The organism is Filomicrobium sp., assembly GCF_025698805.1.
In the GTDB taxonomy this organism is placed as follows: Bacteria; Pseudomonadota; Alphaproteobacteria; order Rhizobiales; family Hyphomicrobiaceae; genus Filomicrobium; species Filomicrobium insigne.
Map to the genome: position 1 here is coordinate 634,388 of NZ_JAILWT010000002.1, position 56,183 is coordinate 690,570.

58 protein-coding genes (1 of these 58 cut by a window edge) are annotated in these 56,183 nt (G+C 57.5%); 24 read left to right on the plus strand and 34 right to left on the minus strand.

Translation table 11 applies throughout. From position 1 onward, the window contains the following. Positions 1-220 precede the first annotated feature (220 nt). Positions 221-1,576, plus strand: coding sequence for a cytochrome P450 (locus tag K5845_RS06680; RefSeq protein ID WP_090228073.1), 1,356 nt, complete (start codon positions 221-223; stop codon positions 1,574-1,576). 62 nt (positions 1,577-1,638) lie between these two features. Here K5845_RS06680 and K5845_RS06685 read toward each other — a convergent pair whose 3' ends face one another. After that, positions 1,639-2,157, minus strand: a complete 519-nt coding sequence (locus K5845_RS06685) for a dihydrofolate reductase family protein (RefSeq protein WP_090228076.1) — start codon at positions 2,155-2,157, stop codon at positions 1,639-1,641. A gap of 51 nt (positions 2,158-2,208) precedes the next feature. Beyond that, on the minus strand, positions 2,209-2,631 hold the full coding sequence (gene ndk, locus K5845_RS06690; protein WP_046479514.1) for a nucleoside-diphosphate kinase: 423 nt from the start codon (positions 2,629-2,631) through the stop codon (positions 2,209-2,211). A 345-nt stretch (positions 2,632-2,976) separates the two neighbouring features. On the opposite strand from ndk, the gene K5845_RS06695 reads away from it, so the two are divergent. Both K5845_RS06695 and K5845_RS06700 read left to right on the plus strand, forming a co-directional pair. Next, on the plus strand, positions 2,977-4,434 hold the full coding sequence (locus tag K5845_RS06695; RefSeq protein ID WP_046500987.1) for a DUF4339 domain-containing protein: 1,458 nt from the start codon (positions 2,977-2,979) through the stop codon (positions 4,432-4,434). Positions 4,435-4,519: 85 nt separating this feature from the next. After that, positions 4,520-6,427: an ABC-F family ATP-binding cassette domain-containing protein gene (locus tag K5845_RS06700; protein WP_287958677.1), complete on the plus strand. Its 1,908-nt coding sequence runs from the start codon at positions 4,520-4,522 to the stop codon at positions 6,425-6,427. 366 nt (positions 6,428-6,793) lie between these two features. Here K5845_RS06700 and K5845_RS06705 read toward each other — a convergent pair whose 3' ends face one another. The 4 genes from K5845_RS06705 to K5845_RS06720 form a co-directional block, all read right to left on the minus strand. After that, positions 6,794-7,210: a gamma-glutamylcyclotransferase family protein gene (locus K5845_RS06705; protein ID WP_052744067.1), complete on the minus strand. Its 417-nt coding sequence runs from the start codon at positions 7,208-7,210 to the stop codon at positions 6,794-6,796. A 240-nt stretch (positions 7,211-7,450) separates the two neighbouring features. Further along, positions 7,451-9,661: a glycine--tRNA ligase subunit beta gene (gene glyS, locus K5845_RS06710; RefSeq protein WP_287958678.1), complete on the minus strand. Its 2,211-nt coding sequence runs from the start codon at positions 9,659-9,661 to the stop codon at positions 7,451-7,453. 6 nt (positions 9,662-9,667) lie between these two features. After that, positions 9,668-9,937, minus strand: coding sequence for a hypothetical protein (locus tag K5845_RS06715; RefSeq protein WP_046479508.1), 270 nt, complete (start codon positions 9,935-9,937; stop codon positions 9,668-9,670). Further along, positions 9,934-10,896 carry a glycine--tRNA ligase subunit alpha gene (locus tag K5845_RS06720; protein ID WP_287958679.1) on the minus strand — a complete coding sequence of 321 codons (963 nt, stop codon included), beginning with the start codon at positions 10,894-10,896 and terminating at the stop codon, positions 9,934-9,936. Before K5845_RS06720 ends, K5845_RS06715 begins: the two co-directional genes overlap by 4 nt. 182 nt (positions 10,897-11,078) lie before the next feature. Here K5845_RS06720 and K5845_RS06725 point away from each other — a divergent pair, with 182 nt between their 5' ends. After that, complete coding sequence (locus K5845_RS06725) at positions 11,079-11,285, plus strand: dodecin family protein (protein ID WP_046479507.1); 207 nt, start codon at positions 11,079-11,081, stop codon at positions 11,283-11,285. 277 nt (positions 11,286-11,562) lie between these two features. Here K5845_RS06725 and K5845_RS06730 read toward each other — a convergent pair whose 3' ends face one another. The 3 genes from K5845_RS06730 to K5845_RS06740 all read right to left on the minus strand — a co-directional run bounded on the left by K5845_RS06730 (position 11,563) and on the right by K5845_RS06740 (position 13,549). Beyond that, positions 11,563-12,336 (minus strand): S49 family peptidase, encoded by a 774-nt coding sequence (locus K5845_RS06730; RefSeq protein WP_342027535.1) that lies wholly within the window; start codon positions 12,334-12,336, stop codon positions 11,563-11,565. A gap of 180 nt (positions 12,337-12,516) precedes the next feature. Further along, positions 12,517-13,332, minus strand: coding sequence for a tRNA1(Val) (adenine(37)-N6)-methyltransferase (locus K5845_RS06735; protein ID WP_287958680.1), 816 nt, complete (start codon positions 13,330-13,332; stop codon positions 12,517-12,519). After that, the gene (locus K5845_RS06740; RefSeq protein ID WP_046479503.1) at positions 13,316-13,549 is read right to left on the minus strand and encodes a putative signal transducing protein; all 234 of its coding nucleotides are present in this window, start codon (positions 13,547-13,549) and stop codon (positions 13,316-13,318) included. The genes K5845_RS06735 and K5845_RS06740 overlap by 17 nt, the downstream gene beginning before the upstream one ends. A 114-nt stretch (positions 13,550-13,663) precedes the next feature. Between K5845_RS06740 and K5845_RS06745 the strand changes: the two genes are divergently transcribed. Continuing rightward, positions 13,664-14,680, plus strand: a complete 1,017-nt coding sequence (locus K5845_RS06745) for a polyprenyl synthetase family protein (protein ID WP_046479502.1) — start codon at positions 13,664-13,666, stop codon at positions 14,678-14,680. A gap of 9 nt (positions 14,681-14,689) precedes the next feature. Here the strand turns inward: K5845_RS06745 and K5845_RS06750 are convergent, their stop codons facing one another. From K5845_RS06750 to K5845_RS06760, 3 genes are all read right to left on the minus strand, one after another. Then, a complete protein-coding gene (locus K5845_RS06750) occupies positions 14,690-15,571 on the minus strand; it encodes a 4-(cytidine 5'-diphospho)-2-C-methyl-D-erythritol kinase (RefSeq protein ID WP_287958681.1) in 882 nt (293 codons plus the stop codon). A gap of 142 nt (positions 15,572-15,713) precedes the next feature. Then, positions 15,714-17,546 (minus strand): tetratricopeptide repeat protein, encoded by a 1,833-nt coding sequence (locus K5845_RS06755; protein ID WP_287958682.1) that lies wholly within the window; start codon positions 17,544-17,546, stop codon positions 15,714-15,716. A gap of 185 nt (positions 17,547-17,731) precedes the next feature. Further along, entirely contained in the window at positions 17,732-19,417 is a 1,686-nt protein-coding gene (locus tag K5845_RS06760) for an electron transfer flavoprotein-ubiquinone oxidoreductase (RefSeq protein ID WP_287958683.1), read from the minus strand. Positions 19,418-19,555: 138 nt separating this feature from the next. On the opposite strand from K5845_RS06760, the gene K5845_RS06765 reads away from it, so the two are divergent. From K5845_RS06765 to moaB, 3 genes are all read left to right on the plus strand, one after another. Further along, positions 19,556-20,461 (plus strand): uracil-DNA glycosylase, encoded by a 906-nt coding sequence (locus K5845_RS06765; RefSeq protein ID WP_287958684.1) that lies wholly within the window; start codon positions 19,556-19,558, stop codon positions 20,459-20,461. Positions 20,462-20,607: 146 nt separating this feature from the next. Beyond that, positions 20,608-21,102: a GyrI-like domain-containing protein gene (locus K5845_RS06770; RefSeq protein WP_287958685.1), complete on the plus strand. Its 495-nt coding sequence runs from the start codon at positions 20,608-20,610 to the stop codon at positions 21,100-21,102. Between the two features lie 195 nt (positions 21,103-21,297). Further along, positions 21,298-21,837: a molybdenum cofactor biosynthesis protein B gene (gene moaB / locus K5845_RS06775; RefSeq protein ID WP_287958686.1), complete on the plus strand. Its 540-nt coding sequence runs from the start codon at positions 21,298-21,300 to the stop codon at positions 21,835-21,837. Between the two features lie 44 nt (positions 21,838-21,881). On the opposite strand, the gene K5845_RS06780 is transcribed toward moaB, so the two are convergent. The 3 genes from K5845_RS06780 to K5845_RS06790 all read right to left on the minus strand — a co-directional run bounded on the left by K5845_RS06780 (position 21,882) and on the right by K5845_RS06790 (position 24,240). Next, positions 21,882-22,664, minus strand: coding sequence for a hypothetical protein (locus K5845_RS06780; protein WP_046479497.1), 783 nt, complete (start codon positions 22,662-22,664; stop codon positions 21,882-21,884). A gap of 161 nt (positions 22,665-22,825) precedes the next feature. After that, the gene (locus tag K5845_RS06785) at positions 22,826-23,485 is read right to left on the minus strand and encodes a TIGR04282 family arsenosugar biosynthesis glycosyltransferase (protein WP_287958687.1); all 660 of its coding nucleotides are present in this window, start codon (positions 23,483-23,485) and stop codon (positions 22,826-22,828) included. Next, positions 23,485-24,240, minus strand: a complete 756-nt coding sequence (locus K5845_RS06790) for a TIGR04283 family arsenosugar biosynthesis glycosyltransferase (protein WP_076605357.1) — start codon at positions 24,238-24,240, stop codon at positions 23,485-23,487. The genes K5845_RS06785 and K5845_RS06790 overlap by 1 nt, the downstream gene beginning before the upstream one ends. Positions 24,241-24,416: 176 nt before the next feature. Here K5845_RS06790 and K5845_RS06795 point away from each other — a divergent pair, with 176 nt between their 5' ends. Both K5845_RS06795 and rnhB read left to right on the plus strand, forming a co-directional pair. Next, a complete protein-coding gene (locus K5845_RS06795; RefSeq protein ID WP_046479495.1) occupies positions 24,417-25,520 on the plus strand; it encodes a PA0069 family radical SAM protein in 1,104 nt (367 codons plus the stop codon). Between the two features lie 134 nt (positions 25,521-25,654). Continuing rightward, positions 25,655-26,338 carry a ribonuclease HII gene (rnhB, locus tag K5845_RS06800; protein ID WP_090228109.1) on the plus strand — a complete coding sequence of 228 codons (684 nt, stop codon included), beginning with the start codon at positions 25,655-25,657 and terminating at the stop codon, positions 26,336-26,338. 33 nt (positions 26,339-26,371) lie between these two features. Here rnhB and K5845_RS06805 read toward each other — a convergent pair whose 3' ends face one another. Genes K5845_RS06805 through K5845_RS06850 form a run of 10 tightly spaced genes read right to left on the minus strand, consistent with a single transcriptional unit; the run spans position 26,372 to position 33,825 of the window. Continuing rightward, on the minus strand, positions 26,372-28,060 hold the full coding sequence (locus K5845_RS06805; protein ID WP_046479494.1) for a Na(+)/H(+) antiporter subunit D: 1,689 nt from the start codon (positions 28,058-28,060) through the stop codon (positions 26,372-26,374). Then, positions 28,050-28,310 (minus strand): hypothetical protein, encoded by a 261-nt coding sequence (locus K5845_RS06810; protein WP_076605429.1) that lies wholly within the window; start codon positions 28,308-28,310, stop codon positions 28,050-28,052. Before K5845_RS06810 ends, K5845_RS06805 begins: the two co-directional genes overlap by 11 nt. 2 nt (positions 28,311-28,312) lie before the next feature. Further along, on the minus strand, positions 28,313-29,818 hold the full coding sequence (locus tag K5845_RS06815; RefSeq protein WP_287958688.1) for a proton-conducting transporter transmembrane domain-containing protein: 1,506 nt from the start codon (positions 29,816-29,818) through the stop codon (positions 28,313-28,315). Beyond that, positions 29,818-31,314: a monovalent cation/H+ antiporter subunit D family protein gene (locus tag K5845_RS06820; protein ID WP_046479492.1), complete on the minus strand. Its 1,497-nt coding sequence runs from the start codon at positions 31,312-31,314 to the stop codon at positions 29,818-29,820. The genes K5845_RS06815 and K5845_RS06820 overlap by 1 nt, the downstream gene beginning before the upstream one ends. Continuing rightward, entirely contained in the window at positions 31,311-31,679 is a 369-nt protein-coding gene (locus K5845_RS06825) for a cation:proton antiporter subunit C (RefSeq protein ID WP_244464962.1), read from the minus strand. The genes K5845_RS06820 and K5845_RS06825 overlap by 4 nt, the downstream gene beginning before the upstream one ends. Beyond that, the gene (locus K5845_RS06830; protein WP_046479491.1) at positions 31,676-32,092 is read right to left on the minus strand and encodes a Na(+)/H(+) antiporter subunit B; all 417 of its coding nucleotides are present in this window, start codon (positions 32,090-32,092) and stop codon (positions 31,676-31,678) included. Before K5845_RS06830 ends, K5845_RS06825 begins: the two co-directional genes overlap by 4 nt. After that, positions 32,089-32,637: a DUF4040 domain-containing protein gene (locus K5845_RS06835; RefSeq protein WP_046480806.1), complete on the minus strand. Its 549-nt coding sequence runs from the start codon at positions 32,635-32,637 to the stop codon at positions 32,089-32,091. The genes K5845_RS06830 and K5845_RS06835 overlap by 4 nt, the downstream gene beginning before the upstream one ends. Before the next feature lie 50 nt (positions 32,638-32,687). Next, positions 32,688-33,065 carry a monovalent cation/H(+) antiporter subunit G gene (gene mnhG / locus K5845_RS06840; protein WP_197540869.1) on the minus strand — a complete coding sequence of 126 codons (378 nt, stop codon included), beginning with the start codon at positions 33,063-33,065 and terminating at the stop codon, positions 32,688-32,690. Further along, positions 33,062-33,349: an MrpF/PhaF family protein gene (locus K5845_RS06845; RefSeq protein WP_046479489.1), complete on the minus strand. Its 288-nt coding sequence runs from the start codon at positions 33,347-33,349 to the stop codon at positions 33,062-33,064. Before K5845_RS06845 ends, mnhG begins: the two co-directional genes overlap by 4 nt. Continuing rightward, positions 33,349-33,825, minus strand: a complete 477-nt coding sequence (locus K5845_RS06850) for a Na+/H+ antiporter subunit E (RefSeq protein WP_046479488.1) — start codon at positions 33,823-33,825, stop codon at positions 33,349-33,351. The genes K5845_RS06845 and K5845_RS06850 overlap by 1 nt, the downstream gene beginning before the upstream one ends. 483 nt (positions 33,826-34,308) lie before the next feature. On the opposite strand from K5845_RS06850, the gene K5845_RS06855 reads away from it, so the two are divergent. The 4 genes from K5845_RS06855 to K5845_RS06870 all read left to right on the plus strand — a co-directional run bounded on the left by K5845_RS06855 (position 34,309) and on the right by K5845_RS06870 (position 38,359). Further along, on the plus strand, positions 34,309-34,698 hold the full coding sequence (locus K5845_RS06855) for a hypothetical protein (protein WP_139165310.1): 390 nt from the start codon (positions 34,309-34,311) through the stop codon (positions 34,696-34,698). A gap of 334 nt (positions 34,699-35,032) precedes the next feature. Beyond that, positions 35,033-36,166, plus strand: coding sequence for a site-specific DNA-methyltransferase (locus K5845_RS06860; RefSeq protein ID WP_287958689.1), 1,134 nt, complete (start codon positions 35,033-35,035; stop codon positions 36,164-36,166). Positions 36,167-36,389: 223 nt separating this feature from the next. Further along, positions 36,390-37,778: a YiiX/YebB-like N1pC/P60 family cysteine hydrolase gene (locus tag K5845_RS06865; protein WP_287958690.1), complete on the plus strand. Its 1,389-nt coding sequence runs from the start codon at positions 36,390-36,392 to the stop codon at positions 37,776-37,778. Between the two features lie 182 nt (positions 37,779-37,960). Then, positions 37,961-38,359, plus strand: coding sequence for a c-type cytochrome (locus K5845_RS06870; protein ID WP_287958691.1), 399 nt, complete (start codon positions 37,961-37,963; stop codon positions 38,357-38,359). A gap of 31 nt (positions 38,360-38,390) precedes the next feature. Here the strand turns inward: K5845_RS06870 and K5845_RS06875 are convergent, their stop codons facing one another. The 5 genes from K5845_RS06875 to K5845_RS06895 form a co-directional block, all read right to left on the minus strand. Continuing rightward, entirely contained in the window at positions 38,391-38,636 is a 246-nt protein-coding gene (locus K5845_RS06875) for a hypothetical protein (protein WP_046479485.1), read from the minus strand. Between the two features lie 41 nt (positions 38,637-38,677). Further along, positions 38,678-42,142: a chromosome segregation protein SMC gene (gene smc / locus K5845_RS06880; protein WP_046479484.1), complete on the minus strand. Its 3,465-nt coding sequence runs from the start codon at positions 42,140-42,142 to the stop codon at positions 38,678-38,680. A gap of 75 nt (positions 42,143-42,217) precedes the next feature. After that, positions 42,218-43,015, minus strand: a complete 798-nt coding sequence (locus K5845_RS06885; protein ID WP_287958692.1) for a DsbA family protein — start codon at positions 43,013-43,015, stop codon at positions 42,218-42,220. Positions 43,016-43,034: 19 nt separating this feature from the next. Next, on the minus strand, positions 43,035-43,715 hold the full coding sequence (locus tag K5845_RS06890; protein ID WP_244464961.1) for a DsbA family protein: 681 nt from the start codon (positions 43,713-43,715) through the stop codon (positions 43,035-43,037). Between the two features lie 199 nt (positions 43,716-43,914). Continuing rightward, positions 43,915-44,493: a DUF721 domain-containing protein gene (locus tag K5845_RS06895; RefSeq protein ID WP_160298735.1), complete on the minus strand. Its 579-nt coding sequence runs from the start codon at positions 44,491-44,493 to the stop codon at positions 43,915-43,917. Between the two features lie 118 nt (positions 44,494-44,611). Between K5845_RS06895 and mutY the strand changes: the two genes are divergently transcribed. From mutY to K5845_RS06925, 6 genes are all read left to right on the plus strand, one after another. Then, positions 44,612-45,715, plus strand: a complete 1,104-nt coding sequence (mutY, locus tag K5845_RS06900) for an A/G-specific adenine glycosylase (protein ID WP_090228124.1) — start codon at positions 44,612-44,614, stop codon at positions 45,713-45,715. Positions 45,716-45,966: 251 nt separating this feature from the next. Continuing rightward, a complete protein-coding gene (locus K5845_RS06905) occupies positions 45,967-46,383 on the plus strand; it encodes an AtpZ/AtpI family protein (RefSeq protein ID WP_046479481.1) in 417 nt (138 codons plus the stop codon). A gap of 46 nt (positions 46,384-46,429) precedes the next feature. Then, complete coding sequence (locus tag K5845_RS06910) at positions 46,430-47,173, plus strand: F0F1 ATP synthase subunit A (protein WP_046480794.1); 744 nt, start codon at positions 46,430-46,432, stop codon at positions 47,171-47,173. Positions 47,174-47,238: 65 nt separating this feature from the next. Next, positions 47,239-47,463, plus strand: a complete 225-nt coding sequence (locus K5845_RS06915) for a F0F1 ATP synthase subunit C (protein WP_046479480.1) — start codon at positions 47,239-47,241, stop codon at positions 47,461-47,463. A gap of 135 nt (positions 47,464-47,598) precedes the next feature. Beyond that, positions 47,599-48,141 carry a F0F1 ATP synthase subunit B family protein gene (locus K5845_RS06920; RefSeq protein WP_046479479.1) on the plus strand — a complete coding sequence of 181 codons (543 nt, stop codon included), beginning with the start codon at positions 47,599-47,601 and terminating at the stop codon, positions 48,139-48,141. 21 nt (positions 48,142-48,162) lie between these two features. Beyond that, complete coding sequence (locus tag K5845_RS06925; protein ID WP_046479478.1) at positions 48,163-48,648, plus strand: F0F1 ATP synthase subunit B family protein; 486 nt, start codon at positions 48,163-48,165, stop codon at positions 48,646-48,648. 212 nt (positions 48,649-48,860) lie between these two features. Here K5845_RS06925 and K5845_RS06930 read toward each other — a convergent pair whose 3' ends face one another. After that, entirely contained in the window at positions 48,861-49,517 is a 657-nt protein-coding gene (locus K5845_RS06930; RefSeq protein ID WP_082101289.1) for a hypothetical protein, read from the minus strand. Between the two features lie 180 nt (positions 49,518-49,697). Between K5845_RS06930 and ispH the strand changes: the two genes are divergently transcribed. The 3 genes from ispH to rnhA all read left to right on the plus strand — a co-directional run bounded on the left by ispH (position 49,698) and on the right by rnhA (position 52,237). Beyond that, positions 49,698-50,711 (plus strand): 4-hydroxy-3-methylbut-2-enyl diphosphate reductase, encoded by a 1,014-nt coding sequence (ispH, locus tag K5845_RS06935; RefSeq protein WP_046479476.1) that lies wholly within the window; start codon positions 49,698-49,700, stop codon positions 50,709-50,711. Between the two features lie 72 nt (positions 50,712-50,783). Then, on the plus strand, positions 50,784-51,758 hold the full coding sequence (locus K5845_RS06940) for a homoserine kinase (RefSeq protein WP_287958693.1): 975 nt from the start codon (positions 50,784-50,786) through the stop codon (positions 51,756-51,758). Positions 51,759-51,775: 17 nt separating this feature from the next. Then, positions 51,776-52,237: a ribonuclease HI gene (gene rnhA, locus K5845_RS06945; protein ID WP_046480791.1), complete on the plus strand. Its 462-nt coding sequence runs from the start codon at positions 51,776-51,778 to the stop codon at positions 52,235-52,237. 37 nt (positions 52,238-52,274) lie between these two features. On the opposite strand, the gene K5845_RS06950 is transcribed toward rnhA, so the two are convergent. Beyond that, complete coding sequence (locus K5845_RS06950) at positions 52,275-52,772, minus strand: peroxiredoxin (RefSeq protein WP_287958694.1); 498 nt, start codon at positions 52,770-52,772, stop codon at positions 52,275-52,277. 127 nt (positions 52,773-52,899) lie between these two features. Further along, positions 52,900-53,775 carry a protein-disulfide reductase DsbD domain-containing protein gene (locus K5845_RS06955; protein WP_046479473.1) on the minus strand — a complete coding sequence of 292 codons (876 nt, stop codon included), beginning with the start codon at positions 53,773-53,775 and terminating at the stop codon, positions 52,900-52,902. 279 nt (positions 53,776-54,054) lie between these two features. On the opposite strand from K5845_RS06955, the gene K5845_RS06960 reads away from it, so the two are divergent. After that, positions 54,055-54,672 (plus strand): YqgE/AlgH family protein, encoded by a 618-nt coding sequence (locus K5845_RS06960; RefSeq protein WP_046479472.1) that lies wholly within the window; start codon positions 54,055-54,057, stop codon positions 54,670-54,672. A gap of 89 nt (positions 54,673-54,761) precedes the next feature. On the opposite strand, the gene K5845_RS06965 is transcribed toward K5845_RS06960, so the two are convergent. Next, positions 54,762-56,183, minus strand: the 3' portion of a protein-coding gene (locus K5845_RS06965; protein WP_287958695.1) for an EAL domain-containing protein. Its footprint extends 2,616 nt past the window's final position; 1,422 of the gene's 4,038 nt are visible here — the last part of the coding sequence; the start codon falls outside the window, past its right edge; the stop codon is at positions 54,762-54,764.

Sequence of the window (56,183 nt, forward strand, 5' to 3'; positions counted from 1 at the left end):
TGATTTCGCTAACTGTGCCGCGCGTAACACACTTTTTTTGCGGACTTGGCATTAGATTCCATCTTGGTCCACGACCGCTCGTTAACGACGCCATTAGTTACTTTGTGCGAAGTAACACCGCGCGTTTCACATGGCCCCGCCAGCATCTCAAGTTGGCCCGGCCATTGCAGTGCCGATAACTCGTATGCAAGACCGCGCCTGCCCGTTAGGAGAATGAACCATGAGTATGATCGAAAGCCCTTCCAGCCAGTTTGGCGAGGAGAGCATATGGTTCAAACTGTCGCCACTTCTCAAAGATCCCACCAATCCGATGGGCATGCTCATGCAAATGTCGGAGCGCTATGGACCGGTCATTCCGGTCAACATGGCCCGCCAGCGGGTCGTGTTTATTAGCGAGCCGGAATACTTCAAGCATGTGCTCGTCACCAAGACCGACAATTACGTGAAGTATTTCGACGGTCTGATTCCGATCTTCGGTAAATCGATGATCACTTTGGATGGCGCTCTTTGGCAGAAGATCCGCATGCCCCAACAGGCGGCGTTTCATCCCGATATGTTTGCGGAATACATCCCGTATTTCAATCAGGCAATCCAGGCAAAGCTACAAAGATGGGCTGATCTCGCTAAGTCCGGTGAAGAAATCGAGATGGTCGAACAAACCTGGACCCTTGCAGCCGACATGATCTGCAAGGCACTATTCGACCGCGATATGCCGTTCAATCCGCATTTCATTTTCAAATGCGTAAAAACCTATACCGACGTCAGCAGCCACAAAGAAATTCGCGTTAAGAAACAGCATGGCGAACTCTTTGAAGTTGCGGGTGCCGACACTGCGAAAGCGGTCGAGAGCTGGTGGAGCGTTCCGCCGGCCGTTATGGGCGCCGATCCGCGTGAAGAACGCGAGCAGACGCTCCTGAAAATGATCGAAGCTGCCGCAGCTGACCCCGAGATGCCAGAGTTCGATCATCAGCAAGCCATCGACGAACTCAAGCAATACCTATGGGCCGGCACCGAAACCACAGCTCTGGCCCTGGCGTGGGCGCTCTATCTCGTATCAAAACATCCTGAAGCTGCCGAACGCATCCGCCGCGAAGGCGAAATGGTTTGCGGCGACCGCGAACCAACGGCGCACGATTACTCCGCACTCGTCTATACGCGCGCAGTCATCCAGGAAACGATGCGTATGTACCCGCCGGTCTGGAGTCTCATCCGCACCGCGGCAGGCCCGGACGAGATCGACGGCAAGAAAATCGAAGCTGGTGACCGCATCGTGCTGTTTAGCTACGGAGCACACCACAACCCGCGCTTCTGGGACGCCCCTGAGGAATTCCGCCCCGAACGCTGGATGGGTGACGCGGCTAAAAAACGCGTCAAATACTCCTACATCCCATTCGGAGCCGGGAAACGCTCGTGCATCGGCGGCGCCATGAGCCAGGTTGAAAACACCCTGGCACTCTCTGTTCTGCTGCGTCGCTTCCGTCCTGAGTACGTCGGTCCCGAACCGGCACCGCTCAACGCGACGGTGACCCTGACGCCGAAAGGCGGACTCAAATTCCGCATTCGTGAACTAAGCTAAAAAGCACCAAACTTTTTACGAGGGGCGACCGATATTTCGGTCGCCCTTTATTTTTCACGAGGTCAACGCTTTGTCACGTAGCGTAATTTCACAACCCCATTCTCAAACGTCTGAATACCGTCGAAATAGAGATCGGCACGCCGCTCAAGCGACATGAGCATCGTCAAGCCTGCACCAAGCAGGACCGGTGCTACGCAGATTTCCACCAAATCCACAAGGTCGGCCTCAAGAGCGGACTGCATGGTCAAAGCTCCGCCAACCACCCAGATGTCTTGCGTCGTGACACAACGCGCAGCCTCAACCGCCGCCCCAATGCCAGTCTTCACCACCATTGTATTCTCGGGCAAACTGGAAATCTGCGAAGAGCTCAGGACGTAGGCGCGCTTGCCCGCATACGGCCAACCATTGAATGCCTGCATAATTTGATAGGTACGCCGTCCTAAAATAACGGCACCGACTTCTCCCATGAAGCCGGTGCCGAAAATAGAACCTTGGTAAGGCAGCAACCAATCGGTATCGCCTGTGTTATCGGCGATAAATCCGTCCAGACTCGTTGCTGCGTACAGCCTTACCTTCGCCATCGAGACTCCGCGCCGTTAGCACTGCCCCGCAGCAGGCGCCGGACCCCTGAATTATCCGACAATCTCGCTATCACTGAAGTTGAGAGCGATTTCGCGTTGTGCCGATGTCGGACTATCTGACCCATGCACTGAATTCTCACCCTTGGAAAGAGCAAAAAGCTTCCGGATCGTACCTTCGGCAGCTTCAGCTGGGTCCGTGGCGCCCATAACCTCGCGATACTTCGCGATCGCATTTTCGCCCTCGAGCACTTGGCACACGATTGGTGCCGACGTCATAAAGTCACAGAGTTCACCGTAAAATGGGCGCTGAGCGTGCTCCTCGTAGAACTTCTCAGCTTGCTCGCGGCTCCAGAGAACCCGCTTTTGCGCGACGATACGCAGGCCAGCTTTCTCAATAACGGCGTTGACAGCCCCGGTGATATTCCGGTTCGTCGCATCCGGCTTGATAATGGAAAAGGTCCGCTCGATGGTCATCTCGGGCTCTCTCGTTTCTGTTTGTTGAAGGCTCGGCGCGGTTTATAGCTGTGCCCTGGTTTGATCACAAGGCTCGATAGAAGGCACCGAGTGGATCGAGGCAATATGTTTGGACTTGCGATCGCAACCTAAGCGCGATGGCCATGTAAAAGCCCGGTTTTTAATGTGATGAAGCAGAAGGGGCGCTCAAATTCATGCCATTCGCGCCTGAAATGGGTGAATGGCATTCAGGCCTGATCGTTGACGCGGCGCGCCGATCGGAGGAAAACGAAGCGGCACACCAGTGGTCCCAATATTCATGAAGCGATATCGCTTAAAATACGCCGGCTCGGCTGTGAGAAACGGATGACCGAAACACCCACGGCAACTCAGTGGTACATCGCCCGCGACGGTGCGCAGCATGGCCCCTTGTCCGATGCTGAAATCCGCATGTTCGTGCAATCGGGACATATGCGCCCGACAGACCTCGTCTGGCGCCCCGGCTTTGCCGAGTGGCAACCGGCACAGAGCGTATTTCCGCCACCGGCCCCCACACCACCAGCGGCACCATCAGAACAAGCCCCGCAAAGTCCTTCTGCCCACCAGGCACCAGGACCGCGGCCTCATCATAGCGAGCCATCACAGCCAAGACCCGAACAACGGTCTCCACAAGCTCCTTCCAGTCCGGCAGCAGCACGGCCCGCCGCAGGCAATCCAGCCAGCAATCCGCCAGGACACGCAGGAGCTGGAGGTCATCCAGGTCATCGCCCCACCACCACGGGTGCACCCAACAGAGCATCTCAGGACCCTTATTCTGCAAGACAAGCGGGACCTCATCCGGCAAGCACACATGTCGCGCCGACAGAAAACGAAGAAGAATATCTTGAAGACGAAGCGCCACCGCCGCGCCGCCGCTCACGCGGCGCGATCGCCCTCGTCGCAATTCTGGTGCTGATCGGCGCAGGCGGCTGGCTCGCTGCGACGAACCAGGACACCATCCTCGCGATGGCAAATATGACAACGAACGGCGACAACGGCCCACCGGTCGTGAAAGCTGAGGGCGAAACCAAAACGGCCGCGCTCGATAACAGCCAGTCAGCAGCCAATTCGCCCGCGCCTCAACCTACTCCGGCGACACCTCCGAGCCAGTCCACGCAAAAGCCGACTGTAACGCCGCAGATGATCGACGAGAACTTCCAGCGCTCACAGCTCTGGCAGCAGCTTAAGGCCGACTTCCCGGAGTGGTACCAGACGAATATCGAAGAGGCAGCACGGATCGTCTCGGCAGGCACAGAAGCCGACATGTCGAAGCACTTGATCGTTCAGCTTGTCGAACTGCGCCGCAAGAACGCTGAGCATGCCCTCGCGGCCGACACATCGAAACTCATCAACGTCGCACAATCCTTTCTCGCGAATTTGAAGAGTTTGGCCAGCCATTCCGCCGCCACCTGCTATTCGTTTATTGGCCAGGGGGAATCGAGTCCTGCAGTAATCGAACTCTTCCCACAACGCGGTTATGGCGAAGCGATCGAAGCTCAAATTGCAGCGATTTTTGAAGCCGTCTCCGATGGCCGCAAGTCGCCGGTGTCACGCGTACGAGCGACAAAATCCGATTATGATGTTCTCGCTGCCGAGCTAACCAAGCTGGGATGGTCAAAAGCTGATCTGCGCGTGTTTGCTGATCCAAAAGCACTGGCTCAGACTGAGCACGAGAAGGTCTGCAAGATGGTCCAGGATTGGTTCTCCGCACACCTCGCAATCTCCGATGCCGCAGTTCAGGAGCGCTTGCTGTTTGAGACCTTGCGCCCCATCGTGGCAGGCTAAAAACGGCGCGGTTTCCATGCATCTCCAGCTAAGGGCAACCATCCCGATTTCGCGTCGGACGAATATGCTCTATTGCATGTAGACCATGCTTCATATCAACGATTTGACATATCGGATCGAGGGCAAACCCATCCTCGAAGGCGCGACGGTTGCGATCCCCACTGGCCACAAGTGCGGGCTCGTGGGCCGCAATGGCGCTGGCAAGACAACGCTCCTCAAACTGATCACCGGAGAACTGAGCCCAGACGACGGCACCATCAACGCGCCACGCCACGCCCGTATCGGCCACATTGCTCAGGAAGCCCCCGGCGGCGATTTCAGTCTGATTGATTGGGTGTTAACTGCCGATACAGAACGCTCAAGCTTGCTGGCAGAGGCCGAAGTTTCTCAGGACCCGGCACGTATCGCGGCGATCCACGAACGGCTGGTGGACATCGACGCGCACTCAGCACCAGCACGTGCCGCACAAATCCTGTCCGGCCTCGGCTTCGACGAAGACGCGCAGCGGCGTGCGTGCAAAGAATATTCCGGTGGTTGGCGCATGCGGATAGCGCTCGCTGCCGTGCTGTTTCTGGAACCCGAAATTCTTCTGCTGGACGAGCCGACGAACTATCTCGACCTCGAAGGCACGCTTTGGCTTGAGAACTACCTGCGGACCTACCCGCACACCGTTCTTATTGTCAGCCACGATCGCGACCTTCTCAACCAGGCCGTCGGCGCCATCCTGCATCTCGATCGCGGTAAGATCACCATGTACGCCGGCGGCTACGATGACTTCGAGGAAGCTCGGCGCGAACAGCAACGCCTGCAGTTGAAACTGCGAAAGAAGCAGGACGAACAGCGTCGGCACATCCAGGCTTTCATTGATCGCTTCCGCGCCAAAGCGACCAAGGCGCGTCAGGCTCAAAGCCGCATGAAAGCCCTCGCGAAGATGCAGCCTATCGCAGCCGCGACGGAAGACCGGGTCGTACCCTTCGCACTGCCGGCTCCGGAGAAGATGATCGCAAGTCCACTGCTACGTCTGGAGGGAGCCTCCGTCGGTTACGCACCGGACCAACCCATCCTGACAAAACTCAATCTGCGCATCGACAATGACGATCGCATCGCCCTGCTCGGCCAGAACGGCAACGGGAAATCGACATTTGCGAAACTGATCGCCGGGAAGCTCGCGCCTCTATCAGGCGAAGTTTTCGGCGCGGCCAAAGTTTCAGTCGGGTACTTCGCGCAACATCAACTCGACGAACTCGATCCCGCGTGGACGCCCTACCACTACATCGCGGACTTGATGCCGGAGGCCACTGAGGCCGCAAAACGCGCGCGCCTGGGAACCTGGGGCTTCGGCGCGGACAAGGCCGACACCGCTTGCGACGATCTTTCCGGCGGCGAAAAAGCCCGGTTGCTTCTCGCCCTGACAGCGTTTCACCGTCCCAATCTGCTGATCCTCGACGAGCCCACCAACCACCTCGACGTGGATTCCCGCGAGGCCCTGATCCATGCGCTGAGTGACTATGAGGGGGCAGTCATTCTCATCAGTCACGACCGTCACCTCGTCGAAGCGACGGCCGACCGGCTTTGGATCGTCGCCGGCGGCACCGTCAAAAGTTACGACGGTGACATGACGAGCTACCGAACGGACTTGCTCGCAGAGCGAGCAACGCGCGCCCCCGCTGCAAAATCAGGTGACAGTGGAAACGACAAGACCGACCGTGCCACAGAACGTCGGTTGGCAGCCGACCGGCGCGCCGAATTGGCGCCGCTGAAGAAGGCAGTCCGCAACGCCGAACAGAAACTCGAAAAGCTCAACGCCGAGATTGTCAAACTTGATACAATCCTGGCCGACGAAACCCTCTACACGACCGATCCGGCCCGCGCACAGAGCACGGCTCAACAGCGCGGACGTTTAGCCAAGGAGTTACAACAGGCTGAGGAAACTTGGCTTGAAGCAAGCGAGGCTTACGAAAACGCCGAAGCACTTCAGAAGCAAGCTAGCTGACGTGCGGAGCATGATGTTTATCATTTAAAAACAACGGATAAGATCTGGGATACTTCATACCTCCGCAGAGCGGTTTAAGACGCTTTACACACAGCTATCACCAACGTTTTCCCCAGACGCTTTTCGAATCTAAAGAACTAATCAGTTTTGCCATCCGTGAGATAGTCACCCCACTCCTTTTCCGATATGACGGATTTGCGACGAGGAAGCCCTGACCGCGTATAGCGGGGTACGTGCCGAATTTGTTTAGAGGGCAAAAGCGGGTTCGTCAGGGCTCCCCGCCGCGGCCTTCTCTCCATCACTCTTCATCAGAATTGAGTTGCAGTCCGGCTCATGATCGAGCCCGACCCAACTGTAGTGGCGGGCCTATTGCCACCGACCATTGGAGAGAACTTTCAATCCATCAGGCGCGCGACGCAGCGTGTAGATCCAGCAACCTCTGCGCGTACCATTGGCCAGAGTCGCGCACGTCAGGATGCGTCGATAGAGATCCGAAGGACTGCCACCAGGAGTGACGTCCTCATACGGATCGAGCCACCTGAACACAGCATCGGGATCAGCAAGGCGCATGACTTCGCCGTGCACCACAACGCCGCGATTTTCATCCGCGAGCACCGCACCGGGATAGCCGCCAAGATCATAAAGTTGACCGGTTACCCAAGCTGCGCCCAACGTCGTCGCTCCACACGCGAGACGTTGCCGCTCCCGCGCACCGAGGGCGCCACTAGCAGCGCGCATAAGCGTGCCATAGACGAACAAGTGATATCGGTCGTCCTCGCTCATGCCGGGACAGTCTCCAGTCCCACGCTGATCGAATTGCGAGCATCGCTCACCGCTAGCTCCTCACATGGCGGGGAATTTTGGCTCCCATCCCCAAGCCTGTCATCCCGGCAATAAATGCCGGGATCCAGCTGTCCACCGGGAGACCTCTGCGGCATGCGCAGAACCTTCGCAATAAAGACCCAGCCAAACCTTGGGCACGAGTATGACATGACGGCTCAGCGCACAGCGAGAGTGCCGTCTCTACCCCGCAATCCTCGAGAAGTCCGCAACCGTCAACGTCGCGGCCCGGATCTCCGAGAGCAGTTTCAACCGGTTCTCGCGCAAGGCCGCATCCTCGGCATTGACGATCACTTTATCGAAGAAATGATCGACAGGCGCTCGTAGCTCCGCGAGCGCGCGCATGGCACCTTCAAAATTCTCGACATTGATGGCCGCCTGCGTATCGAACTTTACCTTGGCGATGGCAGCCGCAAGTTCGCGCTCAGCGGGCTCAACAAGCAGCGGGCCCTTCGGCTCGCCCGAATAGCTCGCCTTGTCCTTCTTCTCTTCGATGGCCAGAATGTTGTTGGCACGTTTAACGCCTGCCAGAAGGTTCGCGCCGTCATCCGTTTCGAGGAAGGTCGACAATGCCTCGACGCGTTTCACGATCAGCGCCAGATCATCCTGTCCCGGCAGCGCAAAAACGGCATCGATCAAATCATAGCGCTGCCCCTGATCACGCAGATAGACTTTGAGGCGGTCGGCGAAGAAATCGAGGAGGTCGTCGGCAATCTGGACTGAACGCGCAAACTTCTCCGTCCACCCGGAACCAAACGCACTCTTGAAGAGCTGATTCTCAACCTGCATTTCGAATAGTTCTGTTTCGCGAAGCTCTGGCGGTAAGTCATAGAGTGCCTTCAAAACAGCATCGCTCTCCGAACCTGCGATTTGTTCGCCCATGAGCATCGCGTGATCTCGCAGGCGTTTGAAAAGCCCCAACCGCAGATCGTTCTCCAACACGATCCGAATAACACCTAGCGCCGCACGGCGAAGCTGATAGGGATCACCCGAACCCGTCGGCTTTTCGTCAATCGCCCAGAAGCCCACAAGCGTATCGAGCTTGTCCGCCAGCGCCACCGCAACCGACACCGGTGCCGACGGCACGCTGTCACCAGCACCTTTCGGCTTGTAGTGCTCTTCAATCGCCGAAGCGATCTTGGAATCGATGTGTTCGGCTTCCGCATAATAGCGGCCCATCAAGCCTTGCAGCTCGGGAAACTCTCCGACCATGCCGGAAACGAGATCGGCCTTGCACAACTGCGCAGCGCGGCGTGCCAATTCAGGCTCAGCATCCGCCGCTCCCGCGATCTGATCGGCGAATTCCGCAATCCGCTCCGTGCGATCCCATTGCGTGCCAAGCTTCTCGTGGAAGGTGATGGCCTTAAGCTCAAGCCGCATATCTTCCAACGGATGCTTCTTGTCCTGCTCCCAGAAGAACTTTGCATCCGAGAGCCGCGCGCGCATGACCTTCTCGTTACCCGCAATGATCGCAGAACCTCCGTCCTTCGCGATCAGGTTGGAAACAAGAACAAAACGGTTCGCCAACTTGCTCGTCTCAACGTCGCGCAGAGAGAAGCACTTCTGATGCGTCTTCATCGACGTCATCAGGCACTCCGCTGGCACCTCAAGAAATTCTTCGTCGAACGTGCCCATGAGCACGACAGGCCATTCACAAAGCCCGGCGTTTTCGTTGAGCAGCGCGTCATCTTCAACCAGCTCAAGACCGGCGTCCGTCGCAAGTGCCCGCGCATCCTCCGCGATCATCGCTGCGCGTTCAGACGTCGGCAGAAGCACCTTTTTTTGTTTCAGCTTTTTGCCGTAGTCGGCAAAATCCGAAACAGCGAAGGCATTGCCTCCGTGGAAGCGATGGCCGCGTGTCGTATCTCCCGCGGCGATGCCGGCGATCTCAAAACCCACGACCTTGCCATCGAGCAGGCAAAGAACCGATTGCAGCGGCCGGATCCATTGAAAGTCACCGCTCCCCCAGCGCATCGATTTCGGCCACGGAAAGCGGCCGGCAACTGCCGGCACAACCTCACTGATAAGATCGACGGCGGAACGGCCCGGCTTATCTATTTTGGCGAGATAGTAGTCACCCTTCTTCTCATCACTGACGATTTCCGCAGCCTCGATTGAATCCAATCCAGCCGCCTTCAAGAACCCTTGGATCGCTTTATCCGGTGCCCCAACGCGCGGGCCTTTCCGCTCCTCGGAAATCGCAGGTGACGCCTCCGGCACATCCTCGATGACGAGGCTCAAGCGACGCGGCGTCGCAAACGCCTGCGCCGCCCCGCACGTAAGACCGTGCGCACCGAGGCCTTCGACCACCAGCCGCTTCAAATCGTCAGCGGCCCGCTGTTGCAAGCGGGCCGGAATTTCTTCCGAAAAGAGTTCGAGTAGGAGCTGTGCCATACGCCCTCAGTAGCCGCTAGGTGCAGGAGCGTTGCTCGGCTGAGGTTGACCCACCTCACCTGGCTTCGGCACGCCATCACCAAGCGGATAGATCTTGTCCACCTCAACCAACACGGCGTTGCCAAGTTCAACGTCGGCACCCGTGTAGTGCAGATAACCGATACCAACCGCGATCAGCACCGTGAGAAACCAGAACACCGGCCGTTTTAGGATTAGTGCCGCAATGAGCAGCACCGGCACCACGATGATCGCAATTCCGATCCAATGGCTCATCATAGTCCACCACCTTCTGTTTTCAGCCATGCTCCGCAGCAGGCTTTTGTGAGTTCACGTACCCTGAGGATATAACTCTGCCGCTCCGTCACGGATATGACGCCGCGTGCATCCAGCAGATTGAAGATGTGGGACGCTTTGATGGCCTGATCGTACGCAGGCAACACCATGACGTGCCGATCACCGTCGGCTCCCGCCTCGAGCAACTTCTGACAATGCATTTCGGCATCTTTGAAATGACGCAGAAGCATTTCGGTGTCCGCGTACTCGAAGTTGAAACGTGAATATTCCTGTTCAGCCTGCAGGAAAATATCGCCGTAGGTCAGCTTTCGCTCATCATCCCGCCCGTTGAAGTTGAGATCATAGACGCGGTCGACGCCCTGAACGTACATGGCCAGTCGTTCGAGCCCGTATGTGATCTCACCCGCAACCGGACGGCAATCAAAGCCACCAACCTGCTGGAAGTAAGTGAACTGCGAAACTTCCATTCCGTTGCACCAAACTTCCCAGCCGAGCCCCCACGCCCCCAGCGTCGGGCTCTCCCAATCGTCCTCAACGAAACGTATGTCATTGATCGTCGTATCAATTCCGATCGCATCCAGACTTTCCAGGTAGAGGTCCTGAAAATTAGCCGGCGACGGCTTCATGATGACCTGGAACTGATAGTAATGCTGAAGGCGGTTTGGGTTTTCACCATACCGGCCATCCTTCGGCCGTCGCGACGGCTGCACATAAGCCGCGTTCCACGGCCGCGGTCCAAGAGAACGCAGTGTCGTCGCGGGATGAAACGTCCCGGCGCCGACCTCCATGTCGTATGGCTGCAGGATGACACAGCCTTGGCGCCCCCAGAACTGCTGCAGCGTTAGGATGAGATCCTGAAAGGATTGGGCAGGCCGCAGCGCCGCGTCGGCGTCCGATCCATGCGCAGTCTTTGCCGATTTTGTGGCGGCAGAACTTACCATAGGGATTTTGCGTTTCTCATAAGGCTCAATGGAGCGGCGAATATACGCGCTTCGACGACCTTGTCACCATGCTCACCAAGCCGCCCCAAATCGCGGCAAAATAATGCGCGCCTGCAGGAATTACGGAACATCAGGAGCATACGGACGTTGTATGATCATTCTCAAGTGGTGGAGTGCATACCATGACCGTCCTTAAAGTTATCGAGTTGATGTCCGAGTCCGATGAGAGCTGGGAACATGCAGCGCAAAAGGCTGCCGATAAAGCGGGAAAGACCGTGAAGAACATTCGCTCCGTATGGATCAAGGATTTTGCCGCGACTGTGGGCTCAGACGGCAAGCTCGACACCTACCGAGTAACCTGCAAAGTCTCCTTCGAGGTCAAAGACTAACCCAAACAGTACACGTTTACCGATCAGCGCTATCTGCCGAGCCTAATGCCGTGGCCGGTAAATTCCGCTTGCTGGGTCGCGTTCGAGCGCCCCCATATCGCGAGGCTCGGCCTCAGCCACATCACTGGGAAACGAAGAACGGTTGATCGATTTGCGTATTCCACTACGAACTAATCGGTACCCGGCATAAGCGCCAAGGCCCGCGACAGCCAAGAGGATTAGAGGTGGCATCTTTAAAGGCCTCTCAACACTGGCCGATCACGACCATGCTGGCATCCTACAATCCATACCGCGACCAGAGCGCACGCGCCTCGATCGCGGACACGAGATCATCTGCCAACGATCCGGGATTTGCAATGAACTCCTGAGCAGAAGGTGGACGCCGCATCGCGCCGAGCAACCCACTGCGCGCCGTCGGAACCATACGCAGAACAACCTTATCGCCATGAAGCTCACGCATCTTCGTGCGCACGTCCGTGATCCCGTCGATCAACCCGATGTCCAGAGCACGCTTCGCAGACCAAAAAGCTCCGGAAAATACTTCCGAATCTACAACGGCAAGTTTGCTGCCTCGACGCTCCTTCACGACGCCGATGAACACATCGTGCACGTCACGCTGTAAATCTTTAAGCCGCTCGACATCCTCCGGCTTCTCGGGCTGAAATGGATCGAGCTGCCCCTTAGCAATCCCCGCTGTATAGACGCGCCGTTGGATACCCAGTTTTTCGATGGCGTCAACGAAGCCAAACCCAGCGGAAATCACCCCGATTGACCCAACAATAGAGGCGGCATCCGCATAAATTTCATCTCCCGCGACAGCAAGATAGTAGCCGCCCGACGCCGCCACATCCTCGCAGAAGACATAGATCTTCTTGTCCTTCTCCTGTGCGAGCTGACGTAAACGCTTGAAAATCAGGCTTGACTGAACGGGTGAGCCACCGGGCGAATTAATCAGCACCGCCACCGACGGCAATTTCGATAGGCTAAACGCACGCTCAATTGCTGCCGCTGTCGCCCCCAGGGACAAACCCGGACGCAAGGGAGTCGACATTCCGATAGGTCCCGAAAAACGTAGCACAGGAACCACAGGGCGACGGCTAAAAGGCCACATATAAACGTCCTCACTTAATGGAAAATTGTGAACGCGGGGCGTCCGTCACTTTGATGTTCTGACAAGGCCCCTCAAGAGCCGACAGGTGGGATTAGGTCGTCTCCACGGCTATCTCTGCGCTCATTTAGGGTACAAGCCACGGCCTTCCCGCAGAATAGCTTCAGCAGCAGGCGTAAAACCATTACCGTCTCCGTGCAGAACAAAGCCCGGCAAGACACTCAACGGCGCCTTGCTGCCCCTAATTCCGCTGACGATAACCCGGTTTGCATTTTCCCCCGGCCTGGGACGTATCGGTAGCACCCTTATACGCCCGAAACGCCCCTCGAGTCCGGCGAGAACTTTGGCCAGCGCGTCGGCCTTATGAATGACAAGCGCCTGTCCGGCAGGTCCGGCCATACGCGCCAAAAACCGGCCCCATACTTCGAAATCGCCACCATCCATAACGTGAGCCGCCGCACGTAACTTCGACGCACTACGTGTTGCCGATCCGTCATCGAAAAACGGCGGGTTAGCGAGAACATGCGTAAAGCTACCGTCTTTCAATCCCTCACGCTCAAGATAATGCCCCGCACGCGCGCCCACCTCGCCCAAACAGGCTCGCACACGGCCTTCTAGCCCGTTTCGCGTGATATTTTCCCTGGCAAGATCCACCAACGCGGCTTCACGCTCGAACAACACGACTTCCGCGAAAGGCAGCCGCCGCGCGACGCATAATCCCACCGTCCCGACACCTGCCCCGACATCAAGAACCCGCGTGCGTCGATCTGAGTTGGCCTCCACGGCGGCAGCCAACAATACGGCATCCAGTCCGGCGCGGTAGCCACGAACTGGCTGCAACACCTTCAATTGCCCGCCCAGGAAGTCGTCATCCGTGATTTCACTGCGGCACAATGGCGCTGTGTCACCCTTTTGCGAAGTATCAACGTCGTGCATCATCGCTCAACCATTGATCCAAGTCCGCATCCTGCAACACCTTGATTGCCTTGGGGAGATGGTGTTCCGCAACCATGGCTCGACGCGGCAGTACGCCTAATGAACCTTCTAGAATGCTCATATTGACATCCAGAACCGTGACGTCGATACCCACCTCCGTGAGGAGTGCCTCTACGTAGCTAAGAAGCACCGGATCGTTGGTCCTCATCAATTCGCGCATTCGCGATGACCTCATTCCTAAGTTTCTTGTGCGAAGTAGGCAAAGTGTCTTTAGTGTTTCCGCGTCTCGCAACCTCTTGCAGGCCACGGATAATAGCAGACTGAGGAAATAGCATTGGGTGTTGTCGTCCCGATCGGTGAAGCCCGCGATCCTTCGCAAAGCATCAAGCCGTTGCTTGATCTCGTCGCGACGGACATGGCTGGTATTAACCGCCTGATCCTTGATAAGGCGATTTCCGATGTTGAACTCATTCCTCAGCTGGCCCACCACCTGATTGACTCGGGCGGTAAGCGTTTACGCCCGATGCTGACCATCGCAGCTGCAAAGCTTGTTGGCTATGACGGTGACAGCCATATCCGCGTCGCCGCCGCTGTTGAATTCATGCACACAGCCACGCTCCTCCACGATGATGTTGTTGATGAGAGCGACGAACGCCGCGGGAAGAAAGCTGCACGCATACTGTGGGGCAATCAAGCCAGCGTCCTCGTGGGAGACTTCCTGCTTGGTCAGGCCTTCCGCATGCTCGTGGACGTTGGTTCGCTAGCCGTGCTGCGCATTCTGTCCAATGCCGCCGCAGTTATTGCAGAAGGTGAGGTCATGCAGCTTGCCGCTGCCAAGAACCTGGCCACGACCGAAGATGAATACCTCGCGATCATTGACGCCAAGACAGCAGCGCTCTTCTCAGGTGCAGCCGAATCGGGTGGCGCAATCGCCGCTCGCCCAATCGAAGAACTCACTGGTCTGAAGTCCTACGGCCGCAATCTCGGCATCGCCTTCCAGCTCATCGATGACGCCCTCGACTATGCCGGCGACACCAAGAATCTTGGCAAGGAAATCGGTGACGATTTCCGCGAGGGCAAAGTTACCCTACCTGTCATCCTCGCCTACCGCCGCGGCAACGCGAGCGAACGCACATTCTGGACGCGTGTCATCAGCGAGGGTGATATTCAGGAGGGGGATCTGGAACATGCCATCGCCCTCATGCATCAGCATGACGCGATCGAAACAACGATCGCACGCGCACGGTCCTACGGCACCATTGCACGCGACGCCCTGGCGATTTTCAACGATTGCTCCGAAAAACAAGCCATGCAGGACGTCATCGCCTTCTGCATCGACCGTGCGCACTGATCGCGCCGTCTAACCGAGTTCACTGGCAACCACCCACCAATCCGGTCGACGAGCGGTAAGCGCCATAGCGGCTTCCTTGGCTGTTTGAAGATCGTCATACAGCCCAAAACACGTGGGGCCGGCGCCTGAAAGCGCCGCATACCGACACCCATGGCTCGCACTGAGCTCGCGCACAACGTCACTGATCTGCGGAGCAAGCGAGAGTGCTGGACCAGTCAAGTCATTCCCGACACTCGCCACATAAGCAATCAAATCATCACGTGAAGAAAAACATGTTCGCGGCTCATCCGATCCGCCCGTTTGATATTCCGGCGCTGCCAGACGTTTGAAGACTTGCGCAGTTTTGTCTGACGGCATCTCTACAAGAGAATTGGCGAGCACAATCGCCAACGGGGGGAAACCCGAAAGCGGGAGGACTTCCGTACCCACGCCGCGCACAAAGCAAGCCCGACTTTCAAGGCACATCGGCACATCGGCTCCGAGCGCGGCCGCAGTCCCCACCCAGTCGACCGTAGAAGCCAAGTCCGCGTTTGCCACACGCAGCGCACGCAGAACTGCTGCGGCATCTGCGGACCCACCGCCGACACCTGATGCGACGGGAAGCCTCTTATCCAAACTAACTTCGCCGAGCTGAATATCCGGGACCACGTCGAAGATACGCGCCAGCACCGTCTCCACGATGTTTGCCCCCTTAAGCGCCGAAGCAAACGGCCCTGAAAGGTTTAACTTCGGCTCTCTCCCTGGCGTAAATCGCACCTGATCAGCCGCTGAACGAGCGAACATCACAAGACTTTCGATCTCGTGATAGCCGTCAGCACGGCGCCCAAGCACGCGCAGACTGAGGTTCACCTTCGCTGGCGCTGTTTCGAGTATGAGGTTCGATCGTGGCATGCACCGGACATCCGTATTATCGGGTCCGCAGAACTAGCCGATATGTCAGCCCAGGAACAGTGACGCGACGCCAAGCTAGAATTGTGCAGTGAGGGGCAAGGGGGACCCGCAGTTCTTACGAGCGCGTATCCTGCCCTCAACGTTACCGACGAGCCGGGAGCGGGACTGAGGATTGCCCCTCGGAGGCCGCAGCCGCCGGCTGCGTTTTCTTGAAATCAACAGCCGGCTCGTCGCTGACCGCCTGAGCAGCGTTTGCCTGCCGTCGAATCGGCAAACCTTCCGACAGCTTTTTCTTGATCTTGACGAGATCGTCAGGCTCGGGATTGAGGCTTATTGCTTGATCCCATTGGAAACGAGCCTCGCGATGACGACCCACGCGCCAATAGGCGTCGCCAAGATGGTCATTTAGAACAGGATCTTCCGGGCGCAGCTCAACGGCCTGCTCCAAGAACCCGACCGCGCGCGAGTAATTGCCAAGCTGGTAATGCGCCCAACCCAAACTATCGACGATGTAGCCATCATCAGGCTTAAGCGAAACAGCCTTCTCGATGAGCTTCATGCCCTCTTTCAGATTCTTGTTCTGATCGACCCAGGAATAGCCGAGATAATTGAGAGCAAGCGGCTGATCGGGGTTAAGCTTCAGAGCCTGTTGCAGATCTTTCTCCGCCTCGGGCCAGCGCTTTAACCGCTCGTAGCACGTACCGCGCGAATAGAAATGCACCCAATCCTTCTGCTCAAGGTCACTGCCGAGCAAATCGATCACACGCGTATAGTAGACAACGGCTTCGTCATACCGTTTACGGGCGCGCATGATGTTGCCGAGAGTATCGAGCGCCCTGATGTCCTTCGGGTTCTTCGTCGCAACCTTCTCCAGAAGCACTTTGGCTTCATCCACTTTATCCAGTGAATTGAGATTCAACGCGCGGCGAATATCAATGGCAGCCTGCAGCGGAGTGCCATCGGGAATGCGCTGATAAGTATCAATGGCCACGTCGTAGCGCTTCGTCGTCTCGTGAGCATTAGCCAGAGCCGCGAGCGCAAACGGTTGCTTCGGTTCAAGGAACAGCGCCATTTGCAGATAAAGCACGCCAATGGAAACGCCGCCTTCTCCAGTCAACGCCTCGCCCAAACCATAAAAGACTTCCGAAAGTCCTTGCCGGGGAGTGGCGATGAGTAAATCGACCTTTTGACCCTTCCCGAGCTCATCCATCAGCTCGTGCGCCAACGGATGACCGTCTCCGCTGGTCGCTTCAAGATGGTTGCGAAGGATCGTCTTCGCTTGCTTCAAATTTTTACCGTTTGCCGCATGCCGCGCAAAAGCGAGGGCGGTACGCAAAGTCCGGCTATCTTGTTCGAAGACCTGATTGTACGCATCGCGCGCAACCGATCGCCGACCGCCGATATCCGCGATCAGAGCCCGATGGTATTGCAAGTAGAATTGCGCCCAATCCGCCTGCCGCGGCAGCTTGAGCTTATTCAATGCGCGGTTCGTATCGCCTTCCGCAAGGATCACCCATGCCTGAGCGATTGCGCTCGTCAGCTCGCCGATTGGGCCCGTCCCAGCCTTTTTGAAGTGAGCTTCGGCCTTTTTCAGATCACCGGCATCGAAGGACTGAAGGCCCAAGACGAGGCGTGCGACGCGGTGGTTCGGCTGTCTGACAATGAGTTGCTCAGCCAGCTTGATAGCTCGATCGAAGTGTCCCTCGGAAGCTTCCATGAGAAAGCTCTGCTCCAAGAGAATATCGCTTTCAGGATCTTGCACCAAAGCGTTGCGATAAAATTCTGCAGCCAGACCCGTCTCATGGTTGGCACGTGCAAACCGCCCCGCCAGATAGCTCCCAGCCAAGGAATGCGAAAGATAGGTGTCGTCGGTTGTCCGGGCCTGCACGGGCGCATCGGACCAAAAGACAGAAAGCACCAGAGCTGAACAGGTCAACAAAGGCAAGCCAACGCCAGAACTGCGCGAGAATCTCATGCCAACGGTTCCTTGATAGCTCTTCCAGACGAGACCATGCCTGATTCCCCTAGCCGCTAGGCTAACAACAAAAGAGGTAGGTTGGCGACTCGTTATCTCCGAAAGAGGCCATGCGATGGCCATGCCTTCAAAAAAGCATGTTAATTTCGTCAATCTGCCCATTCTGCTATGGCCAGATTGAAGCTCTACATGCTGGGATAATTGGGCCCGCCACCTCCCTCAGGACACACCCAGTTAATATTCTGACTGGGATCTTTGATGTCACACGTCTTGCAGTGAACACAGTTCTGCGCGTTGATTTGGAAGCGCGGATCACCCGCACCATCGTCGATGACTTCATAAACGCCCGCCGGACAATAGCGTTGTGCGGGCTCCGCGAACTCAGGCAAATTCACCGAAATCGGAATATTAGGGTCGGCCAATCGTAGATGAACAGGCTGATCTTCCTCATGGTTGGTTCCTGAGAAAGAAACGTTCGTGAGCTTATCAAAGGTAAGAACGCCGTCGGGTTTCGGATACTCAATCTTACGTGCGGACGCCGCACGGCGAATAGCCGCGTAATCCGGCTTTCCATGCTTGAGGGTATAGCCGAAGCCGACACCCTTGAGGATCGTATTCGCCCACATATCGATGCCGCCGAGCATGATCCCCGCGAAGGTTCCGAAACGCGACCATAACGGCTTCACGTTTCGCACAGGTTTCAAATCGCGCGCGATGGCCCCGGTGCGCACCTCCTCCTCGTAAGCTGCGAGAATGTCGTGAGACCGCCCGTCCTGAATGGCTGCGAACGCAGCTTCCGCAGCCGCCTTGCCAGACAAAATGGCATTGTGGCTTCCCTTGATGCGGGGAACGTTCACCATACCCGCCGCGCATCCAAGCAACGCGCCACCCGCGAAGACCAACTGAGGAAGCGACTGCCAACCGCCCTCCGTGATCGCGCGCGCGCCATAGGCGATGCGCTTGCCGCCTTCGAAGATTGGCGCGATCGCGGGATGCGTCTTGAAGCGCTGAAACTCATCATAGGGCGAGAGATAAGGGTTCTCGTAGTTGAGATGAACAACAAACCCAACGGAGACAAGATTCTCTCCGTAGTGGTAGAGGAAGGACCCGCCACCCGTCTTATTGTCTAGCGGCCAGCCAAAAGAATGCTGCACCAGCCCCGGCTGATGATTTTCCGGCTTAATCTCCCAAACTTCTTTGAGGCCGATACCGTATTTCTGCGGTTGGCAACCCTCATCCAGCTTGAAGTCTGCCGTCAGCTGCTTGGTCAGTGAGCCTCGAGCTCCCTCAGCGAACAAAGTATACTTGCCGCGAAGCTCCATACCACGGGTAAAGCTCTCCTTCGGAACCCCGTCGCGACCAACGCCCATGTCGCCGGTCGCCACGCCGACGACGGCACTGCCGTCCTCGCTGTAGAGGATCTCGCTGGCTGCAAAGCCCGGATAAACTTCGACGCCCAACTCAGCCGCCTGTTCACCGAGCCAGCGCGTCAGATCCCCGAGGCTGCCGATATAATTGCCGTGATTGTTCATCAAAGGCGGCATCAGGAAATTCGGCAGAGCCAGCTCCCCGGCGGCCCCGAGATAAAGGAAGCGGTCTTTTTTGACTTGCGTCGTAAGCGGCGCACCTTTGCTTCGCCAGTCGGGAATAAGGCTATCGAGCCCCGACGGATCAATTACAGCGCCGGACAAAATGTGCGCACCGACCTCCGACCCCTTTTCCAGGACGACGACAGAAAGTTCCTGTTCAGCCTCTTGGGCGAGTTGCATGAGACGGATGGCTGCCGCAAGCCCGGCTGGCCCGGCCCCGACGATCACAACGTCGAAATCCATTGAGTCCCGTGGTGCCAGTTCAGCCTCGTTCCGTTCCATCTCACCTTCCTAATGTATCGCGTCAAACCCTTGGATTAGGTTGCCTGCCCCAATACCGTCAAGCAAACCGCAAGTCGCATCTAGCTAGAAGTTGCCAAAGTCGGTGTATTTCGACAGCCAACAGGTTAAACAAGAGCTATGTTGGAAGGTCCTGACCGCACACAGCTCGTCTCCCTCCTCGCCTGGTACGGCGAATTGGGCATCGACAGCGTGCTTGCCGGCGAGCCATTGAACTGGATGGAACGCCCCGGAACAGCTCCCGGGGAGGCGGTTCGTGCTGCCCTAAGCGGCGCTGCCCACCAGGGTACGGGAACAGCCCCCACCTCACCCTCTCCGCCACCTTCTCCGCCCCCGACACCCAACCGTCGTGCGACTGGCGGCGAGCAGCCCCCAAGAACACAGCAAGCGTCGAGATTCACGCCGGTCACGCCACAAGCGGTAGGCGCTGGCAGCGCACGGCAAGCGGCTGCCGCGGTCAATTCACTCTCGGAATTACGCGCCGCACTTGAACGATTTGAAGGCTGCGCGTTGAAGGCGACCGCCAAGAATACGTGCGTTTATCGTGGCGCAGAGCAGGCCCGTCTCATGATCATCGGAGAAGCACCCGGCCGCGACGAAGATCTCGAGGGGCGCCCATTTGTCGGCCGCGCCGGCAAGTTGTTGGACCGTATGCTGGGCGCAATCGATCTCAGCGAGAACGATGTCCACATTACCAACATCGTTTATTGGCGCCCGCCTGGAAACCGCACGCCAACGCCGCAGGAAGCTCAGGTTTGTCGACCGTTCTTGGATCGCCAGATCCAACTGGTCGCCCCTGAGATAATTCTCGTCCTGGGCGGTGCCGCAGCGAAGTCGATGTTCAATGCCAGTGAAGGAATTATGCGCCTTCGCGGCAAATGGAAGCAGATCGAAGTTGGCGACGCATCCATCAAGGCTTTTGCAAGCCTGCACCCGGCCTATCTGTTGCGCACACCTGCCGCCAAGAGACTCGCATGGCGCGATCTTCTCAACATCCGCGAAGCGTTATCGAAGTCATCGGACTGACCTCAACTCAGTTAAAATTCGCATAAAATATTCATATAGTTATTGCCGAGAACTTAGGTCCTGAAAAACAAATTTCGCGGACAACTCGCCTCAATTGCTGACAGTCATCGCGAAATCGAAATCAAAGGCCCTGAGGGAACACCAACGTGTCAGTGGGTTTAGTCTACCTTCGCCCAAAGCAAATTACGTGCACGCGGGTCAGCGGCAATGGCACCGTGGCGGCGCGCACGGCCTGGCAGCGCATTGAGGCCTGGCTGCAACGGAACGCCATCTCGGGACTCGTAATCACACGCTACGGCCTTGAGTTCGGCCCTGCGATGACCGAAAGCTACCACGGCAACAGCTACATCGCTTGCGTCGAAATTGACGGCATTCGGAAATTACCGCCCCTGGACGACTGTCCGTTTGATCGTCTGCCCGGCGGAGCATTCGCCCGCAGTCGCTTTGTTGGACCGTGCGCCGAAATCTCCGCCGCGTTTGCATCGATACAATCTCACCTGGCGGGCACCAACCATTATGCGGCCGATCGCAGCCGTCCTTTGATTACGATCTTTCTCGACCCTCCGGATTTTTCCGCACCCACGACTGTCAAAACCGATTTGCTCATCCCCGTTGCCACTCAGAGTCGCAACGCGGCTTGAACTAAACGAGCTTCTCATAGACAACGCGATCCGCGGCTCCAGACTCTCAACTCCAGTGTCTGCCGTCCGAGGCTTTACTGGCCTGCTGCAAGCGGCCAAACTGACCCGGCCCGCGCTTGTCCGGTGCGCCACCTCTTGCGGGGCCGCCGGCACGCCCCGGCCCATTGAATGGCGCAATCAAAGGCAACGAACGCAATGTCGAAGATCGATGAATCTCGTCCCTTTCTACCGGTGCGCATCGCAGTTCTGACGATGTCCGACACCCGCACCAAGAAAGAAGACAAATCCGGCAGCTTGCTTGCGGAGATGATCACAGCCGCTGGCCATGAAGTTGCAGATCGCAATCTGGTCGCCGACGATGTTGCCGCCATACAGACTGTGGTGAAGGGTTGGATTGATGATCCCAATATCGACGTCGTCATCACGACTGGAGGAACCGGATTTACCGGCCGGGACGTGACGCCCGAAGCCGTTCGTCCTCTTTTCGAAAAAGATATCGAAGGCTTCTCCGTCGTCTTCCATATATTGTCCTACCAGAAGATCGCGACATCAACGATCCAATCGCGCGCCTGTGCTGGCGTCGCCAAAGGGACCTATATCTTCTGCGTGCCCGGCTCGCCCGGAGCTTGTCGCGATGCCTGGGAAGGAATTCTCAGGTGGCAGCTCGACAATCGCCACCGGCCCTGCAACTTCGTGGAGATCATGCCGCGCCTGGAGGAACACCGCGCGAGTTGATGGGCCATCGGCCCGAAAGACCCAGAACAGAGAATGGGTGAGCTCTATCGCCCCGACTTCGTTCGTTCCATCTCCACCAGTTCGCGGGCTGCGCTTGCAGAATCGAAAACAGCGCGGCCCAACTGGGACACAAACAGCAATATGACACCTGTTACGATGGCCCCAAGCCCGAGCTCGACGCCCAGCGGCAGCCCCAGAAGCCCCGCCGCACTGAAGGAAGCAGGGACACCAGCAAGCCCCGCAAGCAGCACCACCAGTCCAACAACCAGCAAGAACCAGCCAACAGCAGCCAGCACGACCGCCATAAACCGACCGATCCGATACTCCGGCACGCCATGCGCGTACTCATCTTCGTCTGATCTGCCTGCGCGCGCGACAAGTCGCGGAAGCCGTGCATCGTCTTCTAGCTCATCGTCGTGAACAGGCGCCGGAAGCGACGACCTCGCGGATGCGATGTTCCCCGCCAAATTGGGACGCTCTGGCTGCGCCGCCTGTGGCCATTCGTGACGAGGGCCAGGTTGCGCAGTCCTCGCCGCGCCGCGCCCTCCTGTTTGCGACGAAGGTTGCCTCTGTTGCAATGGATAGGATGGTGAGGCGTCCCGCCGCGGAGCCTGCGGCTGAGGGTTGTGCGTCTGGGCCGCTTGCGCCTGCACATAGCGTTCAATGCGCTGCAGCCCATACAGCGCTTCATGCGCTTCGGGCGTATTTCTGTAATGGTCTGCAAGATGAGAATAAAACTGCGTCGCGTAGTCAAACTTGCCCTCGGCTTCGGCGCGCTGGCCTATCGCCAAGAGCTGTGCCGGCGAGTAACTTTGTGACTCAGACATTCGTGCCCCAACCCGACTCAGCGACTCCCCGGTCGCCGACGCGAAACGCAGTCATTCCAATATAGCGAGCATAATCCGCCGCAGAAACCCATACTGGCGATGTAATCTTGACTGAGCCCAATGTGTCACGTGATCCACATGGGCCGCAATACAGATCAAAGTCAGGAAAATATGTTTGGCGGGCTCGGAATACGACGCCCAGCACGTTCGCTTAACCGCGCAAGATCATCGGCGTCATCCACATCATCAAGCTGTTCGAGCCAACACACTTGTAACCCGACTGCGTTGGCCAAAGTATCAGATAATGTTTCCGCATGCGACCAACGCACGCGGTCGAATATGCGCGCGATACGCGGACGCCGCCGCAAACCGACCAGCCAATACCCGCCGTCCGGAGAGGGACCTAGCACCACGTCCGCGCTTGCCAGAATTTTAAATGCGCTGGCGATGTGTTCGGATCTTATTTCTGGAACATCCGAGCCAATGATGACGACAGGGCCCGGTGGCAAGCCATCCATGACCCGCTGCATGCGTTGACCGAGATCGCCTCGGCCCTGCGCAATGCGGCGACAGGAGATCGGCCACACCGGTTCGTAGATACCTGAATCCGGCGCAACAGCGACGTAGGTCGTCCAGCGTCTCGCCTGACTGACGCGGCCCAACGCAGCAGCCAGACCCGCGCGATAAAAACTGACAGCCCGTCCAACACCGACACCCCGCGCTAACCGCGTCTTCACGCGTCCGGCAACGGGAAGCTTCGCCATCACAACGAGATGCCGCGCGAACGCAGTCGGGCTACGGCGAGCGCTTTCTTCCTTCATCAAGATTTCACGTCGGATTGTACGGCCTCTGCCGCAGCGTTGCGTTCATCGTCACTTACCGAGACGCCCTCGTAGAACCGTGCGATGCGCGTCACCGGGACACCCAACATGTACATCGCCAAACAAAGCTGATTGCGCGCGATACGTTTGAAATAGCCATCCTTGCGATAACGCGCAGCTGACGTGATCGCCCGCGACCGCAAGACGGCCAATCTGCTCCACCCAAGCCTGCGAACGATATCGAGGTCTTCCATGATGGCCATCGGGCGGTAACCACCGATCTCATCGAAGAGCTTTCGCGAAATCAGCAAGCCCTGGTCGCCATATGGCGCCCCCATCAAGCTCGCGCGTATATTCACCATCGTTTCCAGGAAGCGTGGCAGAGCCCCGTCATCATCGAGGGCATAGCGAAACACAGCGGCTGTCTGAGACCGCCGGCCACTCTCCACCTTTTCAATGAAAGCTCCGACCTCACGCTCCCATCCGGACTCGAGAATTGTGTCCGCGTGCAAGATGAGCAACCAATCTGAACGAGCCAGCGAAGCACCGCACGTGATCTGTTGACCGCGCCCACGCTCGGACTTCTGCCAGCGTGCGCCAGCCTGGTCCGCAATCAGCGCCGTCGCATCCTCGGAACCGCCATCTGCGATGATGACCTCGCGGACGACTCCGTCAACCGCACCCGGAACGAGTGCAGCCAGGCAGCCAGGCAGTGAGGCCTCGGCATTGAGCGTCGGGATGACTACGGAAATCATAGTCTTTGTCTCGCACGGAGCATCCTCGGACAACAAGCCATGTCGGCCCAACTCGATACAGCGAGTTGCAAGTCAGCCTCTATGTTCTTGATTTGTTCCGAGAACAGTTTTAAGTTTTGGCACTTTAGAACCCCTCTCCGCGAATTGCAGCCGTTTTGAACACCCGGTTTGACATCATGTCCCATCCCAACGAGACACCGCAAAGTTCAAGACTGATCCATGAGGACCGGCGCCGGGGGCGCGGCGCCCGCTCCAACGCCACCGGTCGTTTTGAAAATCAGACCCGCGAAGAATTCGACGATGGCTGGGAGGGCTTGCAAAGCCTGGACGGCTTCACAACGCGACTTCGCACCGATACCGCCCGAACCATCATCACAACTAATGACAGCCCTGACATCTCGTTCGACCAATCCATAAATCCATACCGAGGCTGCGAGCACGGCTGCATCTATTGCTACGCACGCCCATCCCACTGCTACTTGGGACACTCCGCTGGCCTGGACTTCGAAACGGAACTCTACGTAAAGCCGGAAGCCGCGCGCTTGCTGGAACGGGAACTCGCCAAGCCAGGCTATCGTGTCAAAACGATCGCGCTTGGAACCAACACGGATCCGTACCAACCCGTCGAACGACGATTAGCGATTACGCGCAGAATTCTCGAAGTCTTGGCCGCGACCGACCACCCCGTGGCCATTGTGACCAAATCCGCTCTCGTCACCCGTGATATCGACATACTTGCGCCAATGGCGGCCAAGGGCTTGGCCAAAGTTGCCCTATCTGTCACGACGTTGGACCGCAAGCTCGCCCGTGCGATGGAACCGCGCGCCGCGACACCTCCCAAAAGACTCGAAGCCATCCGCCAACTCAGCGCTGCCGGCATCCCGACCTTCGCAATGGTCGCCCCCATCATCCCAGCCCTCACCGATCATGAAATCGAAGCCATCCTCAAGGCCGTCCACGACGCTGGAGCCTTGGCGGCTGGCTACGTCCTGTTACGCATGCCCCTAGAAATCAAAGATCTTTTTCGGCAATGGCTCGAAACCGAGTTCCCTGACCGCGCACGGCGCGTGATCGCGTTAATGCAATCCATGCATGGCGGCCGCGACTACACGTCAACCTTTCACATGCGCCAACGAGGAACCGGCCCCTACGCCGAGCAGATCGCAAAACGATTTCGTCTGGCACTTAAACGCATCGGAATGGATACGCCCAACCTGCCGTTGCGAACGGATCTGTTCCGCAGGCCCACACCTCAAGGCGGACAATTTCCCTTGCTCTAAGGCACGTTGAAACGCTGGGTTAGATGCGTAAAACTGCACCCGCGAGTCTCAATGCGGTAACAGGCGTCGCCAAATCCCGTTGAAACTCGGCGTACGCGCTTTGCTTCTGAACCCCGGCACGGGAAAATCGCGGAATGAAGATTCGCGATTCACGCCTGCTGCCGACATTCGAGCTGGAGAGCGCCGAAATGGCTCTCATTCCGGGACCTATTGCCGGCATTGATGAAGCTGGTCGCGGACCTTGGGCAGGTCCGGTGGTAGCGGCTGCCGTGATTCTCGACCCCGACAACATCCCGGACGGAATTACCGATTCCAAAGCTCTCGACGAGAACGGGCGCGAAACGGTCTACGCGCGGATCGTAGCCACAAGCCGTTTTGCGGTAGGCATCGCAGACGTCGCACGCATCGACACAGACAACATCCTCAACGCCACGATGTGGGCTATGAGCCATGCTGTATCCCAATTAGAAATCGCCCCAAGGTTGGCTCTGATTGACGGCAACCGCGCCCCGAAAATCAAGTGCGCCACACGCACCATCGTCCGTGGTGACGCGAAATGTCTTTCGATCGCAGCAGCTTCGATCATCGCCAAGGTCACGCGCGACAGGATCATGCGTAAGCTCGCACGCGACTATCCAGCCTATGGGTTTGAACGCCACAAGGGTTATGGCACCCCCGAGCACCGTGAAGCTTTGAGCCGTCACGGCGTCACACCCCTGCATCGTCGCTCATTCAGACCCGTGCAATACGCACTGGGCCTCATCGCCGATCCAGATAACAACGCGACCCGTGCCACAGCGGAAGCCGACCTGATTTAAAACGCCCGGCAAACACGCGGACATTCCGCGTGCTTACTGGAAGTACGACATGATGACGACAGCGCCGAGCATCACCGTTGTCCAGAATGCCATCGTGCCGGTGGGCCACGTCCGTCCAAAAATGCCCTGTGGCCCATGATGGCTATGCACGAGGCGGTAAAGCCGCATCGCTGTCGCCGTCACCAGATCCACAAACCATTCCCAGGTGTATCCAGCAAAGCGATCGAGGAAAGCCGCAATGGCCGGTCCTGGCCGCCGCCATAGCCAATCCACGTCAAGCGTAATCGTGTTGGTTTGCTTCAGCCAGCCGAGCGTCAGGTAGAAGGCCAACGCGCCGAAGAGCAGGAGCTGAAGCTGATAGACGATATGGTCCGGCGTATAGGGCTCGTAATCCACCGGGTAGGGAAGCATCCCGTAAAGGGCTGCCGGGAACACCCCGATCCCGACGCAGAAGATCGACAGAATGATCATCGCCAGGCCCATATTCCACGGCGGATCTTTCGGCCGGAGACCAGAGTCCTTGTGGAAAAAGACGAACCAGGGAACCTTGATATCGGGCAGGAGAACACCTGCGGAAGCCACGACCAGCAGGAGATACACAGTCTCCATATGCTCTTTCGCAGCAGCACCGCTGATCAGTGATTTGGCGATAAAGCCTGACGTCCAGGGAAATGCCGAAATCGAAAGCGCACCGATGATGCAACACACAGCCGTCAGCGGCATCGAACGGAAGAGGCCTCCGAGTTCCGTGCACTTGCGCTTACCGGTGGCCAGAAGCACTGATCCCGTCGCCATCAGCAACAGCGCTTTGTAAATGATGTGAACGAAGGCATGTGCCGCGGCGCCATTGAGCGCCATCTCGGTGCCGATGCCGATCGCGATCACCATGAAGCCAACTTGGTTGACGATCGAATACGCCAGGATGCGCCTCACGTCGTTTTCCAGGATCGCGTAGATAATCCCGTAAAACACCATGACAAAGCCGATGGGAATTAGAATTTCCGTTCCGGGAAAACCCCGCAACAGAACGAAAACCGCCACCTTTGTCGTGAACGCGGACAGGAACACCATCCCCGTCCAAGACGACTCTGGATAAGCATCTGGAAGCCACGCCGACAACGGTGGCGCGCCGGCGTTGATAAGAATTCCAGCCAGGATGAGCATGCGCGGCACGGTCGACGTATCCATCGCTGTAAACGCCGTCGATCCAGTGGCAGCGATCTCTCCTGCAATACCTGCCATGAGCAGAGCGCCGCCCAGCATATGGATCGCGGCATAGCGCATCCCTGCCGGTCGCGCTTTCGCGCCGCCACACCAGATAACCACCGTGGACGCGATCGCCATCACCTCCCAGAAGATGAAGACGGTAATCAGATCGCCGGCCATAGTGACGCTGATGGCGCTTCCCGCATAGACAAACGCCGCAGCCAGTTCGAGCGTATTTTGCTGCCGAAGCGCGAAGAGCCCGCCCAAGAATCCCATGAGGGAAAACACAGTCGCGAAAACGCGCGCCAGTTCGCTTGTCTGAACGAGGATGAGCTCAAAGCCAAGGAAGGGAGTTGTCAGCGTTGCGCCCAGCGGCGGCGTCCAAACGAGCCAAAGCGTCACAACAGGCAACACAATGAGCACGAGCGAGCGCAAGCCGACGCGCGCTAACAGCGGCATCAACAGGCCGCCTAAAATGAGGACTAAGCCGGGAGGGATGATCAGACTAGTTGTCATAGTAGCTGTCTGGCCTCTTGAGCAGCGTGCCGAACATCTTTGCGACGGCGATGAGTGCCATGCACGTCACGAAACCAACCCACGCCCCAAATCCAAATGTGCCATCGATGCCGAAGTACGAATGATGCTCAACGGTAAAGTCGGCGAGCACGAGGAGAACAAGCGCGGCAATAAACAGCTTCTTGAGCAACCCGATCGTCGCGGGCCTCGCGAGCCAATAGTCTTCGCCTCTTTCTCTATCTTTGCTCACGATCACCCCGCCACCATTAGTTGCGCCAGATTGAAGGGCACGCTCGGGAAGAAGAACAACAGCACCGTCATCGATGCCGTCACGGTCAACGCAACGACGATGGGCCAAGGCGCCTCGCCGTGATCGTCATTATGACCGGCGTATTGCGCGCCCACTGCGTGCCCGGCAACGACCTTTTCGGGCTCGCGAAAGAATGCCCGGATAATAATGGGCAAGAAGTAGCAGGCGTTTAGCACCGTAGACAAAACGATGACCGCGATGACGAGCCAGTCCTGTGTCGTTGAGGCAGCCGACAACATGAACCACTTTCCGAAAAAGCCTGCTGTGGGCGGCAGGCCAATCATCGCGAGAGAACCGACAGCAAAGGCTGTCATCGTCCAAGGCATCTTCCAGCCGATGCCATTGAGCTCGCTAATCTCGGTCTTATGCGCCGCCGTGTAGATGGAGCCTGCCGCAAAGAACAACGTGATCTTCGCCACGGCGTGCCCAGCGATATGCATCGCCGCCCCGATTGCGGAAATCGGCGTCAGAATCGCCGCTGCCAACACGATGTAGGAGAGTTGCGAAACCGTTGAATAAGCCAAACGCTTTTTCAGGTTGTCCTGCCGCAGCGCGATGATCGAAGCTGTGAGAACCGTGAAACTCGCAGCCCACAAAAGCCACGCGCCAGTTCCGGCCTCCGCAAGCGTCTCGATACCGAAAACGAAAACGATCACCTTCAGAACCGTGAAGACACCAGCCTTCACCACGGCAACGGCATGGAGAAGGGCGCTGACGGGAGTCGGCGCGACCATCGCTGCGGGAAGCCAGAAATGACCTGGCATGAGGGCTGCTTTTCCGATGCCGAAAATAAACAGCACCAGAAGGCCGCCCATAAGGACCGGACTGACCTTGTCAGCGAAAATGCCGCCAGGCGTAAAGTCAAGCGTCCCGGCAAAAACCCATGTCGCGATGATCGCCGGAAGCAAAAGCACCATCGACGTGCCAACGAGCATGAACAGATAGACGCGCCCCGCCTTGAAAGCGTCGGGAGTCGCTTTGTGCGTCACCAGCGGATAGGTCGAGAGAGTGAGCAGCTCATAGAATATGAAGAGCGTGAAGAGGTTCTTCGAAAAGGCGAGCGCGATCGTGGCGCCCAGCGCAACCGCAAAGCAAACATAGAATTGTGTCTGCCGCGGCTCGTTGTTCCCGCGCATATACCCGATCGAATAGACCGAGTTCACGACCCACAAAGTCGAGGCCACGAGCCCGAACAGCAGCCCCAATGGCTCGACCTTGAAAGCAAAATCGAGCCCAGGGGCAACGCTGAACCCAACGATCTCAGGCCGCGCCCCATCGATGACGTGCGGATAGAGATTCCAGACGACCGTCGCGAGTGCGACCGCCGCTACGAGCGTGACGCCCTCCCGAATATTTGGCACGCGCCAACACAGCGGAATGAGAACCGCCGCAATGTAAGGGATCACAAGAGCGGCGAGCATCAGTTGCTCAGGTGTGAGGCTAAGCATTATTTGAGCCCCCCAAGCAGCAACGTCGCGATCTGGTTGCCGATATCGACCGTCAGGCGCGTATCAAAACCGAGATAAATAGTAGCCGCAGCCAGGAGAAGCAGTGGAACCAGCATCGACAATGGCGCTTCCTTCGCCTCTGCCGCCGCTGGCGAAGGTGCACGAAGCCACATCACCTCAACGAGCTTACCGACATAGATGACAGAGATAAGCGAGCTGGCCACGATCAAAAACACAAGAAGCCATGATCCTGCTTCGAGCGCTCCCATCGCGAGATACCATTTGGAAATAAAGCCTGCGGTACCCGGCGTGCCCATAAGTCCGATACCCGCGATCACAAGCGCACCCATCGTCAAAGGCATTCGCCGACCGATTCCTTCCAGATCGCTGAAGCGCACGGAACCGATACGATAAAATGCTGCGCCGAGAGCCAGAAACAAAGCCGTTTTCATAACCGCGTGGTTCGCGACATGCGCAAACGCCCCCGTAAGACCGGCCTGATTGAAAAGCCCGATGCCGAGCGTGATGTAGCCGATCTGCGCAACCGAGGAATAGGCCAGCATCCGCTTGGCGTTATCCTCGAACACCGCACTGAAAGAAGCGATGAACATGGCAGCCACGGATAGTACGATAAGGATCTCAGCCACCGGCAAACGATCAAACGTGAGCGCGACGCCGAACACCTCGAACATCACCCGCACCAGCAGATAGATCGCCACCTTTGTGGCCGTGCCCGCGAGGAACACCGTCGCGAACGATGGCGCATAGGCGTAGGCATTGGGCAGCCAGACGTGCAACGGGAACAGCGCGAGCTTCAAACTCAGCCCGACAAAGATAAAGGCCAACGCTGCCAGCAGCGGCTCCAACGGCCAAACCAGATCCGACGTCAGTCGCGCTGCGATATCGTCGAAGTTCAGCGATCCTGTCAGCAAGTATAAAAGGCCGACACCTATGATGTAGAGCGTCGCGCCGATCGTCCCCATAATGAGATACTGGTAGGAGGCGACAAGGGCGCGCCGATGCCTGCCCAACGCAATGAGGACGTACGTCGACAGTGACGACACTTCGAGGAAGACGAAGGCGTTGAACGCATCATTCGTAATGATGATCCCAAGCAGGCCCGCAAGGCACAGCAGATACATCGTATAGTACCAGGACTGCTGATGGGAATCGATCTCACTGGCAACGCTCTTGCGTGCAAATGGCATGATGACCGCAGCCGCGCCCGACACCAGGCACAGCATGAATGCGCTGAGGACATCGACTTTGTAGACGATGCCAAAAGGCGCTTCCCAATTACCGAGCTTGTAGTAAATCGGCGCGCCGGCGGCCTGCACCTGCAAGAACAAAGCAACAGCAATAAACGGCAGAGTCCACGTGACAATCAGCGTCACAAGCCAAGACAGCGTGCCACGACGAATAAACGCTGTTAACAGCGATCCTAAGAGCGGGATAACGACCTGCAGGATCGGCAAGTGCGGCTGCAGATCGATCATATTTCCCCATCTTTCGAGAAGATTTCGTCTTCTTCGACGGTCCCGTACGCTTCATTGATGCGCACAGCGAGGGCCAAGCCGAGAGCAATCGTCGCCACACCGACCACGATTGCCGTAAGCATAAGGACGTGCGGCAAAGGATTAGCGTAGACTTGATATGCCCCATCATAGATCGGGGCCGTGCCACCGACGATTTTACCTGGAGACAGATAGAGCAGATAAACGGACGTCTGGAATAAGGATAGTCCTACCAGCTTTTTGATCATATTGCCGCGCGCAATCACGATGTAGAGGCCGGCGACCATCAAAAAGATCGTCACGAAGTAGTTGTAGTGCGTGGCGAACTTTTGGAGCGCTTCCATCATCGCCCCCTCTCGGCGAAAGCGTAGAACATAGCAATCATGGTTCCAGACACCGTTACCAAAACCCCAAGCTCAACGATTAGAATTCCCCATTCGTGGGCACGCAGAAAATCACCCGCAAACCCTGTGTAGTCCAAGTAGTTGTAACCGAGCAGCAAACTCACGATGCCCGTCCCGGCGTAGATCAGAACCCCCAACGGAATCATGGCTTCAACAAGCGCCTGCGGTACAATGTGCTTGGCTTTGTTCACCCCGAAGATGATTGCGTAGAGGATCACCATACCCGCCGCGATCACGCCGGCTTGAAAGCCGCCGCCCGGCCCATAATCACCGTGAAACTGTACGTAAAGCGCGAAGACCAGAATGAACGGCAGCAAGATCTTTGTGCCGACACGTAAGACAAGGTCGAGTTTCATGCCTCACCTTTCTTCTCAGTATCATCCTGTCCCTGCATTTTCTTCACGCGCCCTTTCAGCAGCAGCAATACACCGATGCCCGCCGTGAAAATCACGGTGGTTTCACCCAAGGTGTCGAAGCTACGGAAATCGGCCAACACAGCCGTCACGATATTCGGCGGCATCAGATGTTCTTTTGCCATTTCAATATACCGCGGCGCCGTGTGGGTATGAATTGGGGTATCCGCGATGCCGAACGGCGGAAGAGAGATAGACCCCCAAATCAGCGCACCAGCAACGACAATACACACGAACAATGGAAGCGCGACCTGCCTGACCGCAGGATACTCGACCGATTTTGTCAGGTGCAGCGTCGCGAGCAGAATGACTGTCGAAATACCAGCGCCAACAGAAGCCTCCGTCATCGCAACATCAACCGCATCGAGCGCGATCATGATGCTCGCCATCAGGAAGCTGTAGATGCTCGACAAAATCACAACGCTGAAAAGGTTGCGTTGTCGGATAATTGCCAGCGTCACTGCCGCGAGCAATGTCAGCAGCACCATGATGACGAAAACTTCGGGAGTGGCGACGACTTCAGGAGCAGCTTTTGTGTTCATGTCTTCGGCTCCACGGGGTCTGTTTCATTTTTTTCCGCCCCGCCCGGAGGCTCCCTGTTGCGTCTGTCCTCATCGAGCATTGGCTCTACACCAGCGTGCAACGCTGCTTGCGCCAACGCATGCGCCGCAACCGGCCCGATAAAGAAAAACAACAGCAATACGAATACGAGCTTTGCGCTGACGAGCGTAAAGCCTGCCTGCAGCATCAGACCGACGACAAGCAACGTCGCACCAAGAGTCTCAATGACACTTGCCGCATGCATGCGCGTAAATAGATCCGGCATACGCAGCATTCCTGCTGCGCCGGTGATAATGAAGAAGCTGCCGAGCACGATAAGGATCCAGCTGGCGATATCGACGATCTGCTCCATCATGCTTTCGTCTCCCTCTCTTCTTCTCCGTCATAGGCAAGGTCTCCATGACGGAAGAATTTGAGGACGGCGAGCATACTGATGAGATTGAGCAGGCCGTAGGTCAGCCCCACGTCAAGCCATTCTGGACGTCCGGTAAGAAAGCCGATCGCTGCAAGCAACAAGATCGCAAGGGTGCCGATGGCGTTTGCCGCAAGCACGCGATCGAACACAGTCGGCCCTCGGATTGCGCGCACCACCACGAGTATGATGGCAACGAGAATTGCGGCGGAAGCGACGAAAAACATTAGACGCGACCTCGCTCGAAGCCGCTGACATGTCGATCCATGTCGCCCCCTTCCAGATCGTCCGCCCCGCCCCGAACGAGCGCATGGATCGTTAAAACGTTGCCCTTAACGTCAGTCGTTATGGTGCCCGGCGTGAGCGTAATTGAGTTGGCATAGGTTGCGATGCCGGCGGGCGTCTTTTGGCTCGCCCTCACTTTGGTCATCGTCGGTGAGATCGGCAGCTTCGGATCGATGATGATGCGCGTGACAGCCCACGCGGACTTCATGATCTCAATGTAAAGCCAGACAAGATAGCCCAACCACCTGCTGAGCAAGCCGATTGGATGACCTTCAGCATCCACCACCCGCATGCGCGATGAGACGTAAACGGCCAGAGCGACGCTGCCGAGCCCGATAGCCAGCAAGAAGGGAGTGTAGTGCCCAGATAAAATCAACCAGAACGCGAACAAAAACAGCCCTAGGCTGACTTGCCTCATACACTTCCTCCTCGCCTCCGGGATGACGCCTGGCGGCTGGCCGCGACGTGCTAAGGCTTTTGCTCGCCCCCCATTATGAAACAATCAGCGTGATGATCCGCGATCGCCGGGGGTTTCTCTGGTATCCCACCAAACGGGACGCCCCGCGTCAACCGACTAAAGTGCACCAATTCGTGAGTTTTTGTACAAAAGTCATCAGAATGAGGAGGGTGGGCAGTATCCCGTAAAGCTCAAAATGAGCATGGGAACAAGAGAGCGTTCACTGTAATTGAAAACAGCAGGATCGATACAGCACTCCCGCTGTTTTGCTGAACGTCCTTGTTCATCCTGAATTCACAATCCCGCCTCTAAAGTATCTCATTGTTTCGGAACATGCGGCAGCAAACTACGTTGTAGAGAGCAATGCCGCGCGACGAGATTAAATTGAGATGTCCCGCGTCGCATGATTGCATCATTGCCCCGGGGTAAGTAGGGAGACTAGAGATGAAAACTATCATGAAGTTCTTTGGCGTCGCGGCCCTCGCGCTTTCGATGCCCTTTATGGCGGGCCAGGCGTCAGCCGCCGAGGCTCGCATTGACGCTCCTGTCCAGCAGTCGCTGACGGGCAATGCAACGCACAACAAGGGCATGATCGTCGCCAAATCCGACGCGAGCGGAGAAAAGATCGTGGTCGCCGGCCGCCGTGGCCGCTGGGTTGGCCCAGCAATCGTCGGTGGTGTAGCCCTTGGCCTGGCACTGGGTGCAGCAAATCGTGCCCACGCGCATGATCACCGCCACTATCGTGGCCGCTATGATCGCTGCGATCGTTGGGCTCACCGTTGCCGCCGTGGTAATGACAACGCTTGCTATAAGCTAGACCGCTATTGCTACTAAGTTCAGCTTGATGGTGCGCTGAGCGACACCACCGCCAAGCTAAAAGATAAAATGGGCTGTATCGCGAAAAGCGGTACAGCCCATTTTCATTTATGCCCCACTATTCAAGGCCAAACTTCGAACCTGACGCCTTCGTACGATCATGATATGTTCGTCATGTGTTCGCCTGAATCCGACACTACCAAGAGTCTGTGGATAACTTGACGTACGCCTTGGTTACGACTCGTTAACCACCCCTCCGCGATGGTGACGCTCGCCATCCTTCTGTACGGGCACTCAACCACCCGTCAGGTTTATTCTGTGGTCGTTTCAGCGTTTGGAAGTTACGTAGAACATGGTCTTGCGTCGGTCCCCCAAGTCTGCCCGCCCTCAACGTGATCGCATCATCATCGGGGACAGCCTCGAACAGCTCGCAAAAATCCCCGACGCCAGCGTCGATTTGGTCTTCGCGGACCCTCCTTACAATCTCCAGCTCGACGGCGAACTCCTGCGCCCCAACAACACCCGTGTGGACGGTGTCGACAACGACTGGGACCGCTTTGCCAGCTTTGCCGACTACGACGCGTTTTGCCGGACGTGGCTTGGCGAATGCCGCCGCATCTTGAAACCCGATGGCGCAATCTGGGTCATTGGCTCCTACCATAACGTCTTCCGGCTTGGGGCAACGATGCAGGATCTCGGCTTCTGGATCCTCAACGACGTCGTTTGGCGCAAGGTCAACCCGATGCCGAACTTCCGTGGCCGCCGCTTCACCAATGCGCACGAAACGCTGATCTGGGCCGCACGTGATCAGAAGTCACGCTACACTTTCAACTATGAGTCTTTGAAGGCTTTTAACGACGACTTGCAGATGCGCTCGGACTGGCTTTTCCCAATCTGCTCCGGACCTGAGCGCCTGAAGGACGATGACGGCCGCAAAGCTCACCCGACCCAGAAACCTGAAGCCCTGCTGAACCGCGTGTTGCTGGCCTCCTCCAACGTGGGCGATGTCGTCCTTGATCCGTTCTTTGGCACCGGCACGACAGGCGCCGTCGCCAAACGCCTCCGGCGCTCCTACATCGGCATCGAACGTGACAAGGACTACGCGGCAGCGGCCCGTGAACGTATCGCTAAGGTGCGCCAACTCCCCGCATCCGCCCTGGAAACACAGCCCTCGAAACGCTCTGAACCGCGCGTCCCATTCGGCACCATTATCGAGCTTGGCATTCTTAAGCCCGGCTCAGCCCTGTTCGATCCCCGCCGCAAGATCCGCGCCGAAGTTAAGGCCGACGGCACTCTAAGTTGGCAGAAAAGCCAAGGATCGATCCACCGCCTGGGTGCCCATGTTCAAGGCAAACAAGCCTGCAATGGCTGGACGTTCTGGCACTTTGAGACCGGCGGAAAACTCAAGCCGATCGATGAGTTGCGCGAACGCGCCAAGCAGCAACTTGGGCTCGCACGCATGCCAGCGTTGATCGCCGCCGAGTAGCAAAGGCCCGATTGATAACGCCGGACGCGCCACCCAATTGTCTGTCCGGCGACATATTTGAGGCGACCAATCGCGCCAGAGTGGTGCGTGTTTGCAATTTCGCTACTGCCGAAACCGAACTAGGCTCTGGCCCAGTTGATCTTGCTCCGCTATCTGAGCAGGGGGAGTACGCATTTTGCGCATCCGAACTTAATCGGGATCGCAGATTGTGGAGGAGTTTTGCGTGAACACGTCCACCGGACCGGCTAAATTGTTGAACGACGTCACCGCGTTCAAGGCCGCAATAACCAAACCTGTCTCGACGACGAGCCAGCTCGCTTCAAACCTCGATCAGCTCTACCAGGCTTTCGAGCAGGTTGACTTTGCCCAATACGATATCGCCCAGCATCGCGAAACCGCGCCAGAAATCATGGCCGCGCTGTTCGATCTGCGCGTCGCCCTGCGCGGGCAAGTCGGGCAATGGCACGACGCCGGAGCGATGTCGCGGCACGCCATCAAACGTGCACGTGATTGCCTGCGGGCACTCCGCTACGCATCGGACATCGTCGGTGAATTATGGATCGGGTTTGCCAGTCTGCCCGCCGACGCAAAGACGTTCCGCGCCTTCACCGGCCCTCATCACAACACGCAAGTACCTGCTGCACTGGCCGGACCGGCGCGCCTACCGTTCCAATCCGGAGACGTCGTCCTCGTCCGAGGCCGCCTGCATAACTCGGCCGCGATCGCACGCATCGGCGACATCGACTCTCAGTTCAGTCACGTCTTCATCATTTACGTCGATCCCAACGGCTCGCACTGGGCCGTAGAAGCTCTGATCGAAGACGGCTCTGTCATCCAGCCGTTGGCGAAGGTGTTAGGCCACGACCTCGGGCGGGCCATCGTTTTCCGCCACCGCGACCCGGCTCTCGCCCAACGCGCAGCCTACGTGATCCATGACCGCGTTCGCCTGTCCTTGAGCCCGCAGGGCAAACACATCCCCTACGATTTCACCATGCGCCTGGACAACGATCCGCGCGCACTCTTCTGCTCGAAGCTGGTGCGGCGCGCCTATAAAGAAGCAAGCGACCACAAATTTATCCTGCCCACATTCCCGACGCGCCTCGACATGAAAAATCGTGACTTCGTCGATCGTATCGGCGTGCAAACGACCGAAACCTTCGCACCGGGTGAGATGGAATTAGAACCCGCCTTCGACGTCGTAGCCGAATGGCAGGACTACCGCGTAACCTCTGACCTGCGTCTGCAGGACATCGTCATGGACAAGATCTTTGAATGGATGGAACGCGACGGATTCCGTTTTAGCGAAACCTTCAAGATCCGTCTGATCTCAATATTCGGGCGCTTGTCGAGCTATCTCTCGAACGACGTTAAAGACATGATCGACAACATCATTCCCAAAGTGCCCTCGAACATGAAGAGAAGCGCTGTTGCGGCGATCGCGATGTTGCATCAGACGGCGCAGCCGCTTCTCGAAGAACTTCGCAAGTTGGAAGCGGACCGCATCCGTCAATCGGATCTGCCGATGCACCCGCGTGAGGTGAGAGACCACCTAGAGCGCATGCGCCAGGAAGCTGGCAAAGAAATTGGATATTTGAAGATCCCACGCCGCTGAGGATTGAAACAATAGATTTGTAATTTTGACATTTAAAATCAGGAATACATTGTTCACTCCTAAGAGCATGCGAACAATAGAAAAATAAAGCCATTCACCTGCGGCCTGCCGACACGGGAACATTGAAACCTGTCCCCGCGTTTCCTCGATGATGACTGAAAATCAGGCCTCGAGAGGTAAAAATGGCTGATCGCGACCTTTTAAGAACCACTGCCGCCGCCCTGTTGACGGCGGGGTTTATTGTGGCCCTCGACAAACAAACGGAAGCACAAGAAAAAAACGAAGGCCAAATCGCCTACAACAATGCTTGCCGCACATGCCACACTACGGATGAAGGCGACAATCGGCTAGGCCCCAATCTGCACAACATCATAGGGCGCAAAGCCGGTGCAGCCGAAGGATACAATTATTCATCAGCAATGAAAAATGCCGGCTTCACTTGGGACGAGGCAAAGCTTGACGCATTCATCGCAAATCCGGACGCTGTCGTTTCAGGCAACAATATGAAGCCGTTCTCCGGAATTACGGACGAGGCCGAGAGAAAGAAAATCGTCGACTATCTCGCCAGCGAGGGAAGATAGGAAATCCTCAGATCCAAAAAATGAAACTGATTTATGATTTCCTGGATCGACCGAACATAAGTGATAGCGCCGTGACAATTAAAAACGGCGCTATTCCAACGACCGCATAGCGCACAACGTGCATAATCACGGCTTGATCATAAGCAGCTTGAGTTCCGGCATCACCGTGGCTGAGGTCCAGGGAAAGATGCGGCCAGCTGACCCAAGCCTCGTAAGCAACTGCACCAGCCCACGCAAGGCACAGTAGAATGGCTATTGCGATCAGAAGGCGTCCCATAAAAAATTCCCCCAATCACTCAGTCAGGATGCGCGGTAGCTTCAGCTAGCCTCGCGGAACTCTTGCGCTGTTTGCAAATCAACCGAAACGAGTTGCGACACGCCCTTTTCAGCCATAGTGACACCGAACAGGCGCTGCATCCGCGTCATCGTCATCGGGTGGTGTGTGATAACAAGGAACCGCGTCGCGGTTTCCTCCGCCATCTTCTCCATCAACGTACAGAACCGGTCGACGTTGGCGTCATCAAGTGGCGCGTCGACTTCATCGAGCACACAGATCGGTGACGGATTCGTCAGAAACACGGCGAAGATCAGAGAGAGCGCCGTCAATGTTTGTTCGCCGCCAGACAACAACGAAAGAGTTGCAGGCTTCTTGCCAGGCGGCCGCGCGATAATTTCAAGCCCACCCTCCAGAGGATCGTCTTCCGACTGAACCATCTCAAGGCGCGCTTCACCGCCGCCAAACAGGGTGCCGAACAGCCGCTGGAAATGTCCATCGACGGTCTGGAAAGCTTCATTCAACCGCTTGCGGCCTTCGCGATTGAGCTGACCGATACCCCCGCGCAGCTTGGCAATCGCCTGCTCAACGTCGCCCCGCTCAGATTCCATGCTCGTGAATTGGTCGGAAAGCTGCTCCAGGTCTTCATCCGCCTGCAGATTGACGCCGCCCAGCCGCTCGCGATCCGCTTTCAGGCGGTTCCATTGCCGGTCAACATCAGCCAGCGCTGGTAATGCATCTCCCTCACCAAGCTCAGCGAGCGACAAGCACGCCTCGGGCGTCACATTGAAGGTTTCATGAATACGGTGCGCCTCTTCCTGGCAACGGTTGCGCGCCGCTTCCAGCTTTGCCTCGATGCGCGCACGATCTTCACGTGCAGCACCGACATCACCTTGCGCCTCGCGCAACGCCGAAGCCGCGTCCGTGCGAGCCGCATCGCCACGCTGCAAGGCGTCGCTGGCTTCCTTTTGCTGGCGTTCAGCTTCAGTCAATCCGTCGAGCAACTTCTGACGGCGCGCCTCGATTTGTGCGGGCAGCCCTGCAAGCGTCTCGAGTTCGACACGGGCCTCATCGCGGCGCCCGCTCAAGGCCGACATCTGTTCGCCTGAGCCCGCTAGTCGTGTGCGCCAACGTTCGAGGTCCGACGCCAAGCTCGCCCTCTTATGAGCCCGCTCCTGACGCGCACGGGTTAAGGCCGCAACGGATGCACGCAAATCAGCGACATGCGCACGTTCTCCCTGCGCCTTTACCAGAATGGCCGAACGTTCCTCTTCAAGCGCCGCGATTGCGGAATCGCTAAAACGTTCGGCGACTGCTGCAGCCTCTGCCGCACGGCTCTCCGCTTCTTCGAGATCACGTTCAGAACTCGTACGTGCGCCCGCGATCGCCGCCAGCTTGCTTTCAATCTCGCGTCGCCGCCGATCGATTTTCTGCAAGGTCGCCTGCGCGGCGGAAAGTTCATTCTGCGCGTTGCGCCAATCCTGCCGCAGCCGCTGCTCTTCACCCTGCACATCTCGCAACAATGCGGCCGCCTGGACTTCTGCTGCGGCATCCCGCTCAGCTTGCTCACGCGCCTGCGTTTCTTCCTGAGCCAACGCTGTAAGCCGGTTACGTTGGCTCAGGCGTTGCGCGGCAGCTGTCATTCCGTGTGACGCCGCAACGAAGCCATCCCAACGCCAAAGATCGCCTTCTCGGCTCACCAACCGTTGCCCCGGCCGCAAGTAAGGCTGCAAATCAGCACCTGCATCGCTCGCAACAACGCCAATTTGCCGAAGCCGTCGTTGCAGCTCAGGCGGCGCTTTGACGTGAGCATCAAGCGGATCGACGCCCTCTGGCAACGGCGGGTCGTTATCATCGCCTTCGATCAACAGCCAATGCACGGCCGCGGCGGAATCGGCTGGCGCGTCAAGGTCATCGCCGAGCGCGGCACCGAGCGCGGCCTCGAAACCGGGAGCTACGCGCACTGAATCGACGATCGCTGGATAGTCACCGCTGTCCGGCACTAACAGACGCGCAAGCGTCTCACGTTCCGTCTTGAGAGCATTGGCCGTCATCCGCGACTGCGACGCGGCTTCGCGGCGCTCCGTCACAGTTTCGGCCAGCCCCTCATGCCTCATTTCCGCATCGCTTGTGCGCTGCTCGATATCGGCAATCAGTTCGCCAAGCCGCGCCACATCCGCCAGCACCCGCTCATGGTCAGCGGCATCATTACCACCACCGCCGATCTCGGAAGCTTGACGGTCCAGCGTCTCCAACTGCGTTTTGACTCGCTCAACGCGCTGGCGCGCCTGCGTCAGAGTGGATTGTGCGCTGTCGCGTTGTGCGCGTTCTTGCGCGACCGCCGCAGTCAAGCGTGAAAGTTCGGCTTCCGTGGCCTCAAGTGCCGCGGCCGCATCTTTAAGATCAACTTCAGCCGACAGAGCCGATGTCTCAGCGTTGGTCTCCTCGCCCTCGATAGCGTCGATCTCTTGTTCGAGCCGGGCGATGGTGTCCACAGCCTCGGTCTTGAGCGCCTCCTCACGCGCCAAGTCGCGTTCCAACTGCGCGATCCGATCTTCGAGTTCCGAAGCCCGCGTCGTTTGCCGTTCCGCCTCGCGTTCGAAATTTTCAGCCTCGATGCGCAGACGCGCCAGCAAGGCGCTCGCTTTCCCATCAGCCTCACGCAGAGGTAACAATTGCGCAGCAGCTTCAGCCTCCGCCCGCAGAGACGCTGCCTCCGCCCGCGTCGCCTCACCCAGCCGAACCAGAACTTCGCGCAGCCGCGCTTCCTCAGCCTCAGCCGCTGCGTAAGCATCACGCCACGTCAGATGCATGAGCAGGGCTTCCGCCCGCGTAATCTCCCGCGAGAGATCTCGATACCGCCGCGCCTGCCGCGCTTGCCGCTTCAATGATTCGATCTGCGAGTTGAGTCCACCGAGCACATCGTTGAGGCGCGCGAGATTGTTTTCCGCAGCCTTCAAGCGCAACTCAGCTTCGTGACGCCGCGAATGCAGGCCCGCGATCCCCGCTGCATCCTCAAGAATTCGGCGACGCGCCTCAGGCTTGGCATTGACGATATCGCCGATCTGCCCCTGACGCACCAGCGCTGGAGAGCGCGATCCGGTTGCCGCGTCTTCGAACAGGATCTTGACGTCGCGAGCACGCGCTTCGCGACCATTGATACGATAAGCAGACCCCGCCTCGCGCTCGATGCGTCGCGTAATCTCGATGGTATCGCTGTCGTTGAATTCGACTGGGGCCAAGCGTTCCGAGTTGTCGATAAAGATCGTCACCTCGGCAAGGTTCCTCGCCGGACGCGAACTCGTACCTGAGAAGATAACGTCGTCCATTGCTGCTGCACGCATGGATTTGTGGGACGTCTCACCCATCACCCAGCGCAGCGCTTCGAGAAGGTTGGACTTGCCACACCCGTTAGGACCGACAACACCAGTCAGTCCCGGTTCGATGACCAGTTCGGTAGGCTCGACAAATGATTTGAAGCCGAGCAGCCTAAGCCGGCTGATGCGCATGAGCCTGAACTCCCCAGCTTCCGCAGACCGAAAGCACTAGGACCGCGAGCCTCGAAAACGAAGCTGCTCTCAATTTCAACGCGTGTCCGCTGTATTCTGTGCGGCTACGGGTACGCCAAGAAGCGGATCAATCATCGCCTTCAAGTCGGCATACGTAAGGACCTTCTTGACCAGCTTATTCTGGACAAAAAAGTTCGGGGTTCCGATCACGCCCAACGTGCGCCCGCGATCCTTGATCCACTCAAGCCCCTCGATCATGGCTTGATTCTTGAGGCAGGCGTCAAATTCTGCACGGCTAAGCCCCACTTGAGCTGCCACCTTGTGGATAGCATCAAGCCGAACCTCCTGGCTTACCCAGGAACCCTGTTGCTCGAGAAACTTGGAGTAGAGGGTGAAATAGGTCTCGGGACGGGCGCATCTCAACGCGATCGTCGCATTGCCCGAAGACCGTCCGATCGGAAATTCGCGAATAATGAACCGCACTTTGCCGCGATCAATGTAATCGCGCTTGAGTTGCGGAAACACCTCTTTTTGAAACTTGCGGCAATATGGGCAGGTGAGCGAGGCGTACTTGATAATCGTCACCGGAGCGTCCCCCCGCCCAAGTGACATTTCCGGCAAAGCCCCCACCTTCATCACCTCGTCCATCGACGGATTGGAGATGATTTGGCGCCCACCATAGGAGGTAGAGCTATGGTCCGCGAACGGGTTAAACGGCGCAGAGGTTTTTGTCTGCTTGCTCGCGCCTAATCCACCGTATGCGCTCGTGGACGATGTTTCGCCTTGGTTCGCGGCGTTGTTGGCCTGCAGCAACTGTTCCGACGCGCAGCCCGCGACGAGCGTCATGACACTGACGACCAAAACAGAAGACATCCGCCTCAACAAGACGACCTCACCCCGCGTTCAAAATAGGATCGATAACTTTGCTGAAGTCTTCGATGGAGGTGCCCCCCGCCAGCTTCTTGCCGTTGATGAAGAACGTCGGTGTCGAGTTAACACCGAACACAGAAGAAGCACGTTCGCGACGCTTCATGATTTTGTCCAAAAGATCTTCGTCTTTCAGGCACGCGTCGAAGCTTTCCTTCGTGAAACCAGCCTGCTTGGCAATTTCCCGCAACGCCGGCACCGGATTGGACTTCACAAACGCCCAATCGGCCTGCTTATCGAAAAGGACGCTGATAAGCGGGAAGGTTTTGTCATCACCTGCGCAGCGTGCAAGCATTGATGCGGCAGCCGCAAGATTGTCCAGCGGAAATTCCCGCATGACAAAATAGATCTTGTTCGTGTCGATGTATTTTTCTTTGAGCTCAGGAAACACGCTTTTATGGAAGCGCGCGCAGTGCCCACAGGTCATCGAAGCATACTCGACCACGGTCACTTTTGCGTCCGGGGAACCTAGAGTCAGATCCTTAAGACCATCGGGCTGCATGAGCTCCGCCACAGGCACTTCGTCCGCCGCCAGCGCAAACCGCGCAGGCACGATCCCGAGGCCGAATGCAACTGCCGCGGTGCCCGCACCGGCGAGAACTGTACGGCGACGAATTCCCTCGGGACGAAAATCGGATTGGGTCAAGGCGAAAGCTCCCTTGTTATTCACGCGATCGTGGCTAGCGTAATGATTGGTCCCGCATTAAGGCAATCTGCCGCTGAATGCCAACTGAATACTTTTTAAGGCGCCATCACGTCCGCGCGAGGAGCGATTGAGCGTAGGGCATTCACAAACCTAGCCAAACATCGCCCGTCGCTCACCTTCAATCTGGTGAATAGGATTTCTATCGGGCCGCGTCTTGGCTAAAGCCCTTCTGAAGTCGCATCAGGGCATCCTGCAGAGCCTTATCCGCCACAACAGGCGCTTTGACCGGTTGTTCTGCGGGCGAAGCCGGAGGAGGAGCCGCACGCAGGATATCCGGCGTTTTGCCACCAATCTTCGCCTTCGGCTCAACTTCTACCGGCGCTTGCAGAATGCGCAGGTCGGCAATCGCGCGATACCCAAAATAGACGTTGATCCGCTCAAGGAGTTGCGCGGTAGAATATTGCACGTCGAGCGCCCGCGCCGGATCCACGCGTAGAATCAAGCATGCGCCGGGACGGCCCTCGCATCCACTTTCAACGTCACCGCGGATCGGCACGTTGCGCGGCCATTTGATCCTCTCCGGTCGCGTATAGGTCGCAAGATCCTTGCCTGCGATCGCCGCCCAGTCCGTCAACAAAGCAACTGTTGAAAATCCATACTTCTCGAAGGCCTTTTGCGTCAGTTGCGGTACGAAACTGCCGACGGTCTTAGCGACCGGCATCCCCCATCTGGAGCGCCGCGTGGTTGCCAGAATCGCTTTGCGAGGAGACGATGTCACTGGATCTGCTCCCGATTTTCTGCGGTGCTGGGATAACGGATAGACATCCATTCCCACGAACAGTCACCATGGGTACCATCTGGTAGACGATTCGTGGCTTCCGCCATGGGAGAATGACATGGGCGCTGTTGCTCGTAAGCAACTACCTCTCCGACCTGCCGGGCCGGATACTACGGCGGCCCTGTTAGACTGGTATGATAGTGAACGCCGCGAGTTGCCATGGCGTAGCCCGCCTGGTCGCAAAGCGGACCCGTATCGTGTGTGGCTCAGCGAAATCATGCTGCAGCAAACAACCGTCAAAGCGGTCATTCCCTATTATCGCGAATTTCTTCGGGCTTGGCCAAACGTCCGCGCCCTGGCGGCCGCCAGTCTCGATGAAGTGCTGACCAAGTGGGCTGGACTTGGCTACTACTCACGCGCACGCAATCTGCATAAATGCGCCATCGCCATCGTGGAGGAACACGGCGGCCGCTTTCCTCGCTCCGAAGCCGCCCTTCGCAAGCTGCCGGGTATCGGCCCCTACACGGCCGCGGCCATTGCCGCCATTGCCTTCAACGAGGAAGCAACCCCGGTAGACGGCAACATCGAACGCGTTATCGCGCGCCTGTTTGCTCTGCGTCTCCCTCTTCCGGCCGCCAAGTCAGAAATCAAACGCCTCGCTTCTACGCTGGTGCCCAGTGACCGTCCCGGAGATTTCGCGCAGGCGATGATGGATCTTGGCGCAACTGTCTGCACGCCCAAGCGGCCATCCTGCCTCATGTGCCCGATTCAGCCCGACTGCCACGGATACGCCAAGGGCATGGCGGAAAGCCTCCCGCTCAAGCTCGCCAAACCCGACCGCCCCTCACGATTCGGCTACGCCTTCCTGGCGCTGAGCGAAGACGGTCACATCCTTCTCCGCCGTCGCCAAGAGGCCGGCCTCCTTGGCGGCATGATGGAAGTCCCCTCGACGGAATGGCGCGATGACTGGCTCTCAGTCGAAGATGCCATGCGCTCAGCCCCATTTAAAACAGACTGGTGGCCGGTCACTGGCACTGTCACACACACATTTACGCACTTCCGCCTGCAGCTGAACGTTTACCGCGCGATCGTACCGGCCGACGCCACGTTAACCTTTTGGTCTGAACCGAACCGCTGCCGCTGGGTGAATCGCCGCGATCTTCACAACGAGGCCCTTCCAAGCCTTATGCGCAAGGTGATTGCACACGCATTGCCACAATAGGAGCGGTGCATCCCAATTTCAGGCTTCGGACAGATGCAGTTTCGAGGCATCGCGAACGGATTTTCCGTCTTCGGCAATGGCCGCTGTTACAAGCTTTAATGCACTTTGCCCCCTGCGCGGTTTCGTCCTATGATACGGGGCCTATGAGGGCTTCACGGTTTCTTGACACCCCCCTGGCCTCTCTCTATGTTCGCGCCGTCAATCAACCCGTCCAGAGGCTGTTTTGTGCCTTGGTTCGAGGACGCGCTCCCATGACAAACGGATCCAAAGGCGACGCACCTGAAAACGGGGCGCCGGACCCTAGGGAAAAGGAAGCGCTCGAACGGCGTTTGGAAGGGTTGGGGCAACGGCTTGATAAAATCAGGTCGGAGGAAGCCGCCAAGGCGGAGGCCGAAGAAGACGCCAGAATTCACAGCCGTGGCATGGCCTACGGCTTGCGGATGGCAAGCGAGCTCGTCGGAGCCGTGCTGGTCGGAGGACTGATCGGGTTTGGGCTCGACACTTTGTTGGGCACGGTACCTTGGTTTTTCCTTTTCTTTTTCGTTCTGGGCTTGATCGCCGGCATCCGTAACGTGATACGAGGGTTTGAGCGGCTTCAGGCCGAGATCGCCGCAAAAACACGCGGAGATATCGGAACCGACATCCGCAACAGTGACGACGACGATTGATCGGGAGAGCTACGTGGCATCGACGCATAATGGGGCGGAAGGCGGCATGCCGGATCCTATCCACCAGTTCGAGATCAAACGGCTCCTGCCACTCGAGCTTTTTGGATTGGACGCGTCCTTCACCAATTCTGCGCTTTACATGATCATTACGGTTGCCGTCACATTCGGCTTCCTGATGTACGCAACGCGCGGTCGTTCGCTGGTACCCTCACGTATTCAGTCTCTCGCGGAAATCGCGTACGAATTCATCGCGAAAATGGTACGCGATAGCGCCGGCAAAGCCGGCATGCAGTTTTTTCCGCTCGTGTTCACGCTATTCATGTTCATCTTAATCGCGAACATGATCAGCATGGTGCCGGGCAGTTTCACGGTAATGAGCCATATTGGCGTGACGGCAGCGTTGGCCCTGCTCGTCTTCGCGACGGTTATCATCTCCGGTCTCATCAAGCACGGTTTTGGCTTTCTCAAGCTGTTCGTGCCCTCGGGTGTTCCGATTTACGTTTTGCCGCTGGTTAGCTTGATCGAGATCGTCTCGTTCCTGTCCCGCCCGGTAAGTCACTCGGTGCGTCTGTTTGCCAACATGCTCGCCGGTCACATTACGCTAAAGGTGTTCGGCGGATTTGCAGTCATGCTGATCGGTTCGGGAACCTATGCAGCTTTGACGCCGCTCCCAGTATTCATGGCGATCGCGATTACGGCACTGGAATTCCTCGTGTCATTCCTTCAGGCCTACGTCTTCGCCATGCTGACCTGCATGTACCTTAATGATGCGCTTCATCCCAGCCACTAGGGGTGAAGCCTCGTAACCCGAAATCCAACTCAACAGACCTGTTTTTGAACAAAAGGGAGAAGTCAATGGATCCAGCAGCCGCAAAGCTTATCGGTGCCGGCCTTGCCGCAATTGGCCTGGGCTTCGCCGCTATCGGCGTAGGCAACCTCTTCGGCCAGTTCCTGCAGGGAGCGCTCCGCAATCCGTCGGCTGCCGATGGTCAGTTTGGCCGTCTCATTTTCGGCTTCGCCGTGACCGAAGCACTCGGCATCTTCGCACTGCTGATCGCCTTCCTGCTTCTGTTCACCTGATCATCAAAGTTGCGGCTTGGGGAGTGTGTCGGGGAACCCCGTGTTCCCTTTGGCTCCCCGGGCGGCATCGATATTGGCACGGGCGGAACTTTCCGTCTGGCCTAGGATTCAGGTAAATGACGCGGACACCGAGTTATGGCCACACCTGACAATACCGGCACCGAAATCCCGCACGACGGGGCCCATCCGGTGGCGTTCCCACCTTTGGATGGTTCTACGGTTGCCCCTCAGCTCGTCTGGCTGGCGATCACTTTCGGAGCCCTCTATCTGCTGCTATCGCGCATTGCGCTGCCGCGGATCGGCGAGGTCATCGAGGAGCGGCGCGACCGTATCCAACGTGATCTTGATTCAGCCGAGCGTTTAAAAGGCGAAACCGAACAAGCCTTGGCCGCATACGAACAGGCTTTGGCCGACGCGCGTGCCAATGCAAACGCCATCGCCAAAGAAACCCGCGACCGTCTCGCTCAGCGTGTTGATGCGAAGCAAAAGCAGGTTGATACGGAGATCGAAGCCAAGGTATCCGAGGCCGAACGGCGTATTGATGAAACCCGCACGAAGGCGCTTACGAGCGTTGACGAAATTGCTTCGGGCATCGTCGGACCATTGGTTGCCAACTTGGTCGGAACGTCTCCGTCTGACGACGAAGTCAAAACGGCGCTCGCCAAGCAGTCTGACTGATAAAAGGATCGAACGTTCGCCATGTTGCTAAGCGCTGAGTTCTGGGTCCTCTTCTCCTTTATCGCCTTCATGGCGATTGTGCTCTATCTGCGCGTACCACGCACAGTCGGTTCGGCACTCGATAACCGCGCCGATAAAATCCGTCAGGAACTGGACGACGCACGCCGCCTGCGTGAAGAAGCGCAGGCAATGCTGGCAGATTACCAGCGTAGAGCGCGGGAAGCCGAAGAAGAGGCGAAAAGCATAGTCGACCAGGCCCGCCGCGAGGCTGAAGCTCTCGAAGCGGAAACGGAACTCAAGCTCAAGGATAACCTGGAGCGTAGAACTCGGCTCGCCGAAGAAAAGATTGCACGCGCGGAAGCCCAGGCAATCAGCGAGGTTCGTTCCAAAGCGATCGATGCTGCCGTTGCTGCTGCTGAAGCAATCCTTAGGAACAAGACCTCCGGCCAAAGCGGCAATGAGTTGGTTCAAGACAGCATTCGCAAGCTGTCGAACCGACTGAACTAGGCTACACCGCACGATCACAACAAATACTGAAACGGCCGGACAGCGATGTCCGGCCGTTTCGTTTTGAGATGATCTTGCGGCGTAAAAAAAATGCAACACAACGCGCGAGATGAGCAAGCCGCAATGGCGGCCCGCCTGCTGGATTCGTAGCGTTTCAGAGTGTAGGTCGGTTATCCGCGAGCCAAGAAGGAGAAGGGAAAGCGTTTCTGCTCTTAGCCTGCCCCAGGGGCTTTTCGGTCGAACGCGACGAACATTTCGTATTCGCCGGGGCGCGCGCCTTGAGCAACATCGAACGAGATTGACTGGACGGCTGAGAAATATCCGATCGGCTGATCCATCACCATGTCGACGGAAACCTGCATGGCGTCGGTGGCCACCTTCTCGCGTTTCGCATCGGTCACGAAGATATGTACGGGCAATGTCACTGGACCTGCCACGCCACTTGGCCCAAGCAGTACCCGACCCGAGATGCCGTATTTCACCGTGACACGACTGCCATCAACCACACATTCGCGAGCTGTCTTTGTGATCTCGCCGCGATGCCGTATCGCAAGGCTATCGCCGACCCGGCCTTCCATATAGATGGTAAGGTTGTTATCGCGCGGCCAAACCTCGAATTTCGGACAACCTGGCGAAATACCTGAGGCACTCGTGGTTGTACCACCCGTCACTTCGGCTTTTGCAGCCGACAGAAGTTGTTCTTCGCTAACCGATTGAACTTGTGACGTCTGCTGGCTAGAGCCGCCAAATCCGCCGGGCCCAAGCCCTGACGTCAAAGAAGGGAGGCCACACCCCCCAAGCGCAGTAACCATAAGTCCAACGGCTAAAACGTGAGCGCTCCGCCGTATTGGTTTTGCCACCGATTGCATCCCGACGCCCCAGTTCCCATAATCGGCCGGAAAATATTGCATTGGCTTGACTGTCCCCCAAGGCCTTGACTTTCGGCCCCCAATGCCATTTCGAGTCACCTCGAACCATCCTATCATGTAACCGGTCCCACAAAGGCGGGGTGCCCATGTAGTCCCCAGCCGTGATAGATCCGATACCTAATGCCTCCGACCGAAACGGTCCGGAAACCAAAGGAAAGAATTCCTGTGCCGCATAAAGCCATCACGATCCTGCTTGCTGCCCCGCGTGGTTTTTGTGCCGGCGTTGATCGGGCAATCAAGATCGTAGAACTTGCTTTGGCTAAGTTCGGCTCACCTGTCTATGTACGCCACGAGATCGTCCACAATCGCTACGTCGTTGACAAATTGAGGGAAAAAGGCGCCATTTTTGTGGAAGAACTGGACGAGATTCCAGTAACGGACCAGCCTGTGATATTTTCGGCACACGGTGTCGCAAAGGTGGTACCCGAAGCTGCAAAGTCCCGAAACCTTTTCGTCATAGACGCCACCTGCCCGCTCGTCTTCAAAGTCCACTTTGAGGCAATCCGCCATCACGAGCACGGATTGGAAGTGCTCCTGATCGGACATGCTGGTCACCCTGAAGTCATCGGCACCATGGGACAGCTTCCGCCCGGTACCGTACATCTGATCGAGACGGTCGGAGATGCGCACGCATTTACTCCTCGCGACCCGACCAAACTCGCTTATGTCACGCAGACAACACTATCGGTGGACGACACCGCAGAAATCTCCGGTGTTTTGCGCAGCCGCTTTCCAGGCATCGTCCATCCTCCAAAGGAAGACATCTGTTACGCCACCACCAACCGGCAGATCGCGGTAAAAGAGATTGCGGGCCGCTGCGACGTCCTCTTCGTCGTGGGGGCGACCTACAGTTCGAATTCGATGCGGCTCGTGGAAGTTGCGGAACGCGCCGGATGCAAAAAGGCGATGCTCGTTCAACGAGCAACAGATATCCCATGGGAGATCATCGAAGACGGGGCCACGGTGGGCCTTTCGGCTGGCGCCTCCGCACCGGAAGTGCTCGTCAACGAAGTGATCAGCGCATTGCGCGAGCGCTTCGATGCAAAACTTGAAACGGTGACCACCGCAGAGGAAAATGTAGCCTTTAATATTCCCCGCGCGCTGCGCGACATACCCGTCGATGCCAACACGTAACGTCTAGGCCGCTCACCAATCCTCCAATTCGAACAACCGCGAAAGCCCTGCGACAAGGACGAACGACCCTCCATGGCGGTCTATACCGAAGTCAGTGATGACGACTTGGCCTCTTTTCTCAGCCGCTATGAAGTCGGCGAATTGCTGTCCTACAAAGGCATTGCCGAAGGCGTTGAAAATACCAACTACATCGTCCACACCACGACAGGCCCATATATCCTGACGCTCTATGAGAAGCGGGTTTCGGCGGACGATCTTCCTTTCTTCCTCGGGCTGATGGAACATCTCGCCGCGCGGCAGGTCACCTGCCCCACGCCCGTGCGTGACCGAACGGGAAACCACCTCGGCGAGTTATGCGGACGAGCAGCCGCACTCGTCACCTTTCTCGAAGGCTTCTGGATACGGCGCCCCAAACCTGAGCATTGCTCCAAGGTCGGTCACGCCCTTGCGCAACTTCATCAGGCAGGCGCTGATTTCAAACTAACCCGCCGCAACGCCCTGAGCACGTGGGATTGGCGTCCTCTCTTTGAACGCTTTGCGTCTGAAGCAGACTCCATCGCGCCCGGCCTAGAAGCGCTGATCAAAGCCGAACTCGATGTGCTCGAAACCGATTGGCCGCTGGCGCTACCGGAAGGCGTCATCCATGCCGACCTCTTCCCGGACAACGTCTTTTTTCTGGCGAAAGACGTTTCCGGACTGATCGATTTTTATTTCGCCTGCAATGATGCGCTCGCCTACGACATCGCCATTTGTCTAAACGCCTGGTGCTTCGAACAGGATTTTTCGTTCAACGTCACCAAGGCGCGAGCGCTGCTGCGCGGCTACGAAGAAATACGCAGCCTGACGGAAGACGAGCGCAAAGCCATGCCGCTGCTCGCACGAGGTGCCGCCTTGCGCTTCTTGCTGACACGCTGTTACGACTGGCTCAACCGGCCTGCCGGTGCCGTCGTCAATCCGCATGATCCGATCGACTATCTGCGCCGGCTCCGCTTCCATCAGAGCGTACGTTCAATCGCCGACTACGGTTATGGAGATGGCTCCCGATGAGTTCAGAAAAAACCTCAATGCCATCGGTGGTCATTTACACCGATGGCGCTTGTTCGGGGAATCCAGGTCCTGGCGGCTGGGGCGCCATCCTGATGTCAGGTGAGCACCGCAAGGAACTTTCAGGCGGTGAAGCGCAATCCACGAACAACCGCATGGAGCTGATGGCCGCCATATCGGCGCTGGAAGCTCTCAAGCGCAAAAGCAACGTCGAACTGCACACAGACTCGAACTACGTCAAGAACGGCATCACACAGTGGATTCACGGCTGGAAGCGCAATGGCTGGCGCACTGCGGACAAAAAGCCGGTTAAGAACGCTGAATTGTGGCAGCGCCTCGATGAAATGCGCCAGCGCCACAATGTCGATTGGCATTGGGTGAAAGGTCACGCTGGCCATGTCGAAAATGAACGCGCCGACGAACTGGCCCGCGAAGGGATGCGCCCTTTTCTCAAGGGCGCAAAGCAGACAGCGGGCGATTGACCTACATATCAATCGCCCCCTCGCCATCACGTCTCGCTTAGATGCTGTTTCCAATCATCGAGCACAGCGTATCCGCACTCGATTTGTCATGGACCGGCGGCGCATCATCAATATTGAGAATCTTCACGACACCGTCTTCCACGAGCATAGAGTAGCGCTTGGAACGCACACCTAATCCGTGTGCAGAAAGATCAATATCGAGGCCGAGCTTCTTTGCGAATTCCGCACTACCGTCCGCGAGCATCTGCACTTTGCCGCTCGCACCAGTTTGCTCCGCCCAATTGTTGAGGACGAAAGCGTCGTTGACGGCCGTGCAGGCAATCGCATCGACGCCCTTTGCTTTGATTTCATCGAGACGAGCAAGAAAGCCCGGCATGTGCTGCTTGTGGCACGTCGGTGTGAACGCACCCGGCACCGCAAACAGAGCGACCTTCTTCCCACCAAAGACATCGTTGGTGGTGACCTTATGCGGCCCTTCAGCCCCCATCACAAAGAAAGTCGCGTCAGGCAAGCGGTCGCCAACACTGATACTCATGAGCTGTCTCCTCCGGAAAAAAGACGCGACACGATCAGGTCGCGCATAGTTGGAAAGGCGTCGCGGAAAACATAAACCAAGCCCTACCGCGCAACCAGCTTTCAATCGAAAGCCCAGAACGCAAGCATCACTTGACGACGAATGTTGCCTCTGACTGCCCTTCAGCTCCCACAAGGGTTAAACGAATAGTTTTGCCCTTCAGCTTGGACACGTCATCAGCTTCTCGAAGGTCGATCTCAAAACGGCTCGCGGTCGTGCTTCCTTCCTGCATTCGGGCCGGCATAGGGAGATAGAAGTCGTCCGATGCTTCCGCAAAAACATCACCCTCATGCGCAGCTGAGCCAAAATCAACATCGAGAAGAATACGAGGCTGATCACCCGAAAGATGAACCTCATGTTGCACAAGCTTGGGGTCACCTACCTTGGCGGACGCCTCACTACGGGGAATAAGATCGAGTGCCTTTTGCAGGAGAGAAGGCAGTCCCACTTGAGCTTGACGGGGTACGTTCACCGTCAACTCCTGCTCCACTGGGACGCAGATGTCGGCACAGATGCCAAAGTTGAACTTCACGCGAAGTTCCACATCCTGATCTGGATCCGCCGGTCGCACCAGAACGGGCATCACGACATTTCCTTTGTACCCGATCGTTTCACCCGCCGGATCGCGAAAACGTTTGGGCGCCGGATAAAGAACTTCCGTGTTCGCGACATTGCCCGACCCCGACCAGTCGAATTCGGGTGGGACGCCGCCAGCGTCCCCAGGATTACGCCAATAGGTTTTCCAACCAGGTTGAAGTGCGACTTGTATACCCGCAACGATGTCCTGTCCGTTATCTCCACGGCGCGCAGCGATCAAACGGACTTGAGACATATGCGCCTCGTGCCAGGGAGACGACAACTCTGCCGTCTGCCCCGTAGCACTCAAAGTCACGGTGGCCGTCACAAGCGCTGCGCTCAGCAAAGCGACGCGGTGAACGTGTCCGGAGAAACCGGCATCATTCATGGGATTTCCCTTGTTAAGCGTATCGGCGCCATCCGTATCCGGTGAGGTTATGCACACTGTCGCGACGGCGACATTCAGTGTCAAATAAGACGCAGGTAACCGACAAGTCACGTCTTACTGAAGCCGCTCCCAGCGCACGCACGCTCCACACTTGCCGTGGCAACCACACCAAAATGCGGCTTAGAACAACAAATTACAACGCACCCTGAATTATAGGCTCTATAGCACGCCCAACGATTCAGTCTTCACAGGGCGCCAGCCGCAGAGTTAGTCTAACGTATGTCGACTCTGCGCTCACTGCCGCTCGACGGCGCACATTCATTCCTTGACGGCCAACTTCTGGTCGCCATGCCATTGATGACAGACACGCGTTTTGCGCGCTCTGTGATCTATCTGTGCGCCCATTCCGAAGACGGTGCCATGGGTCTGATCATCAATCAAACAGCACCGAACATCTCCTTTCCCGACCTTCTCGATAGGCTCGACATAATGCCTGGCGAAGGCAGCCATTCATGGCAACCTGATGCACTTGCGTCCATGCCAATTCACGTCGGCGGACCTGTGGAAACCGGTCGCGGGTTCGTGCTCCATAGCTCGGATTACTTCGTGTCCGAATCCACGCTCTCCATAAACGAAGGTATCTGCCTGACGGCAACTCTAGACATTCTGAAAGCAATTGCCGATGGCCGCGGCCCTTCGCGGGCCATCCTCGCACTAGGCTATGCAGGATGGTCTCCAGGCCAGTTGGAAGATGAGATCCAGGCGAACGGCTGGCTGCACTGTCCGCCGGACCCCGACATTATCTTCTCGCCCGACCCACATGCGAAATACCAAAGAGCAATGGCGAAGATCGGGATTGATCCATCGCATCTCGTTGCCGATGCCGGCCACGCCTGACATCGAGCGCCATCTCACCTGATTTCAATGATGTAAATGTGGTATCGGCAGTCAAACCATGCGGACCCGCATTCGCGCCCGCACTGCAATCACTTATCACCAAGCTTGCCATTGGGCGTAGCGGCCTTCTGTGACGGGCCACGAGCCGCGCTATCGCTACGTGGACGTGGCGTCCCGGCAAGCCGCGCCAAGCTTTCTGCGATACCTGGTGGCAATGAGCTGTAGTCCGGCGGAGCCGCAACGGGCTGCAGCGGCCTTTCCGCACCATTAGGAACACCATTTCCTGCAGGCGTAACTGGCGGTGCTGTCACCGGCACCTCTGCCCCAGCCATCGCCACGTTGAGCGGCTGCGTCTGCCCAGTGCTGACAGGCGGGCGCGGCGACTGAACCGCTGGACCGTTGTTCATACGGGGCCGCCCATTGGCTGCAGCGGATGGCGATGGTGGCGGCGGCGGGCGATGACCGACCGCTCGGCTACCCGCACTGCCTCCAGGAGGAGCAGATTGAATTGGAGGAGGTTGAGATACCCCCGCCCCATTCTGCGCCCCCCCCCGCCCATGACTAAATGGCGGTGCCGAAGGAGGTAGAGGTGGAGACGAAGGAGCGATCCCCGCATTGCCGTTTCGTCCGGTTGACGTTGGCTGGGACAGGTTTGAAGGATAGCCACCGTTGGAGCCGGCTCCCGAAGCTGACGAACTTACCGGCGGAGGCGGTGTCAAAGGCGGCGGTGATGACGAGGCTCTTGGCGCCGATTGCGGCGCTGCCTGCCCCCCGTGCGCGGCTTGGGCAAGCGATTGAGCCAGTGTCGGCTGCGACGGCGCGACCGGAGGCGCTAACGCCGGATGGGTAGCGCTAGAAATCTGACGATTATCGCCGACGCTCCCCGTTGGTAACATACCACCGCGAAGCAAGGGCCGTTCCCGGCCATTGCCGCGTGCTGCAATTGGCGGTGGACCAGTAACCTCAGCAGGAGGCGGCACTTCACGTAAGGGTATAGAGCCCGGGTCACCGCGACTAGGCGCTTGTCCGTTCGCAGCCACCACCGCAGTTTTCTTCGGCGACGAAGGCTTCGGCGCTTTCGGTGCGGCCTCAACGTGTACGGAAGCCTTCTTGCGATCCTTTTTGCTCTTTGACTTCGGCTTGAAGAGGTTGCGCGCTTCGATCTTGCGCTCGGATTTGGCAATGATGCGTAACAACGCGATCACATCATCCGCTGGCATCGGGTCGCCGTAGTAGAAGCCCTGACCATACTCACAGCCGATCGAGCGCAGGAACACCACGTCATCTGGCTCCTCGATCCCTTCCGCCACAACTTTCTTACCGAGCTCATGGGACAGCGCCACGATAGAGCGCACAATGGCACTTCCTGTACCTTCGCTCCCGCCACCGTTTTGCACCAAGCCACCGTCGATCTTGATCGTATCAACGGGGAAGCGTTGCAAATAAGCAAACGAGGAATACCCCGTGCCGAATTCATCGAGCGCGATCTCGACACCCGTTCCCCTCAGCAC

Excerpts from the sequence above, each read along its gene's own strand:
- K5845_RS06680 (WP_090228073.1), top strand. The coding sequence starts at position 221 with ATGAGTATGATCGAAAGCCCTTCCAGCCAGTTTGGCGAGGAGAGCATA.
- K5845_RS06685 (WP_090228076.1), bottom strand. The coding sequence starts at position 2,157 with ATGGCGAAGGTAAGGCTGTACGCAGCAACGAGTCTGGACGGATTTATC.
- ndk (WP_046479514.1), bottom strand. The coding sequence starts at position 2,631 with ATGACCATCGAGCGGACCTTTTCCATTATCAAGCCGGATGCGACGAAC.
- K5845_RS06695 (WP_046500987.1), top strand. The coding sequence starts at position 2,977 with ATGACCGAAACACCCACGGCAACTCAGTGGTACATCGCCCGCGACGGT.
- K5845_RS06700 (WP_287958677.1), top strand. The coding sequence starts at position 4,520 with ATGCTTCATATCAACGATTTGACATATCGGATCGAGGGCAAACCCATC.
- K5845_RS06705 (WP_052744067.1), bottom strand. The coding sequence starts at position 7,210 with ATGAGCGAGGACGACCGATATCACTTGTTCGTCTATGGCACGCTTATG.
- glyS (WP_287958678.1), bottom strand. The coding sequence starts at position 9,661 with ATGGCACAGCTCCTACTCGAACTCTTTTCGGAAGAAATTCCGGCCCGC.
- K5845_RS06715 (WP_046479508.1), bottom strand. The coding sequence starts at position 9,937 with ATGATGAGCCATTGGATCGGAATTGCGATCATCGTGGTGCCGGTGCTG.
- K5845_RS06720 (WP_287958679.1), bottom strand. The coding sequence starts at position 10,896 with ATGGTAAGTTCTGCCGCCACAAAATCGGCAAAGACTGCGCATGGATCG.
- K5845_RS06725 (WP_046479507.1), top strand. The coding sequence starts at position 11,079 with ATGACCGTCCTTAAAGTTATCGAGTTGATGTCCGAGTCCGATGAGAGC.
- K5845_RS06730 (WP_342027535.1), bottom strand. The coding sequence starts at position 12,336 with ATGTCGACTCCCTTGCGTCCGGGTTTGTCCCTGGGGGCGACAGCGGCA.
- K5845_RS06735 (WP_287958680.1), bottom strand. The coding sequence starts at position 13,332 with ATGATGCACGACGTTGATACTTCGCAAAAGGGTGACACAGCGCCATTG.
- K5845_RS06740 (WP_046479503.1), bottom strand. The coding sequence starts at position 13,549 with ATGCGCGAATTGATGAGGACCAACGATCCGGTGCTTCTTAGCTACGTA.
- K5845_RS06750 (WP_287958681.1), bottom strand. The coding sequence starts at position 15,571 with ATGCCACGATCGAACCTCATACTCGAAACAGCGCCAGCGAAGGTGAAC.
- K5845_RS06755 (WP_287958682.1), bottom strand. The coding sequence starts at position 17,546 with ATGAGATTCTCGCGCAGTTCTGGCGTTGGCTTGCCTTTGTTGACCTGT.
- K5845_RS06760 (WP_287958683.1), bottom strand. The coding sequence starts at position 19,417 with ATGGAACGGAACGAGGCTGAACTGGCACCACGGGACTCAATGGATTTC.
- K5845_RS06765 (WP_287958684.1), top strand. The coding sequence starts at position 19,556 with ATGTTGGAAGGTCCTGACCGCACACAGCTCGTCTCCCTCCTCGCCTGG.
- moaB (WP_287958686.1), top strand. The coding sequence starts at position 21,298 with ATGTCGAAGATCGATGAATCTCGTCCCTTTCTACCGGTGCGCATCGCA.
- K5845_RS06780 (WP_046479497.1), bottom strand. The coding sequence starts at position 22,664 with ATGTCTGAGTCACAAAGTTACTCGCCGGCACAGCTCTTGGCGATAGGC.
- K5845_RS06785 (WP_287958687.1), bottom strand. The coding sequence starts at position 23,485 with ATGAAGGAAGAAAGCGCTCGCCGTAGCCCGACTGCGTTCGCGCGGCAT.
- K5845_RS06790 (WP_076605357.1), bottom strand. The coding sequence starts at position 24,240 with ATGATTTCCGTAGTCATCCCGACGCTCAATGCCGAGGCCTCACTGCCT.
- K5845_RS06795 (WP_046479495.1), top strand. The coding sequence starts at position 24,417 with ATGTCCCATCCCAACGAGACACCGCAAAGTTCAAGACTGATCCATGAG.
- rnhB (WP_090228109.1), top strand. The coding sequence starts at position 25,655 with ATGAAGATTCGCGATTCACGCCTGCTGCCGACATTCGAGCTGGAGAGC.
- K5845_RS06805 (WP_046479494.1), bottom strand. The coding sequence starts at position 28,060 with ATGACAACTAGTCTGATCATCCCTCCCGGCTTAGTCCTCATTTTAGGC.
- K5845_RS06815 (WP_287958688.1), bottom strand. The coding sequence starts at position 29,818 with ATGCTTAGCCTCACACCTGAGCAACTGATGCTCGCCGCTCTTGTGATC.
- K5845_RS06820 (WP_046479492.1), bottom strand. The coding sequence starts at position 31,314 with ATGATCGATCTGCAGCCGCACTTGCCGATCCTGCAGGTCGTTATCCCG.
- K5845_RS06825 (WP_244464962.1), bottom strand. The coding sequence starts at position 31,679 with ATGATGGAAGCGCTCCAAAAGTTCGCCACGCACTACAACTACTTCGTG.
- K5845_RS06830 (WP_046479491.1), bottom strand. The coding sequence starts at position 32,092 with ATGAAACTCGACCTTGTCTTACGTGTCGGCACAAAGATCTTGCTGCCG.
- K5845_RS06835 (WP_046480806.1), bottom strand. The coding sequence starts at position 32,637 with ATGGTGCTGCTGACATTGCTCGCGGCAGTGACGCTGGCAATTATCCGA.
- mnhG (WP_197540869.1), bottom strand. The coding sequence starts at position 33,065 with ATGATGGAGCAGATCGTCGATATCGCCAGCTGGATCCTTATCGTGCTC.
- K5845_RS06845 (WP_046479489.1), bottom strand. The coding sequence starts at position 33,349 with ATGTTTTTCGTCGCTTCCGCCGCAATTCTCGTTGCCATCATACTCGTG.
- K5845_RS06850 (WP_046479488.1), bottom strand. The coding sequence starts at position 33,825 with ATGAGGCAAGTCAGCCTAGGGCTGTTTTTGTTCGCGTTCTGGTTGATT.
- K5845_RS06855 (WP_139165310.1), top strand. The coding sequence starts at position 34,309 with ATGAAAACTATCATGAAGTTCTTTGGCGTCGCGGCCCTCGCGCTTTCG.
- K5845_RS06860 (WP_287958689.1), top strand. The coding sequence starts at position 35,033 with ATGGTCTTGCGTCGGTCCCCCAAGTCTGCCCGCCCTCAACGTGATCGC.
- K5845_RS06870 (WP_287958691.1), top strand. The coding sequence starts at position 37,961 with ATGGCTGATCGCGACCTTTTAAGAACCACTGCCGCCGCCCTGTTGACG.
- K5845_RS06875 (WP_046479485.1), bottom strand. The coding sequence starts at position 38,636 with ATGGGACGCCTTCTGATCGCAATAGCCATTCTACTGTGCCTTGCGTGG.
- smc (WP_046479484.1), bottom strand. The coding sequence starts at position 42,142 with ATGCGCATCAGCCGGCTTAGGCTGCTCGGCTTCAAATCATTTGTCGAG.
- K5845_RS06885 (WP_287958692.1), bottom strand. The coding sequence starts at position 43,015 with ATGTCTTCTGTTTTGGTCGTCAGTGTCATGACGCTCGTCGCGGGCTGC.
- mutY (WP_090228124.1), top strand. The coding sequence starts at position 44,612 with ATGGGCGCTGTTGCTCGTAAGCAACTACCTCTCCGACCTGCCGGGCCG.
- K5845_RS06905 (WP_046479481.1), top strand. The coding sequence starts at position 45,967 with ATGACAAACGGATCCAAAGGCGACGCACCTGAAAACGGGGCGCCGGAC.
- K5845_RS06910 (WP_046480794.1), top strand. The coding sequence starts at position 46,430 with ATGCCGGATCCTATCCACCAGTTCGAGATCAAACGGCTCCTGCCACTC.
- K5845_RS06915 (WP_046479480.1), top strand. The coding sequence starts at position 47,239 with ATGGATCCAGCAGCCGCAAAGCTTATCGGTGCCGGCCTTGCCGCAATT.
- K5845_RS06920 (WP_046479479.1), top strand. The coding sequence starts at position 47,599 with ATGGCCACACCTGACAATACCGGCACCGAAATCCCGCACGACGGGGCC.
- K5845_RS06925 (WP_046479478.1), top strand. The coding sequence starts at position 48,163 with ATGTTGCTAAGCGCTGAGTTCTGGGTCCTCTTCTCCTTTATCGCCTTC.
- K5845_RS06930 (WP_082101289.1), bottom strand. The coding sequence starts at position 49,517 with ATGCAATCGGTGGCAAAACCAATACGGCGGAGCGCTCACGTTTTAGCC.
- ispH (WP_046479476.1), top strand. The coding sequence starts at position 49,698 with ATGCCTCCGACCGAAACGGTCCGGAAACCAAAGGAAAGAATTCCTGTG.
- K5845_RS06940 (WP_287958693.1), top strand. The coding sequence starts at position 50,784 with ATGGCGGTCTATACCGAAGTCAGTGATGACGACTTGGCCTCTTTTCTC.
- rnhA (WP_046480791.1), top strand. The coding sequence starts at position 51,776 with ATGCCATCGGTGGTCATTTACACCGATGGCGCTTGTTCGGGGAATCCA.
- K5845_RS06950 (WP_287958694.1), bottom strand. The coding sequence starts at position 52,772 with ATGAGTATCAGTGTTGGCGACCGCTTGCCTGACGCGACTTTCTTTGTG.
- K5845_RS06955 (WP_046479473.1), bottom strand. The coding sequence starts at position 53,775 with ATGAATGATGCCGGTTTCTCCGGACACGTTCACCGCGTCGCTTTGCTG.
- K5845_RS06960 (WP_046479472.1), top strand. The coding sequence starts at position 54,055 with ATGTCGACTCTGCGCTCACTGCCGCTCGACGGCGCACATTCATTCCTT.